Annotated in this window: 54 protein-coding genes, 1 tRNA gene and 1 pseudogene (1 of these 56 cut by a window edge); 36 read left to right on the forward strand and 20 right to left on the reverse strand. The window is 60.6% G+C overall.

Features of this window, described 5'->3' with window-relative positions:
- Both araH and ACP7CJ_RS16030 read left to right on the forward strand, forming a co-directional pair.
- The coding region (araH, locus tag ACP7CJ_RS16025) for an L-arabinose ABC transporter permease AraH (protein ID WP_426100109.1) at positions 1–897 on the forward strand (897 nt) is incomplete at its 5' end.
- A 100-nt stretch (positions 898–997) separates the two neighbouring features.
- Positions 998–1801: an IclR family transcriptional regulator gene (locus ACP7CJ_RS16030; protein WP_426100108.1), complete on the forward strand. Its 804-nt coding sequence runs from the start codon at positions 998–1000 to the stop codon at positions 1799–1801.
- Here ACP7CJ_RS16030 and ACP7CJ_RS16035 read toward each other — a convergent pair whose 3' ends face one another.
- A complete protein-coding gene (locus ACP7CJ_RS16035) occupies positions 1802–2854 on the reverse strand; it encodes an NAD(P)-dependent alcohol dehydrogenase (protein ID WP_247406483.1) in 1053 nt (350 codons plus the stop codon).
- A gap of 181 nt (positions 2855–3035) precedes the next feature.
- Here ACP7CJ_RS16035 and ACP7CJ_RS16040 point away from each other — a divergent pair, with 181 nt between their 5' ends.
- Positions 3036–3929 (forward strand): AraC family transcriptional regulator, encoded by an 894-nt coding sequence (locus ACP7CJ_RS16040; RefSeq protein ID WP_276194381.1) that lies wholly within the window; start codon positions 3036–3038, stop codon positions 3927–3929.
- A gap of 210 nt (positions 3930–4139) precedes the next feature.
- On the opposite strand, the gene ACP7CJ_RS16045 is transcribed toward ACP7CJ_RS16040, so the two are convergent.
- Positions 4140–5804, reverse strand: coding sequence for an electron transfer flavoprotein-ubiquinone oxidoreductase (locus ACP7CJ_RS16045; protein ID WP_247406486.1), 1665 nt, complete (start codon positions 5802–5804; stop codon positions 4140–4142).
- A 530-nt stretch (positions 5805–6334) separates the two neighbouring features.
- Here ACP7CJ_RS16045 and ACP7CJ_RS16050 point away from each other — a divergent pair.
- The 14 genes from ACP7CJ_RS16050 (at position 6335) to ACP7CJ_RS16115 (ending at position 17898) form a co-directional block, all read left to right on the forward strand.
- Positions 6335–7084 carry an electron transfer flavoprotein subunit beta/FixA family protein gene (locus ACP7CJ_RS16050; RefSeq protein WP_253398123.1) on the forward strand — a complete coding sequence of 250 codons (750 nt, stop codon included), beginning with the start codon at positions 6335–6337 and terminating at the stop codon, positions 7082–7084.
- A 2-nt stretch (positions 7085–7086) separates the two neighbouring features.
- A complete protein-coding gene (locus ACP7CJ_RS16055; protein WP_253398121.1) occupies positions 7087–8016 on the forward strand; it encodes an electron transfer flavoprotein subunit alpha/FixB family protein in 930 nt (309 codons plus the stop codon).
- A gap of 68 nt (positions 8017–8084) precedes the next feature.
- Positions 8085–8903 (forward strand): substrate-binding periplasmic protein, encoded by an 819-nt coding sequence (locus ACP7CJ_RS16060; RefSeq protein ID WP_426100107.1) that lies wholly within the window; start codon positions 8085–8087, stop codon positions 8901–8903.
- 9 nt (positions 8904–8912) lie between these two features.
- Positions 8913–9275, forward strand: a complete 363-nt coding sequence (locus ACP7CJ_RS16065) for a DUF4398 domain-containing protein (protein ID WP_426100106.1) — start codon at positions 8913–8915, stop codon at positions 9273–9275.
- On the forward strand, positions 9272–10087 hold the full coding sequence (locus tag ACP7CJ_RS16070; protein WP_247402644.1) for an OmpA family protein: 816 nt from the start codon (positions 9272–9274) through the stop codon (positions 10085–10087). The genes ACP7CJ_RS16065 and ACP7CJ_RS16070 overlap by 4 nt, the downstream gene beginning before the upstream one ends.
- Positions 10088–10290: 203 nt before the next feature.
- On the forward strand, positions 10291–11730 hold the full coding sequence (locus ACP7CJ_RS16075) for a PLP-dependent aminotransferase family protein (RefSeq protein WP_276194378.1): 1440 nt from the start codon (positions 10291–10293) through the stop codon (positions 11728–11730).
- A 104-nt stretch (positions 11731–11834) separates the two neighbouring features.
- Positions 11835–12326, forward strand: a complete 492-nt coding sequence (locus tag ACP7CJ_RS16080; RefSeq protein WP_426100105.1) for a translation initiation factor 2 — start codon at positions 11835–11837, stop codon at positions 12324–12326.
- A 162-nt stretch (positions 12327–12488) separates the two neighbouring features.
- Complete coding sequence (locus ACP7CJ_RS16085; RefSeq protein ID WP_276194376.1) at positions 12489–12743, forward strand: YkgJ family cysteine cluster protein; 255 nt, start codon at positions 12489–12491, stop codon at positions 12741–12743.
- A 41-nt stretch (positions 12744–12784) separates the two neighbouring features.
- Positions 12785–13390 (forward strand): START domain-containing protein, encoded by a 606-nt coding sequence (locus tag ACP7CJ_RS16090; protein WP_276194375.1) that lies wholly within the window; start codon positions 12785–12787, stop codon positions 13388–13390.
- A gap of 103 nt (positions 13391–13493) precedes the next feature.
- On the forward strand, positions 13494–13730 hold the full coding sequence (locus ACP7CJ_RS16095; RefSeq protein ID WP_247402633.1) for a hypothetical protein: 237 nt from the start codon (positions 13494–13496) through the stop codon (positions 13728–13730).
- 212 nt (positions 13731–13942) lie between these two features.
- Positions 13943–14284 carry a ribonuclease E inhibitor RraB gene (locus ACP7CJ_RS16100; protein WP_003193463.1) on the forward strand — a complete coding sequence of 114 codons (342 nt, stop codon included), beginning with the start codon at positions 13943–13945 and terminating at the stop codon, positions 14282–14284.
- A 449-nt stretch (positions 14285–14733) separates the two neighbouring features.
- On the forward strand, positions 14734–16143 hold the full coding sequence (locus tag ACP7CJ_RS16105; RefSeq protein WP_276194374.1) for a circularly permuted type 2 ATP-grasp protein: 1410 nt from the start codon (positions 14734–14736) through the stop codon (positions 16141–16143).
- A gap of 4 nt (positions 16144–16147) precedes the next feature.
- Positions 16148–17098: an alpha-E domain-containing protein gene (locus ACP7CJ_RS16110; RefSeq protein WP_276194373.1), complete on the forward strand. Its 951-nt coding sequence runs from the start codon at positions 16148–16150 to the stop codon at positions 17096–17098.
- Positions 17095–17898, forward strand: a complete 804-nt coding sequence (locus tag ACP7CJ_RS16115) for a transglutaminase family protein (RefSeq protein WP_276194372.1) — start codon at positions 17095–17097, stop codon at positions 17896–17898. Before ACP7CJ_RS16110 ends, ACP7CJ_RS16115 begins: the two co-directional genes overlap by 4 nt.
- A gap of 1 nt (position 17899) precedes the next feature.
- On the opposite strand, the gene ACP7CJ_RS16120 is transcribed toward ACP7CJ_RS16115, so the two are convergent.
- Complete coding sequence (locus ACP7CJ_RS16120; protein WP_276194371.1) at positions 17900–18706, reverse strand: c-type cytochrome; 807 nt, start codon at positions 18704–18706, stop codon at positions 17900–17902.
- 640 nt (positions 18707–19346) lie between these two features.
- Here ACP7CJ_RS16120 and ACP7CJ_RS16125 point away from each other — a divergent pair.
- The 3 genes from ACP7CJ_RS16125 (at position 19347) to ACP7CJ_RS16135 (ending at position 23565) form a co-directional block, all read left to right on the forward strand.
- The gene (locus ACP7CJ_RS16125) at positions 19347–20552 is read left to right on the forward strand and encodes an acetyl-CoA C-acetyltransferase (RefSeq protein ID WP_276194370.1); all 1206 of its coding nucleotides are present in this window, start codon (positions 19347–19349) and stop codon (positions 20550–20552) included.
- A gap of 15 nt (positions 20553–20567) precedes the next feature.
- A complete protein-coding gene (locus tag ACP7CJ_RS16130) occupies positions 20568–22715 on the forward strand; it encodes a 3-hydroxyacyl-CoA dehydrogenase NAD-binding domain-containing protein (protein WP_426100104.1) in 2148 nt (715 codons plus the stop codon).
- A 118-nt stretch (positions 22716–22833) separates the two neighbouring features.
- Complete coding sequence (locus tag ACP7CJ_RS16135; protein WP_276194368.1) at positions 22834–23565, forward strand: amidotransferase; 732 nt, start codon at positions 22834–22836, stop codon at positions 23563–23565.
- On the opposite strand, the gene ACP7CJ_RS16140 is transcribed toward ACP7CJ_RS16135, so the two are convergent.
- The 3 genes from ACP7CJ_RS16140 to ACP7CJ_RS16150 all read right to left on the reverse strand — a co-directional run bounded on the left by ACP7CJ_RS16140 (position 23562) and on the right by ACP7CJ_RS16150 (position 26227).
- Entirely contained in the window at positions 23562–24533 is a 972-nt protein-coding gene (locus tag ACP7CJ_RS16140) for a magnesium and cobalt transport protein CorA (protein WP_276194367.1), read from the reverse strand. The two genes, ACP7CJ_RS16135 and ACP7CJ_RS16140, sit on opposite strands and share 4 nt — an antisense overlap.
- Before the next feature lie 42 nt (positions 24534–24575).
- Entirely contained in the window at positions 24576–25322 is a 747-nt protein-coding gene (locus tag ACP7CJ_RS16145; RefSeq protein ID WP_426100103.1) for a lysophospholipid acyltransferase family protein, read from the reverse strand.
- A 212-nt stretch (positions 25323–25534) separates the two neighbouring features.
- Entirely contained in the window at positions 25535–26227 is a 693-nt protein-coding gene (locus ACP7CJ_RS16150; protein WP_247405379.1) for a crotonase/enoyl-CoA hydratase family protein, read from the reverse strand.
- Positions 26228–26546: 319 nt separating this feature from the next.
- On the opposite strand from ACP7CJ_RS16150, the gene ACP7CJ_RS16155 reads away from it, so the two are divergent.
- The 4 genes and pseudogenes from ACP7CJ_RS16155 (at position 26547) to ACP7CJ_RS16170 (ending at position 30871) form a co-directional block, all read left to right on the forward strand.
- Positions 26547–26636, forward strand: a tRNA-Ser gene (locus ACP7CJ_RS16155).
- Between the two features lie 428 nt (positions 26637–27064).
- Positions 27065–27850, forward strand: a pseudogene (locus tag ACP7CJ_RS16160) (MCP four helix bundle domain-containing protein); the annotation flags it as partial.
- Positions 27842–28705 (forward strand): methyl-accepting chemotaxis protein, encoded by an 864-nt coding sequence (locus ACP7CJ_RS16165; protein WP_426100115.1) that lies wholly within the window; start codon positions 27842–27844, stop codon positions 28703–28705. The pseudogene ACP7CJ_RS16160 and the gene ACP7CJ_RS16165, both read left to right, overlap by 9 nt.
- 606 nt (positions 28706–29311) lie before the next feature.
- On the forward strand, positions 29312–30871 hold the full coding sequence (locus tag ACP7CJ_RS16170) for a diguanylate cyclase (RefSeq protein WP_247402521.1): 1560 nt from the start codon (positions 29312–29314) through the stop codon (positions 30869–30871).
- A 29-nt stretch (positions 30872–30900) separates the two neighbouring features.
- Here the strand turns inward: ACP7CJ_RS16170 and ACP7CJ_RS16175 are convergent, their stop codons facing one another.
- From ACP7CJ_RS16175 to ACP7CJ_RS16200, 6 genes are all read right to left on the reverse strand, one after another.
- Positions 30901–31941 (reverse strand): DMT family transporter, encoded by a 1041-nt coding sequence (locus tag ACP7CJ_RS16175; RefSeq protein WP_276194364.1) that lies wholly within the window; start codon positions 31939–31941, stop codon positions 30901–30903.
- A gap of 77 nt (positions 31942–32018) precedes the next feature.
- Positions 32019–32354 (reverse strand): hypothetical protein, encoded by a 336-nt coding sequence (locus ACP7CJ_RS16180; protein WP_247408343.1) that lies wholly within the window; start codon positions 32352–32354, stop codon positions 32019–32021.
- A 93-nt stretch (positions 32355–32447) separates the two neighbouring features.
- Positions 32448–32801, reverse strand: coding sequence for a gamma-glutamylcyclotransferase family protein (locus ACP7CJ_RS16185; RefSeq protein ID WP_426100102.1), 354 nt, complete (start codon positions 32799–32801; stop codon positions 32448–32450).
- A gap of 20 nt (positions 32802–32821) precedes the next feature.
- On the reverse strand, positions 32822–33481 hold the full coding sequence (locus ACP7CJ_RS16190) for a M24 family metallopeptidase (protein WP_276194362.1): 660 nt from the start codon (positions 33479–33481) through the stop codon (positions 32822–32824).
- A 77-nt stretch (positions 33482–33558) separates the two neighbouring features.
- Positions 33559–34137: a DUF4337 domain-containing protein gene (locus ACP7CJ_RS16195; RefSeq protein ID WP_426100101.1), complete on the reverse strand. Its 579-nt coding sequence runs from the start codon at positions 34135–34137 to the stop codon at positions 33559–33561.
- A gap of 54 nt (positions 34138–34191) precedes the next feature.
- A complete protein-coding gene (locus ACP7CJ_RS16200) occupies positions 34192–35076 on the reverse strand; it encodes a LysR family transcriptional regulator (protein WP_426100100.1) in 885 nt (294 codons plus the stop codon).
- 93 nt (positions 35077–35169) lie between these two features.
- On the opposite strand from ACP7CJ_RS16200, the gene ACP7CJ_RS16205 reads away from it, so the two are divergent.
- Positions 35170–36138, forward strand: a complete 969-nt coding sequence (locus ACP7CJ_RS16205) for an NAD-dependent epimerase/dehydratase family protein (protein WP_426100099.1) — start codon at positions 35170–35172, stop codon at positions 36136–36138.
- 90 nt (positions 36139–36228) lie between these two features.
- A complete protein-coding gene (locus tag ACP7CJ_RS16210; RefSeq protein WP_426100098.1) occupies positions 36229–36918 on the forward strand; it encodes an HAD-IA family hydrolase in 690 nt (229 codons plus the stop codon).
- An 18-nt stretch (positions 36919–36936) separates the two neighbouring features.
- On the opposite strand, the gene ACP7CJ_RS16215 is transcribed toward ACP7CJ_RS16210, so the two are convergent.
- On the reverse strand, positions 36937–37683 hold the full coding sequence (locus ACP7CJ_RS16215) for a 3-oxoacyl-ACP reductase family protein (RefSeq protein ID WP_426100097.1): 747 nt from the start codon (positions 37681–37683) through the stop codon (positions 36937–36939).
- Positions 37684–37809: 126 nt separating this feature from the next.
- Between ACP7CJ_RS16215 and ACP7CJ_RS16220 the strand changes: the two genes are divergently transcribed.
- Positions 37810–38733 carry a LysR family transcriptional regulator gene (locus ACP7CJ_RS16220; protein WP_276194357.1) on the forward strand — a complete coding sequence of 308 codons (924 nt, stop codon included), beginning with the start codon at positions 37810–37812 and terminating at the stop codon, positions 38731–38733.
- 69 nt (positions 38734–38802) lie between these two features.
- On the opposite strand, the gene ACP7CJ_RS16225 is transcribed toward ACP7CJ_RS16220, so the two are convergent.
- Positions 38803–39537, reverse strand: coding sequence for a phosphoadenylyl-sulfate reductase (locus ACP7CJ_RS16225; protein ID WP_046382409.1), 735 nt, complete (start codon positions 39535–39537; stop codon positions 38803–38805).
- A gap of 152 nt (positions 39538–39689) precedes the next feature.
- On the opposite strand from ACP7CJ_RS16225, the gene thrH reads away from it, so the two are divergent.
- Positions 39690–40307, forward strand: a complete 618-nt coding sequence (thrH, locus tag ACP7CJ_RS16230; RefSeq protein WP_276194356.1) for a bifunctional phosphoserine phosphatase/homoserine phosphotransferase ThrH — start codon at positions 39690–39692, stop codon at positions 40305–40307.
- Between the two features lie 133 nt (positions 40308–40440).
- Here the strand turns inward: thrH and ACP7CJ_RS16235 are convergent, their stop codons facing one another.
- From ACP7CJ_RS16235 to ACP7CJ_RS16260, 6 genes are all read right to left on the reverse strand, one after another.
- On the reverse strand, positions 40441–40797 hold the full coding sequence (locus ACP7CJ_RS16235) for a helix-turn-helix domain-containing protein (RefSeq protein WP_276194355.1): 357 nt from the start codon (positions 40795–40797) through the stop codon (positions 40441–40443).
- Positions 40797–41099, reverse strand: a complete 303-nt coding sequence (locus tag ACP7CJ_RS16240) for a type II toxin-antitoxin system HigB family toxin (protein ID WP_247401215.1) — start codon at positions 41097–41099, stop codon at positions 40797–40799. The genes ACP7CJ_RS16235 and ACP7CJ_RS16240 overlap by 1 nt, the downstream gene beginning before the upstream one ends.
- Positions 41100–41325: 226 nt before the next feature.
- Positions 41326–42669 (reverse strand): aminodeoxychorismate synthase component I, encoded by a 1344-nt coding sequence (gene pabB, locus ACP7CJ_RS16245; protein ID WP_276194354.1) that lies wholly within the window; start codon positions 42667–42669, stop codon positions 41326–41328.
- Between the two features lie 99 nt (positions 42670–42768).
- Positions 42769–43755, reverse strand: coding sequence for an alpha-L-glutamate ligase-like protein (locus ACP7CJ_RS16250; RefSeq protein WP_276194353.1), 987 nt, complete (start codon positions 43753–43755; stop codon positions 42769–42771).
- Positions 43755–45287: an inactive transglutaminase family protein gene (locus ACP7CJ_RS16255; protein WP_426100096.1), complete on the reverse strand. Its 1533-nt coding sequence runs from the start codon at positions 45285–45287 to the stop codon at positions 43755–43757. The genes ACP7CJ_RS16250 and ACP7CJ_RS16255 overlap by 1 nt, the downstream gene beginning before the upstream one ends.
- A gap of 5 nt (positions 45288–45292) precedes the next feature.
- Positions 45293–45841 carry an ATP-dependent zinc protease family protein gene (locus ACP7CJ_RS16260; RefSeq protein WP_276194351.1) on the reverse strand — a complete coding sequence of 183 codons (549 nt, stop codon included), beginning with the start codon at positions 45839–45841 and terminating at the stop codon, positions 45293–45295.
- Between the two features lie 47 nt (positions 45842–45888).
- On the opposite strand from ACP7CJ_RS16260, the gene ACP7CJ_RS16265 reads away from it, so the two are divergent.
- The 8 genes from ACP7CJ_RS16265 to ACP7CJ_RS16300 form a co-directional block, all read left to right on the forward strand.
- Positions 45889–46071, forward strand: coding sequence for a hypothetical protein (locus tag ACP7CJ_RS16265; protein ID WP_276194350.1), 183 nt, complete (start codon positions 45889–45891; stop codon positions 46069–46071).
- Between the two features lie 43 nt (positions 46072–46114).
- Positions 46115–46837, forward strand: a complete 723-nt coding sequence (locus tag ACP7CJ_RS16270) for a GntR family transcriptional regulator (RefSeq protein ID WP_426100095.1) — start codon at positions 46115–46117, stop codon at positions 46835–46837.
- The gene (gene prpB / locus ACP7CJ_RS16275) at positions 46834–47727 is read left to right on the forward strand and encodes a methylisocitrate lyase (RefSeq protein ID WP_426100094.1); all 894 of its coding nucleotides are present in this window, start codon (positions 46834–46836) and stop codon (positions 47725–47727) included. Before ACP7CJ_RS16270 ends, prpB begins: the two co-directional genes overlap by 4 nt.
- A 41-nt stretch (positions 47728–47768) precedes the next feature.
- A complete protein-coding gene (gene prpC, locus ACP7CJ_RS16280) occupies positions 47769–48896 on the forward strand; it encodes a bifunctional 2-methylcitrate synthase/citrate synthase (RefSeq protein ID WP_426100093.1) in 1128 nt (375 codons plus the stop codon).
- A gap of 191 nt (positions 48897–49087) precedes the next feature.
- On the forward strand, positions 49088–51682 hold the full coding sequence (acnD, locus tag ACP7CJ_RS16285; protein ID WP_276194348.1) for a Fe/S-dependent 2-methylisocitrate dehydratase AcnD: 2595 nt from the start codon (positions 49088–49090) through the stop codon (positions 51680–51682).
- 11 nt (positions 51683–51693) lie between these two features.
- A complete protein-coding gene (prpF, locus tag ACP7CJ_RS16290) occupies positions 51694–52884 on the forward strand; it encodes a 2-methylaconitate cis-trans isomerase PrpF (protein WP_276194347.1) in 1191 nt (396 codons plus the stop codon).
- Between the two features lie 197 nt (positions 52885–53081).
- Positions 53082–54566: a 2-methylcitrate dehydratase gene (gene prpD, locus ACP7CJ_RS16295; RefSeq protein WP_426100092.1), complete on the forward strand. Its 1485-nt coding sequence runs from the start codon at positions 53082–53084 to the stop codon at positions 54564–54566.
- A 187-nt stretch (positions 54567–54753) separates the two neighbouring features.
- Positions 54754–55432: the 5' portion of a hypothetical protein gene (locus ACP7CJ_RS16300; RefSeq protein WP_426100091.1), read on the forward strand. Its footprint extends 392 nt past the window's final position; only the first 679 of its 1071 coding nucleotides appear in the window; it begins with the start codon at positions 54754–54756; its stop codon lies beyond the right edge, outside the window.

The following is a 55432-nucleotide window of genomic DNA, read 5'->3' on the forward strand; positions in this document are numbered from 1 at the left end:
GCGATGTTGCTCGCGGCGCTGGGGATTTTTCTGCTGTGTGCCTTGCTGATCGACAACTTCCTCTCGCCGCTGAACATGCGCGGGCTGGGCCTGGCGATTTCCACGGTGGGCATTGCGGCTTGCACCATGCTGTTCTGCCTGGCGTCGGGGCACTTCGACTTGTCGGTGGGCTCGGTGATCGCCTGCGCCGGCGTGGTGGCCGGGATCGTGATTCGTGACACCGACAGTGTGCTGCTCGGCGTGTCGGCGGCCTTGGCCATGGGCCTGGTGGTGGGGCTGATCAACGGCATCGTCATCGCCAAGCTGCGCATCAATGCGTTGATCGCCACCTTGGCGACCATGCAGATCGTGCGCGGCCTGGCCTACATCTTCTCCAACGGCAAGGCGGTCGGCGTGATGGACGAGCGCTTCTTCGTGCTCGGCAACGGCCAACTGCTGGGCGTGCCGGTGCCGATCATCATTACCGTGCTGTGCTTTGTGTTCTTCGGCTGGCTGCTCAACTACACCACCTACGGGCGCAACACCATGGCCATCGGCGGCAACCAGGAAGCGGCATTGCTCGCCGGGGTGAATGTCGACCGCACCAAGATCATCATCTTTGCCGTACACGGGTTGATCGGCGCATTGGCCGGGGTGATCCTCGCGTCGCGCATGACCTCCGGCCAGCCGATGATCGGCCAGGGCTTTGAGCTCACCGTGATTTCCGCCTGCGTACTCGGCGGGGTATCGCTCAGCGGTGGCATCGGCATGATTCGTCATGTGATCGCCGGGGTGCTGATTCTGGCGATCATCGAGAATGCGATGAACCTGAAGAACATCGACACCTTCTATCAGTACGTGATCCGCGGCTCGATCCTGTTGCTGGCGGTCATCATCGACCGCATGAAGCAGCGCTGAATGCATGCCATGTGAAGATCCCACATTTGGATCTCAACTGTATTGAGGTTCGGTATTTGCCATAATGCCGCTCGTTTTCGTACCACCACATAGGCCCGATATGCAGGAAACCGCCCACACCCCCGTCAAAGACGCCGCTCCCACCGGCACCCAGACCTTGCTGCGTGGCTTGGGCGTGGTGCAGGCGGTGGCGGCCGGTGCGCGGGATCTGAAAGAGATCGCCCGGCGCATCGGCACCACCCGCAGCACCACGCACCGCCTGGCCAGTTGCCTGGTGGAGGAGCGCTACCTGCGCGTGGTGCCGCAAGTCGGCTACCTGCTGGGGCCGAAGCTGATCGAGCTGGGGTTTCAGGCGCGCGAAGAGTTGCCGTTGGTGACCCTGGCGGTGCCATATCTGGACGAGTTGTCGGCGCTGACCGGCGACACCATCCACCTGGCGATTCGTGAAGACGACGACGTGCTCTATCTGCACAAGAACCCCGGTCGCAACGGTCCGGAAATGCGCTCGCGGGTCGGCCATCGCATGCCGCTGGCGCGGACTGGTATCGGCAAGGCGTTGCTGTTGGATGACAGCGTCGATGAGTGGCAGCGCCTGTACGAAGTCAGCCAGCCGACGGCAGGGAAAAACCTGCAGTGGCCGCAACACCCGGAGCAATCCTGGGCGCAATTCGAGCAGCGCATGCGTGAGTATGTGGTGGGCGGCTATGCGTTCGACCTGGAAGACAACGAGCCGTCGATCCGCTGCGTGGCGGCACCGGTGCGCGATGCCAGCCGGCGAATCGTCGCCGGCATCAGCATCGCCAGTACCGTGCCCTACATGCCGCTGGAGAAAATGGCCGAGCTGATTCCCGTGATCAAACAGGTCGCGGGGCGGCTATCTGCGCAGTTGGGCGCGAAGGCCTGATCAGGCCTTCAAGGTCGCCATGTCGATGACAAAGCGGTACTTCACATCGCCGGCGATCATGCGCGAGAACGCCTCGTTGATCTGGCGGATGTCGAGCATTTCGATGTCGCAGGTGATGCCATGCTCGGCGCAGAAATCCAGGACTTCCTGGGTTTCTGCGATGCCGCCGATCAGCGAACCGGCCAGCATTTTACGGCCCAGTACCAGCTTGGCGGCATTGACGGGCGGGTCCACCGGCTCGATTAGACCGACCAAGATATGCACGCCGTCAAAGCGCAGCACATCGAGGTAGGGGTTCAGGTCGTGCTGCACCGGGATGGTGTCCAGCAGGAAGTCGAAGTGCCCAGCGGCGGCTTTCATTTGCGCGGCGTCGGTGGACACGATCACATGATCCGCGCCCTGGCGCCGGCCTTCCTCGGCCTTGCTCGCAGAACGGGTGAACAGCGTGACTTCGGCGCCCATGGCCTTGGCGAACTTGATGCCCATATGGCCCAGGCCGCCCATGCCGAGAATCCCGACTTTATCGCCGGCCTTCACACCGTAGTGCTTGAGCGGCGAGTAGGTGGTGACGCCTGCACAGAGGATCGGTGCGGCGCTGGCCAGATCGAGCTTGGCCGGGATCTTCACCACAAAGTGTTCGCTGACCACGATGCTGTCGGAGTAGCCGCCCATGGTGTTGCTGCCATCCACCCGGTCCGGGGTGGCGTAGGTCATGGTCGGGCCTTCGAGGCAGTATTGCTCCAGGTTCGATTGGCAGGCGGCGCAGTGGCGGCACGAGTCGACCATGCAGCCGACGCCGACCAGGTCGCCGACTTTATGCGCGGTGACGTTGGCGCCGACGGCGCTGACTTTGCCGACAATCTCATGGCCCGGCATCAGCGGGTACACGGCGATGCCCCATTCGTTGCGGGCCTGGTGGATGTCGGAATGGCAGACGCCGCAGTACAGAATTTCGATCGCCACGTCATCGGCGCGCGGGCTGCGGCGTTCAAACGACAGGGGGGCGAGGGGAGTGGTGGCCGACTGGGCGGCATAACCGATAGCGGTGTACATGGGCAAACCTCGCAAAAGCAGTGACAAGTGAGGTGGGCCATTTTCCGCGCCGACCCCGCAGGCGACCATGGCGATTGCTCCGAGTCTCATGCCTATTCGTCCGGGAGTGCCTCTGGTTTGGATGCACGGGGCGCTCGACCTGCGATGATGCTCTCATCCCTTACTAGCGAAGTTTTTTGCCATGTTGTTGACCCGCCATCTCGACGCCAACGCCACCCTGGTTTCCTTGATCGAGAGGCTGACGCCCCGCGACGGTTTCTCCCCGACCCACCTGCCGGGTGTGCAAGTGTTGCGCGCCAGTTGCGACGTCGCGCGCGGGCCGCAGATCTATGAGCCGAGCCTGATGTTCGTCGCCCAAGGCAGCAAAGTCGCGTACCTGGGCCCGCGTACCCTGGAGTACGGCGCGGGGCACTACCTGATCCAGGCGATGCCGGTGCCGTTCGAATGCGAGACGTTCGCCCGGGCGCCCGGCGCACCGCTGTTGGGGGTAACGGTGGGGATTGATCGGGTGGTGCTGGGCGAATTGGTGATGGCCATGGGCATGCAGGCCGGGCCGCCGCCGACCGCGCAGACCTTGGAGTCGATGAGTTCGGTGGTATTGGATGACGCCATGCGTGGCTGCGTCGAGCGGCTGTTGCAATGCCTGCACGATCCGCTGGAAAGCCGGATCATGGGCCCGGCGCGGGTGCGTGAATTGTTGTTCACCGCGTTGCGTGGGCCCCAGGCGGATGTGTTGCGCGCGTTGGTGGAACAGCAGGGGCAGTTTTCACGAATCGCCACCTCGTTGAATCACCTGCACGCCCATTACGCCGAGCCGCTGAATATCGAGACGTTGGCAGGTTATGCGCACATGAGTGCGTCGACCTTTCATGAACACTTCAAGCGCTGCACTTTGTTGTCGCCGGTGCAGTATCTGAAGCGTTTGCGGTTGCTCAAGGCGCAGCAGTTGTTGCTGGTGGAAGGCATGGGCGTGGCGCAGGCGGCGCATAGCGTGGGGTATCAGAGTACGTCGCAGTTCAGTCGCGAATATAAGCGCTACTTTGAGCGCAATCCCGGCGAAGAGCGCGCGGCCTGATTCTCCCTGGATCAACGGGATTAAAAATGTGGGAGGGGCGGTGCGACGACTCGACTTGCTCCCGATGACGGTGGTCCAGCCATAGATGTGCTGACTGTTCCACCGCTATCGGGGGCAAGTCGAGTCGTCGCACCGCCCCTCCCACATTTGACCGAGTTTCGCTCATAAAAAAGGCTCCCATCGGGGGAGCCTTTTCTTTAAGCGGTTGAGTTACATATTCGGGTAAGTCGGCCCGCCCGCGCCTTCCGGCGTCACCCAGGTGATGTTCTGCGAAGGGTCCTTGATGTCACAGGTCTTGCAGTGTACGCAGTTCTGGGCGTTGATCTGGAAGCGCTTCTCGCCGTCTTCCTTGGTCACCACTTCATACACGCCGGCCGGGCAATAGCGCTGCGCCGGTTCATCGTAGAGCGGCAGGTTGGTGCCGATCGGGATGCTCGGGTCTTTGAGTTTCAAGTGGCACGGCTGTTCTTCTTCGTGGTTGGTGCCGGAGATGAACACCGAGCTCAGTTTGTCAAAGCTCAGCTTGCCGTCGGGTTTGGGGTAGTCGATCTTCTGGCAGTCCTTGGCCAGCTTGAGGCAGGCATAGTCCGGCTTGGTGTCGTGCAGGGTCAACGGCATCTTGCCGCCGAGGATATTTTGGTCGAACCAGTTGAAGCCAGCACCGATGATCGGGCCGAACTTGTGCATCGCCGGGCCGAAGTTACGCGTGGCAAACAGTTCTTCGTAGAGCCAGCTTGCCTTGAAACTGTCAACGTAGTTGGTCAGCTCGTCGCCGCCTTCGGCGTCCGCCAGCAGGCGCTCGGCCACGGCTTCGGCGGCGAGCATGCCGGATTTCATCGCGGTGTGGCTGCCCTTGATCTTGGCCACGTTCATGGTGCCCAGGTCACAGCCGATCAATGCGCCGCCCTTGAACACCATCTTCGGCAACGAGTTGATGCCGCCCTTGGCCAGCGCGCGGGCGCCGTAGCTGATGCGCTTGCCGCCTTCCAGGTACTGCGCCAGCACCGGGTGATGCTTGAGGCGCTGAAACTCATCGAACGGTGACAGGAAGGTGTTGCTGTAGGACAAGTCGACGATCAGGCCGACGACCACCTGGTTGTTTTCCAAGTGATAGAGGAACGAGCCACCGGTGTTCTCGTTGCTCATGATATCCAGCGGCCAGCCGGCGGTGTGGACCACCAGGCCTGGTTGGTGCTTGGCTGGGTCGATTTCCCAGATTTCCTTCAGGCCGATGCCGTAATGCTGGGCGTCAGCGTCGCTGTCCAGCTTGAAGCGCTGGATCAGTTGCTTGCCGATATGGCCACGGCAGCCTTCAGCGAACAGCGTGTACTTGCCACGCAGTTCCATGCCGGGGGTGTACAGGCCTTCTTTCGGGTTGCCTTCGCGGTCGACGCCGAGGTCGCCGGTGATGATCCCGCGCACCACGCCGTTTTCGTCGAACAGCGCTTCCTGGGCGGCGAAGCCTGGGTAGATTTCCACGCCCAGGTTCTCGGCCTGCTGGGCCAGCCAGCGGCACAGGTTGCCCAGGGAGATAATGTAGTTGCCTTCGTTGTGCATGGTCTTGGGCACAAAGAAGTCAGGCACCTTGGTGGCGGTGTTGCTGCTGCGCAGTACATAGATGTCATCGCGCACCACGGGGGTGTTGAGCGGAGCGCCGAGTTCTTTCCAGTCCGGGAACAGTTCGTTCAGGGCGCGTGGTTCGAACACGGCACCGGAAAGGATATGTGCGCCGACCTCGGAGCCTTTCTCGACCACGCAGACGCTGATTTCCTTACCGGCTTCGGCGGCCTTCTGCTTCAGTCGGCAGGCGGCAGACAGGCCCGCCGGGCCAGCGCCGACGATGACCACGTCGAATTCCATGTATTCGCGTTCCACAGGCTATCTCCTACTCAGGCTCACAGGCTTTTTTTCTAATGGGTGGAGGTTGGGTGTCGTCACCGTCATCGCTGCGCTCACTGGGCAGGCGGATGACCACCTTTCTCTCTAGGTGGCGCATTATATCTACACCACTCTCAGCGTCCAATACAAACGTTTGTTTGAATTGCTTGGAAGCTAGGTAAATCAAAGCAACGGGGCTTATGACTGGCCATTTTGCCGTATTGACCAGAATAGGCGTTCCGGTCAATATACGGTCGGTTTTGCGCTAGCCGTAGGCTGACTGTAGGTTTCAAGAGCACCTTTAAAGACAGGCGAAGGCGAAAAAGGCTGGCGCGTGCCCAATGCTGGCGCGCAGTTTACACGTCGCGATCATGAATGACCTCCCAGTAACCTCTGACGAACGGTCATCACTCTCTATCGCTGCGTCACTTGCCGAAGGTTTTGAAGGTGCCCTTGTGTGCCGATGAGCATCAACCGCCAGGTTCGCCTAGGCGACTTTCTTTTCACCGGAGAGTAACGAGGAATCCATGAAGGTTCTTGTAGCTGTCAAACGCGTTGTCGATTACAACGTGAAAGTTCGCGTCAAGGCGGACAATTCCGGCGTCGACCTCGCTAACGTCAAGATGTCGATGAACCCTTTCTGCGAAATCGCCGTGGAAGAAGCTGTACGCCTGAAAGAGAAAGGCGTGGTGACTGAAATCGTCGTGGTTTCCATCGGCCCGACCACTGCTCAAGAGCAGCTGCGTACCGCCCTGGCACTGGGCGCTGATCGCGCCATCCTGGTTGAGTCGGCTGAAGAACTGACCTCCCTGGCCGTTGCCAAGTTGCTCAAAGCCGTTGTCGACAAGGAACAGCCATCGCTGGTGATCCTCGGCAAACAGGCCATCGACAGCGACAACAACCAGACTGGCCAGATGCTGGCTGCACTGACCGGTTACGGCCAGGGTACCTTCGCCTCGAAAGTCGAAGTGAGCGGCGACAGCGTTGCCGTGACCCGCGAAATCGACGGCGGCGCGCAAACAGTTTCGCTGAAACTGCCGGCCATCATCACCACCGACCTGCGTTTGAACGAGCCGCGCTACGCGTCCCTGCCAAACATCATGAAAGCCAAGAAGAAGCCTCTCGAAGTGCTGACCCCGGACGCTTTGGGCGTTTCCACCGCCTCTACCAACAAGACCGTCAAAGTTGAAGCGCCGGCTGCACGCAGCGCGGGCATCAAGGTCAAGTCGGTGGCTGAACTGGTTGAGAAACTGAAAAACGAAGCGAAGGTAATCTAATCATGACTATCTTGGTAATCGCAGAACACGACAACAAGGTACTGGCTCCGGCCACCCTGAACACCGTGGCTGCCGCTGCGAAAATCGGTGGCGACATCCACGTGCTGGTTGCCGGTCAGGGCGCTGGCGCCGTGGCCGAAGCCGCAGCGAAAATCGCTGGCGTGAGCAAAGTACTGCTGGCCGACAACGCCGCTTACGCTCACCAACTGCCGGAAAACGTCGCGCCGCTGGTAGCAGAGCTGGGTGCTGGCTACAGCCACATCCTGGCTGCCGCGACCTCCAACGGCAAAAACATCCTGCCGCGCGTTGCTGCGCAACTGGACGTTGACCAGATCTCCGAGATCATCTCGGTCGAAAGCGCCGACACCTTCAAGCGCCCGATCTACGCCGGTAACGCCATTGCCACTGTGCAATCGAGCGCTGCGGTCAAGGTCATCACCGTGCGTGCCACCGGTTTCGACCCGGTTGCAGCCGAAGGTGGTTCGGCTGCCGTTGAAGCCGTCTCCGCTGCCCACGACGCTGGCCTTTCCAGCTTTGTTGGCGAAGAGCTGGCCAAGTCGGATCGTCCTGAGCTGACCGCTGCCAAGATCGTCGTTTCGGGCGGACGTGGCATGCAGAACGGTGACAACTTCAAGCACCTGTACGCCCTGGCCGACAAGCTGGGCGCTGCGGTCGGCGCTTCCCGCGCGGCCGTCGACGCCGGTTTCGTGCCCAACGACATGCAGGTCGGCCAGACCGGCAAGATCGTTGCGCCACAGCTGTACATCGCGGTCGGTATCTCCGGCGCGATCCAGCATTTGGCCGGCATGAAAGACTCCAAGGTGATCGTGGCGATCAACAAGGATGAAGAAGCACCGATCTTCCAGGTGGCTGATTACGGCCTGGTGGCGGACTTGTTCGAAGCCGTACCTGAGTTGGAGAAGCTGGTCTAATCCAGTCGCTTCACTTATAAAGAGCCCGGTCTTGTGACCGGGCTTTTTATTTATCGGAGCACCTCGCCATGGAATTGCGCCCCTGGGCCGTACTGCTGGGTTTCACACTGTTGCTGCCGACCTTGTCGCTGGCCGCCGGCAAATGCGAGCGCCTGGTGGTCACCGGCAGCCCGGATGCTCCGCCTCTGCTCTGGCGCGACCCCCAGGACCCCACGCACCTGATCGGCGCCACCGCCGACATGCTGCAGCAAGTGGCCCAGGACCTTGGGCTGAAAATCGACCTGCTTTACGGCGGCAAGCGCTCCCAGGCCTTGGATGAAGTGCGCAGCGGGCGCATGGATCTGCTGGCCGATGCGCCGTTGAATCTCGGCGAGCTGGAAACCCTCGACTACATCCACCCGGCGCTGGTGCAGATCGACTATCTGGTCTGGACCCGCAAGGATTCGGCGCTGGCCTATACCACGGCCACTGACCTGCCCGGCCACAAGGGCGCGGTGTCCGAACGGGCGCGGTTGAGCCACGACTTTGAAACCTTCGCCGCCCAGCAATTGACTCTGCAACGCCTGCCTGCCTTGACTCCTGCGTTCCAGAAACTGCTGCTGGGGGAAGTGGATTACGTACTTGCCGGGCGTTACTCCGGCATGGCCATGGCCGAGACCCTTGGCATGAGCAATGACCTGATTGCCCACGACGTACCCGTCGATCAGCCTGGTCTGTACCTGGCAATTTCCCACAACTCCGCGTGCAATGATCCATGGCTGCGCGGACAGCTGGCGAAAAAGATGACAGAATTGTCCGGGTCTGGTGTGGCGCAAGCTGCGCTGCAGCGCAATCTGGAGCGCTGGAAAGCGCAATTGCAACAACCCGTCGGCACCCCAACAAAGTAGGGATTTTCAGTGACTTTTCGACCTTTTTTAGCGGCACTCGCCGTCGTTGCTCTGGCGGGATGTGCAGCCGATCCTGCGCCGAATGAACAAATACGCCTCACCCAGCAAGCCTTGGAACAAGCCAATGCCGTGGGTGCCAACCCCGATGAATCGCCTGAGCTGAAACTGGCCGAAGGCAAACTCACCCAGGCCCAGGCCGACATGGCCGACCGGTCCTACAAGGACGCGCGCATGCAGGCCGAACAGGCCGAACTGGATGCACGTCTCGCCGAAGCCCAAGTGTTGACCCGCAAGAGCCAGGAACAACTGAACGTGCTCAATACCCGTATCACCCGCCTGCGTAAGCAATTGCAGTTGGGAGAAGCCCAATGAGCCCGATGATCCGTGGTTTGAGTTGTATCGTGCTGCTGGGCAGCGCGGCCCTGGGCGGTTGCGCCAGCCATCCGAATGGCGAGCAGGCCCTGCAACAGGCGGGCAGCGACTTCCAGAAGGTCAAGGAAGACGCCAATGTGCTGCGCTTCGCGCCCAAGGACGTGATCCGCGCCGGAGAGTCCCTGGCCCGTGCCGATCGCTTGTCCAGCTACTGGGGCAGCGGCGCCGACGTGGTGCATTACGCCTACCTCAGCCGGCGCTACAGCGCGATCGCCCGCGAACACACCGAGCAGGCACTCAACCAGGAACACGGTGCCAAACTCGAACTGGAACGCCAGCGACTGCAACTGGCCCTGCGTGAAAGCAAGCTGATCAGCGTGCAGCAGCAAGGCAAATGGCTCGAAGAACAGATCGCCAGCCTGGCCACCACCCAGACCGATCGCGGCTTGGTGATGACCCTGGGCGACGTGTTGTTCGACACCGGCGAAGCCGAATTGAAAAACTCGGCCAACCGCACCGTGCTGAAAATCGTCCAGTTCCTGCAACTGAACCCCAAACGCATAGTGCGTATCGAGGGTTACACCGACAGCACCGGCGGCGAGCAGGAAAACCTCCAACTGTCCCGCGACCGCGCGCAATCGGTGGCCGATGTGCTGGTGGACCTGGGGATCGACGAAAAACGCATCCAGGTCGAAGGCTATGGCGACCAGTACCCCGTGGAGGCCAACGCCTCCGAGCGCGGCCGTGCGCAGAACCGGCGGGTAGAGATCGTGTTCTCTGACGCAAAAGGCCAACTCGGCGCGGCCCGCTAGGAGCCTGGCGCAAGCAAAATGTGGGAGGTGGCTTGCTCCCACATTTTTTTGGATGTACCCGAAACGCCGCAGGCCACCCTTACAGTTTTTTCTATCACTGCCGCCCGCGCTCGACTATTGTGGCAACTGTCCCCGTACACTTCTAAACTGTGCCGGTATGTTTCACACAAAAATAAAATACCCGTGAAATCGAGTGCTGCGTCATGACCAATCTGTTGCTTTACCAACGTATCGCCCAGCAACTGGCTGAGGATATCCGGCGCGGTGTCTATCAACCGGGCGAACGCGTGCCCTCGGTGCGCAAGATGAGCTCCCAGCTCAACGTCAGCCATGCCACGGTGTTGCAGGCCTACGCCAATCTGGAAGATCAGGGCTTGATTCGTGCGCGGCCACAGTCCGGGTATTACGTACACCAGACACCGGCGCTGACGGCACCGACGCCGGATATCGCCCGGGTCGAGCGCCCAGGGTTGGTGACCCGCAGCAGCATCATTCAGCAAGTGTTGGTGGAGTCGCGTCGTGAAGGCGTATTCCCACTGGGCGCGGCCGTGCCGAGTGTGGATTACTTGCCGGTACGTGCACTGCACCAGCAGTTGGCCAAGGTCACGCGCTTCCAGAGCCCACGGGCGTTCAGCTACATGTTCAGCCCCGGCTTCGAGCCGTTGCGCCGCCAGGTGGCGATCCGCATGCGCGATGCCGGCGTGGTGGTGGACCCTTCCGAAGTGGTGATCACCCACGGCTGCGTTGATGCGTTGCAGATGTCGCTGCGGGTGCTGACGCGGCCGGGCGACCTGATCGCCGCCGAGTCACCCACCTATTACGGCTTACTGCAGTTGGCGGACCTGTTGGGCCTCAAGGTCATAGAGATCCCCAGTGACCCCGCCACCGGCATGAGCCTCGAAGCCCTGCAATTGGCCGCCAATCAGTGGTCGATCAAGGCCCTGGTGCTGACCACGCGCCTGAGCAACCCTTTGGGCGGCACCATGCCCGAGGAACGGCAGAAACAATTGCTGCGCCTGGCGTCGGATTTCGATATCCAGATCGTCGAAGACGACATCTACGGCGAACTGATGTTCGAGCTGGGTCGCACCAAAGCCCTGAAAGCCTACGATCGCCTTGATCGCGTGATTTATTGCTCGAGCTTTTCCAAAACCTTGTCACCCGGCGTGCGCATTGGCTGGATGATTGCCGGTAAGTATCAGCAGGAAATCCAGCGCTTGCAGATGTTCAGCACGCATTCGGCGTGCAGCGTCACCCAAATGGGCGTCGCCGCGTACCTGGAGAACGGCGGTTACGATCGGCACCTGCGTTACATCCGCCAGGAATATCGCAAGAACCTCAGTGCTTTCCAACTGGCGGTTCAGCAGTATTTCCCCGAAGGCACCCAGATGACCCGTCCGACCGGCGGTTTTATCCTGTGGGTCAGTTTGCCGGGGCGGGTCAATACCCAGGAACTGCATGTGCGTGCATTGCAACAGGGCATCAGCATCGCACCGGGGTTGATCTTCAGTAATACGGAACAGTTCAACCACTGTATTCGTCTTAACTGCGGCACGCCGTGGAACCGCGAAGCAGAGCGGGCGCTGATGACCTTGGGGATGCTCGCCAGTCAGTTATGCCAGGAGACCGCTGTCGGTTTTTGAGGTTCGCCAAGCAGACAACGCGGATAGCTGGCTGATCACCGCGCTTGTCATGCTGCCCTCAACAAGCGAGCATATGGCCCTCTGCCGTTAATGCTGTTGGCAATATGACTTCTATTTTTCGCGCTGTTTTAGTGATTAGCCTGTTCGGCCTGAGTAATGTCGGCGCCACGCTGGCCGCAACGCCTGTGGTCAACCCAGCCCCCGCCGCGAGCACCGAGCAGAAAACGCCCGCAAAAAAAACGACCCCGGCCAAAAAAGCCTCGGCCACGAACAAAAAAAACACGCCGGTAAAAAAACGCGCGCCGGTTGCGAGCAAGTCCAAGTCCGCCCGCGAAGTGGCCCAGACCCAACTGCCACCGGCACAGTTGGATTTGTCCCTGCCCTCCGACATGGTCAGGCACTTGCAGCCCATCGGCAGCATGCCCGCGCCCAAAAACGTACCGTTGCTGCCGCCAATGTTTGGCGAGAAGCCGTCTGACAACAGTGCATTCCAGATCAACGGCCGCCTGCTCAGCAATGAGATGAGGCTGCAACTGCGCAACGAAGAACGGCGAGACGTGGAAGGCGCGGCGCTGGATTTCGAATTCAAGCAATAAACTTTTCCTACGCAGGTGACGTCGACACTCGACCATCTGTCGCAGACTGGTCAGTCACTTTTTTTTTCTGCGAAAAACCCCTGTTAGACCATTTTAAAACGGCTGTTTAAGGGCGTACTCTAGCCCGGCCATCCCTATTGAGCCGTCGAGGACCTGCTGGTCATGAAATGCCGTGAAGGCTGTGGCGCTTGCTGCATCGCCCCCTCCATCAGTTCACCGCTGCCGGGAATGCCCCAGGGCAAACCTGCGGGCGAACGCTGTCTGCACCTGTCGGTCGAACACTTATGCCAGTTGTTCGGGCAACCGGAACGGCCTGCGGTGTGCAGTGCTTTCAAGGCGGATATCGAGGTCTGCGGCATCGACCAGGCCGATGCGATCAGGTTGATCGGCTGGTGGGAGCAGATGACGGCGGCTTGATGGGCTTTACTATCGGAACTTCAACAATAAGGAATACAACAATGGGTTCGCTGAAACGAATGGCTGTGTTGTGCGGTTTTACAGTGTTATTTGCTGCCACTGCTCAGGCTGAGGATTGGCAAGTCGCCAAGGATGAAGACGGGATCAAGGTGTCGCTGAGCGAAGTCGCCGGTTCCAAGTACAAGGCATATCGCGGTGTGACAGTGATCAAGGCACCCGTGGCCAAGATCGAGGCCTTGCAGGAGGACGCTGTCGGTGCCTGCACCTGGATTCATGAATGCAAATCGCAAAAACTGCTCAAGCAGGAAGGCAACAAAAGCTGGACCTACACCCAGTTCAAGGCACCGTTCCCGGTGACCGACCGCGATTCTATCCTGGAAATCACCACGTCCAAGGCTGCCGACGGCAGCGTGACCCGCACCCTGCTGGAAGTGCCGACCTATCAGCCGGAAGTGAAGGGCTACGTGCGCGTGGCCCAGGTCGAAGGCTACTGGAAACTGGTGCCTAAAGGTGCCAATGAAACCGAAGTGACCTACCAGGTACACACCGAGCCAGGCGGCAGCGTGCCCTCGTGGTTGGCCAACAAGTTCGTGGTGGACGCCCCGTTCAACACCTTGAAAGCCCTGAAGGAACGCGCTGAGAAGTAAGCGCAGTTGATCCGGTGCCTGCGACCTTGAGTGGAACGTTTGCCGAACCCTCAAGGTCCAGATAGAAGTAAGCCCACACACGGGTTTTATCGAGGAGGCACCGATGCAAAATTGGCAGATTACCTTCGTTGATGATCACGGCGTGCAGTCCGTGGAGCGGTTCGCCTGCGACCGCAAGCCGAGCCTCGAGGATGCGGCACATATGATTCGCAACAAGCTGGTGCCGGTGGCCGCCGAACTGGACCTCAATGACCTGGACGGCCGCAAACCCGAGCCGACGGTCAAGATCCTCAAAGACCAGAACAGTATCCAGATCCTCGACATTTCTCCCGCCGCCTGAACATTCCCTGTATGCCATTCAAGCGCCTCTGGTGGAGGTGATAGCTTCGCGCTACTCTGCAAGTGAGATCAGCGAATGAATCGCTAAGGTCTGGTCTTGTCAGCTACATGCTTGTTTTCCAGCGGTGATGTCATTGTCGTAGCCCCCGCGCCAGTACGGCGCCGGCTAGGGAAGCACGGAAAGTCTATCCATCGGTTTGAGGAGGACGTTTCATGAGCACAGCCTATCAAGAAGACATCAGCACCAACGTTCTGCGCCGCATGAAAGAGGGCGGCTTCGATTTTTCACGGTTCCACCCCATCGAGTTCTACGCCATTTTCCCGGACGAGGAACGGGCGCGCAGGGCTGCGGGTCGATTTCGTGGCGAGTCCCTGAATGCCCAGGTCAGCGCGCGCGACGATGGCGCCTGGTACTTGGAACTGAGCAAGATCATGTTTGCAACCTACGACGGCATAGGAGACTTCGAGCAAGACTTTGAAGCGGTGGTCGAGCCGCTGGGCGGGATCATCGAAGGATGGGGCGTCAAGCAGGAGGTGCGTGGGTTACCCATGTAGCAGTATGAGAAACACAGCGTATCGGCTGACCTTTGGGTCGGCCGATTTTGTTTGTGGCGTCTGAAAGCGGGCGAAACTTGCGCTGTATTTTCAGACAAAAAAAAAGCCACCCGAGCAGGGTGGCCGAAAGGGAAGACCGAAGGAGTCGGTCGGTACACGAGGGCACACGGTACCGATTGCGCGATGGATTGGGCTGTAGGACGGGTCCTGTTCAGCAGATGGTGGTGATTATCCGCAACGCTGGCCGGGCATTGAAATCAACTCTGGCTATGCTGTTGATAGTCAAAGCCCGCATTGTGATGAAGCGTGCGGCCGGACGCTGGGCATTCTACGCACCAGGATGGTGCTCTTAGCTCTCCGTTATTATTTAACTCACTGATTTTTAAGTGTTTATGCCGCTGGCACGGGCCTTGCGATGATTCTCGCGTCCGGGTGACAAGGAGTACGGCATGATCCGCACTTATTACGACGAAATGTACGATGGGGCAGGGCAGGTTCGCCCCCATTACCGCGAGTTCGCCCGCTGGTTGGCTGAAACCCCTGCTGAATTGCTGGCCCAGCGCCGGCGCGAAGCCGATTTGCTGTTTCACCGCGCCGGGATCACCTTCACCCTTTACGGAGATGAACAGGGCACCGAGCGCTTGATTCCCTTCGACACCATCCCGCGCAGCATTCCGGCCAGTGAATGGCGGATTGTCGAACGTGGCTGCATTCAGCGGGTCAAGGCGCTGAATATGTTTCTCGCCGACCTCTACCATGAACAACGCATCATCAAGGCCGGAATCATCCCCGCCGAACAGGTGCTGGCCAACGAGCAATATCAGTTGGCAATGCAGGGGCTGAATCTGCACCGCGATCTGTATTCCCACGTCTCCGGCGTCGATCTCGTTCGCGATGGCGACGGCACCTACTACGTGCTGGAGGACAACCTGCGGACCCCGAGCGGCGTCAGCTACATGCTCGAAGACCGCAAGATGATGATGCGCCTGTTCCCCGAGCTGTTCGCGGCCCAGCGTATCGCGCCGATCGACCATTACCCCAACTTGCTGCTCGACACCCTGAAAAGCTCGAGCCCCCTGGATAACCCAAGTGTGGTGGTGCTGACTCCCGGGCGTTTCAACAGTGCGTTTTTTGAGCATGCCTTCCTCGCCCGGGAAATGGGCGTGGAGTTGGTGGAGGGCGCCGACCTGTTCGTGCGCGATGACCGCGTCTTCATGCGCACCACCGACGGTCCCAAGGCTGTGGACGTGATTTATCGGCGCCTCGACGATGCATTTCTCGACCCGTTGGCCTTCAACCCGGACTCCATGCTCGGCGTCCCCGGCCTGCTTGCCGCCTATCGTTCGGGCAACGTGGTGTTGGCCAACGCGATCGGCACCGGGGTGGCGGATGACAAGTCGGTGTATCCCTTTGTCACCGAGATGATCCGTTTTTACCTGGATGAAGAACCGATCCTGAAGAATGTTCCGACCTTCCAATGCCGTAAGCCCGACGAATTGTCCCACGTACTGGCTAACCTGCCGCACCTGGTGGTCAAGGAAACCCAAGGCTCCGGCGGCTACGGCATGCTCGTCGGTCCGGCCTCCACCGCGGCGGAAATCGAAGCCTTCCGCGCGCGTATCAAGGCCAAGCCCCATGCCTATATCGCACAGCCGACCCTGTGTTTATCCACCTGCCCGACCTTTGTCGAAAACGGTATCGCCCCGCGCCATATCGACCTGCGCCCGTTCGTGCTGTCCGGCAAGGAAACCCGTGTGGTGCCCGGCGGCCTGACCCGCGTGGCCTTGCGCGAAGGCTCGCTGGTGGTCAACTCGTCCCAGGGCGGCGGCACCAAAGACACTTGGGTGGTTGAGGACTGATGCCATGTTGAGTAGAACTGCCTCGGATTTGTACTGGATGTCGCGCTACCTGGAACGTGCGGAAAACCTCGCGCGCATGCTCGACGTCAGCTATTCGCTGTCGCTGATGCCCCAGGACGGACGCGGCGACGGTTTGCATGAGTTGGCCATGCCGTTGTTGATCACCGGCACCCTGGAGGACTACCACGCACGCCACGGCGAACTGCATGCCGAGCGCCTGCTGCACTTTTTCGCGCTGGACGCGGCCAACCCGGCCAGCATCTACAGTTGCCTCGGCGCTGCACGGGCGAGTGCCCATGCGGTGCGTGGGCGAATCACCGCCGACATGTGGGAAAACATCAATGCCACCTGGCTGGATATCCGCGATATCGCTCAGCAAGGCTTGAGCCGCTACGGCATGAGTCGGTTCTGTGAGTGGGTCAAGGAGCGTTCGCACCTGTTTCGTGGAGCGACCTACGGCACCATCATGCGTAACGATGCCTTCCGCTTTATCCGCCTGGGCACGTTCATCGAGCGCGCCGACAACACCCTGCGCCTGCTGGACGCGCGCTACGAAATGGCCGGCGACCAGGCCGACGCGGTCAGCGATGGCACGGCCCACGCGTACTACCAGTGGAGTGCCTTGTTGCGTGCGTTGTCGTCGTTCGAGGCCTACACCGAGATCTACCGCGACGCCCCCGGCGCCCGGCAAGTGGCGGAGCTGTTGCTGTTGCGTGCCGATGTGCCGCGCTCGTTGCGGGCCTGCAGCGAAGAGATCGACCAGATCCTCGCCAGCCTGCCCGGCCTCAACGGCCGCCCGGCCCAGCGCCTGGCCGCCGAAATGGACGCACGCCTGCGCTTTACCGCGATCGACGAAATCCTCGAGGAAGGCCTGCACGCCTGGCTGACCGACTTTATCCCCTTGGTCCGCCAGTTGGGCGACGCCATCTACAGTTCCTACCTGGAGGCGGCATGAGACTCTCCATCAGCCACGAAACCACCTACCACTACGACGATCAGGTGCGCGCAAGCATCCAGTACCTGCGCCTTACGCCCCACGACAGCGAGCGCCAGCGCGTAATCAGTTGGCAATTGGACCTGCCGCGTCCGGTGCGCGCCCAGGTCGACCCGTTCGGCAATATCCTGCATGTGCTGACCATGGACGAGCCCCACGACGCCATCATCATTGGCGCCCGTGGCCAGGTCGATATCGACGAGTTGCGCGAGGCTGAGCACGAGAGCCAGTCAGCCTTCCCGTTTCTGCGCAGCACGCGCCTGACCGAGCCTGACGAAGCCTTGCGTCGCTTTGCCGAGCAGCATTGCCATCAGCGCCGCGACCGCAGCGCCCTGATCGACCTGATGCACGCGCTCAACCATTCGATGGTCTACACACCTGGCGCCACCGAGGTCGACACCAGCGCCGCCGAGGCCTTCGCGGGGCGTGCGGGTGTCTGCCAGGACCACACCCACGCGTTCCTGGCCTGTGCGCGCAGCCTCGGGATTCCAGCGCGGTATGTGTCGGGGTATTTGTACACCGAGGACAGCACGCACCTGGCCAGTCACGCCTGGGCCGAAGCCTGGCTGGACGACGCCTGGTACAGCTTTGACGTGACCAACCAACTGGCGCGGCCGGAGCGCCACCTGAAACTGGCCGTGGGCCTGGATTATCTGGACGCTTGCCCGGTGCGCGGCATGCGTCGCGGCGGCGGGCATGAGCAGATGCATGCCAAGGTGTTTGTGGCGCCGACGCCGCTGGTTTTGGTGCAGCAGCAATAACTCAGGGCTGCTGCTTACGTCCGGCCATATGCTTCAAATACCCCACCAACAACGCTAGCTCGCTGTCGGGCAACACCCCGGCGGCGAAGGCCGGCATTTTCGCCTGGGGCCAGCGGCGCAGGCTTTGCGGGTCGCGGATATAGCGCTTGAGGAAATCGCCGCTGAAGTATTCGGTGGGGTTATAGGGAATGTTCAGGTCCGGCCCCACCTGTGCATCGCCAGCCCCATTGAGGCGGTGACAGGCCATGCAGTTTTTCTGGAACAGCGCAAAGCCTTGGTTGACCGGATCATCCGCACTCAGCTTCGGGTCGGGCAACAACGCCGGAAAGCGCTCGGCGACCGTCTGCAACTGCTTGATCCCTGCGATCTGGAACGGCCATTGCTCGGGGCTGATGTGCCCGGCCTGAGGGTTCGTCCACACCAGGTAGAACGGCCCGGCACTCGGTTTGCCCTCGGCCAGCGCGGGCCACGGCTGGGTGGGATCTTCCACCGCCAGCCAGGCGCGGGCGCCGTGTGTTTCCAGCAAAGGCGCGGCGCTCAGTTCGGCGGCGAACCCATCGAGAGCAACGGCCTGCAGATGGTTTTCTGCCTGCAGACCCGGTAAGAGTACCGCCAGCGGGACTGCGCGATACGTCATGTTGCGCTTGTAGGAAACGTCATCAACGATATGCACCGTCTGTGCAGCGGGGTGCTTGAGCAGGTCGGCGGTCTGCCAGGTCTTGCTGGCGTGGTCCAACTCAATGCTCAACTGCGCGGCGGTAGCGGGCAGGGCGAGGAACACGGCGAGGAGGGCGAGGATCGATTTCAAGAGGGAGGCCCGGTGCGAGAGGGAATGGCGCCTAAGATAGCGGAAATTTCGCAGGCAAAACGGCAGCCCCTGCAACAGGACCGCTATTCGCAATGTCCCGGCAGGCGCTGCCAAAAACGCTAATCCTGATGCACAGAATGGGGTGTGTGATTCGTCAGCCAAGAACCTTGGTCAGGTTGGGCAGGATCAGAATCAGTGTGGTGGCGAACAGAATAAGTCCCGCCTGACGTACTTTCGAATGCTTGAACATGGCTGACTGCCTTTTGTTGTTATTCCTGAGCGTCAAATGCGTGCCGGTTTATTTCAGTATCGCAACGTGACGTGTCACTTTTCTTACAGTTGCTCCAGCAAAACCCGGCAGCAACTTCCTACTGAGTGAACCTTAGAGCCCTCGTTCTGCCTGGCTTAGATCCATTTCATATCACCTTGCCGTATATTTTAGTTAAATAGGTATGAGGCCTATCGCCATCTTGGCGCCAATGCCTTGGCTAGACCGCTAAAACGATTAATCAAAGGATTGCACTCGCCCGCTACCGTTCGTCCGAGCGAGGGGGTCAAAAGCAATGAGCGCATCCGTCATTGAAACCGTGTCAATCGGGCCTAAGGTAAGGGCACACCTGCACAGCGGTTCGAGGACGTCATGACCCAAGCTTTGATCTTTGATGCGATACGCACGCCCCGGGGCAAAGGCAAGGCCGACGGTGCCTTGTACAGCGTCAAGCCGGTAAACCTGGTGGCAGGTTTGCTGACTGCGCTGGCCCGGCGCAGCGACCTCGACACCCGCCAGGTGGATGACATCGTCCTCGGCTGCGTCACCCCCGTGGGGGACCAGGGCGCCGACATCGCCAAGACCGCCGCGCTGGTGGCGGACTGGGACGTCAGCGTCGCCGGTCTCCAGGTCAACCGCTTCTGCGCCTCGGGCCTTGAGGCGGTGAACCTGGGGGCGATGAAAGTGCGCTCCGGCTTCGAGGACCTGGTGGTAGTCGGTGGCGTCGAGTCGATGTCCCGCGTACCCATGGGCAGCGATGGCGGCGCCTGGGTGCTCGACCCACAAACCAACCTGCACAGTCACTTCACGCCCCAAGGCATTGGCGCGGACTTGATCGCAACCCTGGAAGGCTTCAGTCGTCAGGACGTTGACGCCTTTGCCCTGCATTCCCAGCAGAAAGCAGCCAGGGCGCGCTCAGACGGTTCCTTCAATAAGTCGCTGATCGCGGTGCAGGACCAGAACGGCATTGTGCTGTTGGACCACGATGAATTTGTCCGTGCCGACTCCACGCTCGAAGGCCTGGGCAAGCTCAAGCCCAGCTTCGAGATGATCGGGCAGATGGGCTTTGACGCCACAGCGCTGCGGGTCTACAGCCATGTCGAGCGGATCGACCATGTCCACACCCCCGGCAACAGCTCCGGTATCGTCGACGGTGCCGCGTTGATGTTGATCGGCTCGGAGGCCAAGGGCCGCGAGTTGGGCCTGCAACCGCGGGCGCGGATTGTCGCCACGGCGGTCACCAGCACCGACCCTACGATCATGCTCACCGGCCCGGCGCCGGCCACACGCAAGGCGTTGGCCAAGGCTGGGCTGCGCGTCGAAGACATCGACCTGTTCGAGGTCAACGAGGCCTTCGCCTCGGTGGTACTCAAGTTCATCAAGGACATGCGCATCGACGCCGCCCGGGTCAACGTCAACGGCGGCTCGATCGCCATGGGCCACCCGCTGGGTGCCACGGGTTGCGCGATCCTCGGCACCTTGCTCGACGAGCTGGAAGTGCGCCAACAACGCTACGGCCTGGCCACCCTGTGTGTCGGCGGTGGTATGGGCATCGCTACCATTATCGAACGCCTCTGAGCCCAAGGAATTGTCATGACCGAAGCCATTCGTTACGAAAAGGACCAGGACCAGATCGTGGTGCTGACCCTCGACATGCCTGGCCAGAGCGCCAACACCATGAACGCCGCGTACCGCGAGGCCATGGCGGCCACCGTGACGCGTCTGCAAGCGGAAAAGCACGGGATCGCCGGCGTGGTCATCACCTCGGCGAAGAAGACGTTCTTTGCCGGCGGCGACCTCAATGAATTGATCAAGGTCGACAAGGCTCACGCCAAGGCATTCTCCGACAGTGTGCGGGTATTGAAGGCGCAACTGCGCAGCCTGGAAACCCTTGGCAAGCCGGTGGTTGCCGCAATCAATGGCGCAGCCCTCGGCGGCGGCTGGGAGATTTGCCTGGCGTGTCATTACCGGGTCGCGCTGGACGACCAGTCGGTACAGCTCGGTCTGCCGGAAGTCACCCTGGGCCTGTTGCCGGGCGGCGGTGGCGTGGTGCGGATGGTGCGCCTGTTGGGCTTGGAAAAAGCCCTGCCCTATTTGCTGGAGGGTAAAAAAATCCGACCGCAGCAGGCCCTGCAAGCCGGCTTGATCGACGCATTGGCGGCGGATCGCGACGAACTGCTGGCCAAGGCCCGCGTCTGGATTCTCGCCCACCCTGAGGCCGCGCAACCTTGGGACAACAAGACCTACCAGATCCCCGGAGGCACGCCGTCTAGCCCGAAAGTCGCGCAGATGCTCGCCATCGCGCCATCGATCCTGCGCAGCAAAACCCATGGCTGCTTCCCGGCTCCGGAGAAAATTCTCTGCGCCGCGGTGGAAGGCGCCCAGGTGGATTTCGACACCGCACACCTGATCGAAACCCGCTACTTCACCGAATTGGTCACCGGGCAGGTGGCGAAAAACATGATCGGCACCTTCTGGTTCCAGCGCAATGAGATCAACGCCGGGCGTTCGCGTCCCCAGGGCTTTGCGCCTTACGTAACGCGTAAAGTCGGTGTGCTCGGTGCCGGGATGATGGGCGCGGGGATTGCCTACGTCAGCGCCTGCGCAGGCGTTGAGGTGGTGCTCAAGGACATCGACCTTGCGGCCGCCGAGAAAGGCAAGGCGCACTCGGCTACGCTGTTGGACAAGAAGGTCAGCCGTGGGCAAATGACCGCCGAGCAGCGCGAAGCCACCTTGGCGCGTATTTATCCTACGCAGTCTGACGCCGACCTGGCCGGCTGCGACCTGATCATCGAAGCCGTCTTCGAAGACCGTGAGCTCAAAGCCAAGGTCAATGCCGCCGCGCAAAACGTGGTCGGCACCGAGGCGGTAATCGCTTCCAACACCTCCACCTTGCCCATCAGCGGCCTGGCCACGGCGGTGTCGGATCAAACCAAGTTCATTGGCCTGCACTTCTTCAGCCCGGTGGAAAAGATGCCGCTGGTGGAAATCATCAAGGGCACACAGACCTCGGACGAAACCCTGGCGCGTGGTTTCGACTTCGTCCTGCAAATCCACAAAACCCCGATTGTGGTCAACGACAGTCGCGGCTTCTTCACCTCTCGGGTGTTCGGCACGTTCACCAACGAAGGCATCGCCATGCTCGGCGAAGGCGTGGCTGCGCCTATGATCGAGACCGAAGCGCGCAAGGCCGGTATGCCGGTGGGGCCGCTGGCGGTGTCCGACGAAGTGTCCCTCAGCCTGATGAGCCATATCCGACAGCAGACGGCTAAGGATCTGCAGGCCGAAGGTAAAGCGCCGACGACCCATCCGGCGACGCAGGTGATTGATCTGTTGGTCAACGAGTACAAACGCACGGGCAAGGCGGCGGGGGGCGGCTTCTATGAATACCCCGCAGGTGGGCAGAAGTATTTGTGGCCGGAACTGAAAAGCCGATTCGAGCGCCCCGACCAACGCATTTCAGCACAGGATGTGCGCGACCGTTTGTTGTTTATCCAGGCCATCGAAACCGTGCGCTGCGTGGAGGAGGGCGTGTTGATGTCCACGGCGGATGCCAACGTCGGCTCGATCTTCGGCATCGGCTTTGCTGCGTGGACGGGTGGCGCGTTGCAATTTATCAACCAGTACGGCTTGAATGACTTTATTGCGCGCGCGCGCTACCTGGCCGAGCAGTATGGCGAACGCTTCGCGCCGCCGGCGTTGTTGCTGCGAAAAGCCGCACAGGGTGAAGTATTTGCCTGACCACAACCCTGCCCGCTGAACCACAGCTATCCACTGTGCGCGGGCTTGCGTTGCGGGGGTATTTCAAGGCAGGCTCTGTGGGTGTTCAATATTCCCATCGCCGTGTCAGGTATTTTTTATGTCGCTACGCGTCTGCATCCTGGAAACCGATATCCTGCGTCCAGGCTTGATTGATCAGTACCAAGGTTACGGGCAGATGTTCAAGCGCCTGTTCTCCAAGCAGCCGATCCCCGCCGAGTTTGTCGTGTACAACGTGGTGCAGGGTGAATACCCCTCGGATGATGAGGTGTTTGACGCGTACCTGGTGACCGGCAGCAAGGCCGACTCGTTTGGCACCGACCCTTGGATTCAGACGCTCAAAACCTACCTGCTCGAGCGCTATGAGCGCGGCGACAAGTTGTTGGGCATCTGTTTCGGCCACCAATTGCTGGCGCTGCTGCTAGGCGGCAAGACCGAGCGCGCCGGCCAGGGCTGGGGCATGGGCATCCACGATTACAAAATCGGTGCCAAAGCGCCGTGGATGAGCCCTGAGGTGCCAGAGCTGACGTTGTTGATCAGTCATCAGGATCAGGTGACCACCTTGCCGGAAAATGCCACGGTCATCGCTTCCAGCGAGTTTTGCCCGTTCGCTGCGTACCATATCGGCGACCAGGTGCTGTGTTTCCAGGGGCACCCGGAGTTCATTCACGACTATTCCCGCGAGTTGTTGGAGATTCTTCAGACAACCTTGGGCGAGAAAGTCTACAAGAATGGCGTCGCCAGCCTGGAGCGCGACCACCACGGTGTGACCGTGGCGGAGTGGATGATGCGCTTTGTCACGCATAAGCCCGAAGCCAAGGTTAATGCCTAAAGCCAGCCCGAACGCTTGAAGCTGGCCCACAACCCGCTACAGCCGACGGCGATGAACCCCAGCACGGCAAAATAGCCGTAGTGCCATTGCAGCTCGGGCATGTTCTGGAAGTTCATCCCGTAAATCCCCGCCACGGCCGTGGGGAACGCCAGGATCGCCGCCCACGCGGCGAACTTGCGCTGCACCACACTCTGGCGCGAGGCCTCCAGCAACACACCGATCTCGATGGTCTGGCTGGCGATGTCGCGCAGGGTGGCCAGGTCTTCCATCTGTCGTGTGACGTGGATTTGTACATCACGAAAATACGGCCGCATGTTCTTGTCGATAAACGGGAAACTCAGTTTCTGCAGTTCCTCGCTGATCTCCACCATCGGTGCCACGTAGCGGCGCAGGCGCAGCACGTCACGGCGCAGGCCGTGGAGGTTCTGGATATCGTGCTCATTGAGTGAGCTGCACAGCACGTTGCGCTCCAGTTCATCGATCTCGGCGTGGATGGCCTCGCTTACCGGCTGGTAATTTTCGGTGACGAAATCCAGCAGCGCATAGAGTACGAAATCTTCCCCATGCTCTAGCAGCAGTGGCCGCGCCTCACAGCGCTGGCGTACAAAGCCGTAGGACGCTGAGTGCCCGTTGCGCGCAGTGATGATGTAGCCGTTGCCGGCAAAGATATGGGTCTCGATAAACACCAGCTTGCCGTTTTCGCGCACCGGTGAATAAGTGACGATAAACAGCGCGTCGCCGAAGGTTTCCAGCTTGGGGCGGCTGTGTTTTTCCAGGGCGTCTTCGATGGCCAGTTCATGCAGGTTGAACTGGCGTTGCAGGTTGGCCAGCTCGCGGGCGTCGGGCTCTTCCAGGCCGATCCAGACAAAATGCCCGGGTTTGGCGGCCCAGGCCGCGCCTTCGTCGAGGGTGATATCGGTAACTTTCTTTCCCGCGTTGTAAACAGCGGCCGCAACAACTCTACCCATGGTGCCTATCACTTCTTATCAGGGGGACAGATGTTGGGCAGCTTAGCTGGAAGCGAGTTCTATTGTTACGGCACTTTGCAATTGCTGGTCCATCGCCTGGATGCATTCATCCATCTGCGCGTAGCAGGCTTGCATCAACGCCGGGATGTCATCAACCGTCAGGCCGGTGGTAGGAATCGGCGGCAGCGAGCGTATGAGCACATCACCACTGTTCCAGCGATTGAGCCGCATATGCGTGACGTAATTGCTTACACACACCTGCACGATGGGCACGCCGGCGGCAATCGCCATGTGGAACGCGCCTTTCTTGAACGGCAGCAGGCCCTTGCCCAAGTTACGCGTGCCTTCCGGGAATACCCAGATCGACGTGTCCTTATGCTGCAACGTCTTGGTGGTGGTGAGCATTGCGCGGCGAGCCTTGTGTGCATTGCCGCGATCGATCAGTACGTTGCCAGCCAGCCAGAACAACTGGCCGAACAAGGGCACCCATTTCAGGCTTTTTTTGGCGATACACACAGTGCGGTGCGGCACCACGGTACCCAGCACAAACAGGTCATAGTTGGACTGGTGGTTGGCAATGATCAGGCAACTGCCGGGCTTGTTGCGCAGCGAATCCACATCGGTCTCGACTCGCAATCCGAGTATCCGCATCGCGGGCAGTGCATACAGGCGCGCGCACAGACGGCTGTTGTCCGGGTTGAACGGCCGACAGATCCCCAGCAACACGCCCAATCCACCGGCGAGCATAAAGTGCAGCCCCATCAATAACATACGCAACATAAACAGCATCGACGCGGCCCATCGAGAGAAAAGGTGGCGCAGTGTACGGATGTGCACTGTATTCGGCAATTGCCCGGTAGAGGTAGGAGATAGGCGATGTTTAAGTACATGTTTCAACAATTGCCAGCAGAGGCTGACTAGAGCGGCTAAGGATGATTCGGATTTGTTTGTAAGAAAAAGCCCGACTCAAGGTCGGGCTCTGACACAACAGGTGTGGGGACTTAGCTAAGGATATGGCCCTGGTCCTGGATGATTGCCTCATCCAGGGCTTCCAACAGTGCCTTGCGCACTTTCAGTTTGGTCTGCTTGTGGGCATTCATATTGAGCTTCTTCAACTGCCGGGCCGCCTCCAGCGCCGCCGTGTGCAATGCGTCCGGCGCCACCACCTTATCGAGGAAGCCGGCTTGCAAGGCGCCTTGCGGGTCGAACATCTCGGCATTGATCACCGAGCGGTGAAACGCCGACTTGCGCAGACGATCCCGCGCCAATTCGATACCGGCGTGGTGCATGGTCATGCCGATCGCCACTTCATTCAGGCCAATGCTGAACGGGCCCTCGACCCCGATCCGATAATCCGCCGACAACAGCAGGAAAGCGCCCTTGGCCACCGCATGCCCAGGGCACGCGACGATCACCGGGAACGGATGCGCCAACAGGCGCCGCGCCAGCGTCGAGCCCGACGTCACCAGGCCGATGGCCTCTTTAGGGCCAGCGGTCATCACTTTCAAATCATAGCCACCCGACAGAATCCCCGGCGTCCCGGTGATGATCACCACCGCCCGATCCTTCTCGGCCTGATCCAGTGCTTCATTAAACGCACTGACCACCGCCGGAGAAATGGCATTTACCTTGCCGTTGCTCAAGGTCAGGGTCGCGATACCGTCTTCCAGGTGGTAGGAGATCAACTCACTCATGACGCGGTTCCTTGTAGGACTTGTTATAGAGGTGCATGCGCAGACGTTACCCACCACGCCCGCCCTGGTAAAGCGCCGTGACTGACTGGCCGGTCAGGCTTTCCCTCGATACCCGGCGGTAAACCGCCTAGGCAGGGCGCAGCAACCGTCCCAGACGCGTGTTGCCTATGCCTGAGAATGGCAGAATCATCGCCCTCACATGGCCCGTCACGGAATACCGGTCTAACCGCATGAAAATTCTGAAAAAAACCTTTGCCATCAGAAAGGCTTTCGACTACATTAGCGCGCCTCGACAGACTGAACTGGTTTGACGAGATACGGTGAAGTGTCCGAGTGGCTTAAGGAGCACGCCTGGAAAGTGTGTATACAAGAAATTGTATCGAGAGTTCGAATCTCTCCTTCACCGCCACATTCTGCAAACACAAACCCCTGATTTTCCTAGTGAAAGTCGGGGGTTTGTGGTTTCTGGCGTCCAAAAAGTAACGTCATGGGAGCAATATGGGACTGGCGTTCTATTCTGGTGCGGAAAGTAGAGTCAGTGGTTGAGTTCGACCCAAAACTACTGGTCTATGTCTTAACAACACCAAAAGCGCTTCCATTGTCGTTCCATAGATCCTGCTGATGACACTGGCAGGATACGCAGGCGGCGTTCTTATTCCACAGACTGGTCATGCTTAGCTCACCACGTGGCCGATTGTGGCTAAAGCCTTTAGTTAGCTAGCTAACGTATGGGCTCATAAAAATGAGACCACGATTAAAGTTAGCGGATATCTTGCCGAATATAGTTAATGCCCAAGCCTTCTTGGGGCAGCCAACTAAGAGTTCGTCGGGGGTCCTATGGACGCATTACGTAGCATCAAGCTTTCCACACGATTGATCTCTGCATTTGTGGTGTGTGCCATCATCACATTGGGAGTGGGGCTTTTAGGGCGCTCGGGCATCACAACACTAAAAGCAACAATGAACGAAATCGTAAGCAACAATCTGGTGTCTGTTTACAACACCGGTAATGCGCGCGCGAGTGCTTATGCATATTCCAGGGCTGTGCATGCTGCTCTGCTATTTAAGTACTCCAAGGCAGATCCGGTTAAATTTGACGCCGCAGTGCAATCCATGTCCGAGAGTCAGAAGGACGTTGAACGACTCTTCAAGGAATACCGCCAAACGCCTCTTGCCGATGACGAGCGCGTCGCCGGTGATCAGTTCGAAAAAGACTGGCCCGCCTATGTTCAGGGGTCAAATAAAGTAATCGCGTTGGCGACGGCGGGCGACCTTGATGGTGCTACGCAGCTATTCCAGCAGCAGGTTTCGCCGACCTTCAAGGGCGCTATTGATGACCTTCAAGTCATTGTTGCATCCAACTATCGCCAAAGCGGTGAGACTGCAGACGCGGCAGAGGCCGCCACTACGAGTGCTTACTGGATATTGGGCGTAGGGGTAATGGTCGCTTTTTTGGCTGCCATCGCTTTGGGAATGATCATCACACGCTCGATTACGCGACCGCTTTCTATCGCTATACGCAGCGCTGAGGAAGTGGCGGAGGGTGACCTTTCTCAGCATATTGAAATCAGTGGGCGAGACGACGTCAGTGTACTGCTGAGTGCGCTGGGTAAAATGCAGGAAAATCTGCGGACCACTGTAAAAGAGATTGGCAGTGCTGCTGACCAACTGGCCTCTGCATCTGAAGAGCTGAACGCTGTCACGGAGGAAAGCTCACGCGGCCTGACGCGGCAGAATGATGAGATTCAGCAAGCGGCAACGGCAGTGAACGAAATGACTGCGGCCGTGGATGAAGTTGCCCGAAATGCGGCAGGCGCCGCTGAAGCCTCTGAGCAAACCAGCCTTAGTGCTGTGCAAGGGCGTGATCAAGTGCGCAGAGCCGTTAACTCTGTGGGGGCGATGGCGGATGAGATTTCAAACTCAACCGGCAAGGTTGAGGTGCTTGCAACCCGTGTCAGCGAGATCACAAAAGTACTTGAGGTGATCAGGGCCATTGCGGAGCAGACCAATCTCCTGGCACTGAACGCCGCCATCGAAGCAGCCAGGGCGGGTGAGCAGGGTCGCGGGTTCGCTGTTGTAGCAGATGAAGTGCGCGCACTTGCCCATCGGACCCAGGCGTCGACGGCGGACATCGAGTCGATGATGCAACAGGTTCGTTCGGGAGCTGAAGAAGCCGTCCTCGCGATGAATAAGAGTAAAGAGCTGGCAGTCGATACGCGGGCGCAGTCCATTGAGGCTGGCCAGGCCCTTGACCGAATCACCGAGGGTGTTTCAATCATCAATGAAAAGAACCTAGTGATCGCAAGTGCCGCTGAAGAGCAGGCTCAGGTTGCTCGTGAGGTTGATCGTAATCTGGTCAATATTCAGGATCTTTCCACGCAAACAGCGGCGGGCGCACATCAAACCAATGCGTCGAGCGCCGAACTTTCGCGACTGGCGGCGTCGTTTGGCGTACTGATCAGTCGATTCAAAGTTTGAGCACTATGGTTGCTGGGCGTACTTGGTATCAGCGGTGATGGTGATCCGCAGCGTTGGACTGGACGCATATTGCGGCGGTTGACGGTAGATCGAACGCCGAATTCGCATAACGCCGTTTATGTTCAACGGGCCCCCACATCTAAGCCAGGTGCGGGGGCCTTTTTTCGGGCTCCGGAAACCAGAGTGGCCGTGTTCTGCAACCCGGTGCGTTTAACCCTTGGGACTACTTCTACACATGCCACCAGGCTGCGGCCCTTGTAAGCCGTGGGGCTTGTCTCTAAAATGCGCTCGCGGGTAGTTTCGAGTCTCTTCTTTACCGCCACATTCTACAAACACAAACCCCTGATTTTCCTAGAGAAAATCGGGGGTTTGTGGTTTTTTTGGCTGAAAAAGGCCATATAGGCCCAATGTGGGACTGACGGTGTTTTTTGCCGTCTGCCTTCAGACACAACTGTTTGGCGGGTTCAGAATTGGCAGATGGGTTTCTATGCGGGTTAAGCAGGCTGCTTTCGGCCAAAACTGGTCGATCAGGTGCCTTCTAAAACTAGGAGGATTCATCCTGCATCGAATCGTTGGCAATTCTTCCGCCCATCCGGACTGCGTAAAATGACCACCCGACCGAAGCCGAAGCTCAACCTGCGCATTCTGATTCTTATCTTTGTACTGCTTTCGGCCATCGCAACCCTGGGCAACAGTTTCTGGGTGACGTTCAAGATTCAGAAGCAGGAATTGATCGAGAATGCGCTGGAAGTGAACAAGGCCTATGCCTCTCGGATCGCCCGGAGTGTGGAGCAGGTACTCAACTCCGACCTCGATAAACTGAAATATGGCTCGGTCGTCATTGGCAAAACGTTTGGTGACAAGCAAGAACTCGCGGAGGAAGTCCAGCGACTGTTTGGGCAAGACGCCAGTTTTAACTCCGTGTTGATCGCCGATGCGGGGGGAACAATCGTTGCCTCAGCTCCGGAAAACCTCCATCTCGATGGGCTGGCGCTGCAACACCGGGAGCCTCTCAGCCTTCGCACGCCGATCATCAGCAACGCGTTCAGGTCCATCGCAGGTAATCTGGTGGTCTTTATTTCCCACCCCATATTCGACGCGAAAGGAGAGTACCTGGGCCTGATAGGCGGCAGTATCCAGCTTGAACAGAGGAATACGCTCCAGGCGCTGATGGACACCAATGTGCGCAAGGACGGGGCGCATGTCTATCTCGTCGACAGCGCTCGCCGGGTGATCTATCACACCGATCCCGAGCACATCGGCAACGTCACTGGAGTGGGGTTGATCGTTGACGCGGCACTTAGTCAGGACGCGGGAACGTTGCAGGCGACGGATGCCAATGGCGTGGACATGCTCGCGGGGTTCGCCAGGGTGCCCAGCAGTGGTTGGGGGGTGATCTCGCAGCAGCCACTCGACAACATACACGCCATTCTGCGACACACCATGGCCAAGGTGGCGCAGGGCATCGCGCCCCTGGCGCTGTTCGGAATCGTCTTGATTTGGTGGTTGGGCGCACGGATCTCGGCGCCATTGTCCAGGCTTGCCGATTGCGCTAAACGGCTGGACTCGCCTGACAGCTACGAACGTATCAGCGCAATCCCGTCGCGCTATTTCGAAAGCTGGCAGATTCGCAGAGCACTGCTGCTTGGCGCTACCCTGCTACAGGAAAAGATCGGCAAGCTAAACCAGGAGGCACAAACTGATGTGCTGACAGGGCTGGCCAATCGTCGAGCGATGCAGGACATCCTGTCGCGCTGGCAGGACGCCGACAAAACGTTCGCAGTCGTTTCCATGGACATCGACCATTTCAAGCGTGTGAACGATACGTTTGGTCATGGTGTGGGTGATGAAACGCTGAGGGCCATCGCACAGCTCATGCAGCAGAACTCACGGTCCAACGACTTGCCCTGCCGGGTCGGCGGAGAGGAGTTCGTATTGTTATTGCCCAACAGTTCGCTTCAAGCTGCAACGGATGTCGCCGAGCGATTGCGTGCCTCGATCGAAGCAGCAAACATTGTGACGGTCGGGCATGTCACCGTGTCGCTGGGCGTCGCGCTATGGCATCCCGGTGGCGATTCGATATCCGCTGTGCTTGAGAGGGCTGACCAGCTTTTGTACCAGGCCAAGCAAAACGGTCGTAATCGGGTGGTGGCGGAACAGGCTTGATGGGCCTCCGCCAGTCTCGGGACACGCCTTCAATGCCTATGCCGATGATGAATGTCCGGAAAATGCGGATGGCTATGCTTGATCGGGTTATGGGTGTGCACATGCGTGTGCGGCGTTGCCGGGTCCCACTCAACCGCGTGTTCATGTTGATGATGTTCATCGTGGACATGCCGATGCCCGTGTTCCGTCGCCTCATGCTGATGTGCATGGGCATGGCGCTCGGTCAGGTGCAGCCACACCCCTGCAGCCATCAGCGCCGAAGCAATCCAGAACGCGCCGCTCACCGACTCGCCCAGCACCAGCAAGGCGAGTGCGGCGCCGAGGAAAGGCGCGGTAGAAAAATAGGCGCCGGTGCGCGCACTGCCCAGCCCGCGTAACGCCAACACAAACAGCACCAGGCTGATGCCATAGCCGAGAAACCCGACCAGCAAAATCGGCGCGAGCTGCGCCATGCCGGGGATCTGCGCGCCGAGGTACAGTGCCAGGCTGCAATTGACCACACCCGCGATCAAACCCTTGGCGCCGGCGATAAACAGCGCGTCCGAGGCAGACACCTTGCGTGTCAGGTTGTTATCAATCCCCCAGCACAGGCAGGCCACGGCAACCGCGAGTGGCCCGATCCAATCGTGACTGTCGGCGCCGTCTTGGGGCCATGACAACGCCACGCCACCCAGCACAATCGCAATCATCCCTAGGACGATGCGGCGGTCTGCGTTTTCCCTGAAGACCAGCCAGGCGATCAGCGCGGTCAATACCGATTCAAGGTTGAGCATTAGCGACGCGGTGGCGCCGGAGGTGCGGGTGAGGCCGAACATCAGGGCCACGGGCCCGAGGATGCCGCCGAACGCAATGGCGCCGAGCAGCCACGGCCATTCGGAGGGCGTCAGCCCGGTGGGGGTCCAGCCGCGATCACGGATCAGGCGCACGATGGCGAGTCCGCCGCCGCTGCCGAGGTAAAGCAGGCCTGCGAGCAGCACGGGCGAGAGGCCCAGGCCGAGGCTTTTGGCGAGCGGGGTGCTGGCGCCGAATAGCGCGGCGGCGGCGAGTGCGTAAAGGATACTGAGGTTCATGGACCATCCTCGAAAGGTTGGCCCATGATACGTCGCTCGCTCAGGTTAAATCCCGCGCAAATAGAGCAACGTCCGGTTTAGTGTGCTGCTTTCAGCTTGACCACATCACCGGAGATCTTGGTGGTGTAACCGCTCAGCACCCAAGCCCAAAACCATTTTTCCTGGATTTCGGTATTGATCATTGCGTCGCCGCCTTTTGCCTGGATGGCAGCCGTCTGGGCGCGGACGAAACGGCTGTTCTGGCCGATTGGGATCACACCGAACAGCATGATGCCGGTGGCGGTGGCTTCACTGTGACCCAGCACGGTGTATTGGCTGCTGTCGTATTGCGGGGATTTGATGGCGGTGCCGGTGCAGCCTGCGAGGGTGAAACCGAGAACAGCTGCTGCAACCACTTTACTGACGTACTTCACTGAGTAACTCCATGGACTGAATCCCGAGATTCAATTCTCGGGGGGCGATACTTTAAACGCTCCTGTAACAGATTGAAAACAATTGCCCGTCGTTCAGGCTTGCACATACGCCCAAGCCGTCAGGCCCGATGCCAACGCCACGCTGACCCGCTTGTAGTCGGACACTCCATACGCATCCGCCGCCGCCAACTCGTGCTCGGTAATCTGAAACACCCTGCCTTCAACGCTGGCGCCTTGGTCGGTGCTCGGCGCGACGATCGGGTGATGGGTCTTGCCGCTGGTGGCCAGCACTTGCGGGTCGGTAATCTCTACCCAGTTTTTCGAGTAGCCCAACATGGCGTCATGCTGGCCTGCCAGTTCTCGGCCGAAGCTGGCGAGTTGGACAGCCTTGTCCTGCAAGGTGCCGTAGGAAAACAACAGCACGGGAAAATCGGCGCAGCCTTCCATTTTTTGGTTCCCTTGAACAATTAAGCGAGTAGGTCTTCATAGAACGCGCCATACGGCTTGCTCGGGTGAGCGATCTGGATTTCCAGAATCCACAGCCCCGCATTCGGGTACTGCTCGAAGTCGCCGAGGTCGCCGCCACGATGGATCGCGTGGGGAAAGTCGCTGACGCGGTGGCCCTTGATGTCGAGGTTCAACTGCCAGCCCATGGCCTGGGCTTGTGCTTCGGCGTAGCGGTAGAGTTCGAGGCCGATGACCTGGTCGTTTTTCCAGCGCGCCTGCACGCGGTGGAACAGCTCTTTGGCCGCGTTGGCGCAGGCGATCATGTCCGGGTCGGTGCCAATGCAGAACGTGGCACCCGCGTCGCCTTCGTGACCTTGCCAGACGGCGCCCATGTCGATGAAGAAAATGTCGTTTTCACCGAGTACCGGGTCACCGTCGGAGCGTTGCTTGAAGGTCTTGAGGGTATTGGCGCCGAAGCGCACCAGCAACGGGTGCCAGATGCGTTGCATGTCGAGGTCGGCGAGGATGTGCTTGCCCAGCTCGCGCGCTTCGGACTCGAGCATGCCGGGGCGGATGCGTTGGGCCAGTTGTTCGATGGCTTGCCAGGTCATGGCCTGGGCATGGCGCATGGATTCGATACTGTAGGCGGCGCCCACGGCTTCTTTGGGGTGTCCTGACACCGTTATCTCCTTGTGCGGCAGCTAGCGTTATACGTTTTACTATATAGCGGCTGGCGTTAGGCGCCCAAGTGAAATTATTAGAAATGCAGCCACGCCAGGCTGCCCAGCACCACGGCCACACCGCCAGCCGTATACGACATGCGCTTCAACCATTCCTTGCGCGTCAACAACGTAATCGCCGCCAACGAAATCGCGATCTGAATCGCCGTCATCGCCTGGGCCCAGCGGTGATGCTGGTGCAGCGCTTCTTCGGATTTCTGATCCCATTCCTGTGAGGTTGCCTCAAGTTTCTCGGCCTGTTTACGCACGTCTTCCTTCTGGCCCTTGTAACGCTCGCTCTCATCCTTGTAGTGCGCGGCGTCTACACCGGGAATATGGGTAGCCAGTTCCGCCAGGTTTTGCCGGCTGGATTTGGCCTGGTAGTAGTTCCACTGGTTGGCCGCTTCGGTCTTGAAAATGGCAGCGTTGTTCTTGTCCATCGCCGCTTCGCTTTCGGTGGAGCCGGCCTGGTAGCTGAGCATGGCGCCAAGGGTGGCCATCAGTGCCGTCATCACGGCGATGCGGCTGGCGAAATTGTCACCGCGCGCGTGGGCATGTTCGGTGGCGTGTTCGATGTGTTTTTCGTGGGGGCTGGGGACTTCGAAGGCTTCGGTCATGGGGGCGGCTATGAAGGGATTGAGGGAGTTTGATTCTTCCTCAGTGAAGCTGTCTCAATCCTGTACGTAACGCTGTAAACCCGCGACTAGCGCGTCAAACGTCGCCCGGCAGCGCGGGCTGTTGCGCAGGTCTTCATGCATGGTGACCCAGGTGTCGAGTTTGAGCGCGAATGCCTCCGGCAGTACCCGCTGCAGGCGCGCGTCTTGTTTGGCCAGTTTGACCTGGCATCCGCCGATGCCGGCGCCAGCACGGATCAGCGCCAGTTGCGCCAGGTCGCTGTCGCTACTGAGGGCGAAGGTGCTGCGCTCGAAGCCTTTAACGGCCAGGCTGCGGATAAATGCGTTCTCCTGGTCGTAGCCGATCACCGCGTGGCCGCTCAGGTCTTTGAGCTCTTGCGGCGTACCGTGCTGGTGCAGGTAATCGTCGCGGGCATGCAGGCCGACTTCGATCAGGCCGATGCGCTGTGCCAGCAGTTGCGCCTGGCTGGGGCGGACCATACGCACGGCGATGTCGGCTTCCAATTGCAGCAGGTCGATCAGGCGGTTGGTCAGGATCAGTTCGACCTTGAGGTGAGGATGCTGTTGGCGCAGCCGCGTGATGATCGGCGGCAGTACTTCCACGCCGACCACCTCGCTGGCGGATACGCGCACCACGCCGCGGACCTCGTCGCCCTGGGAGGAGGCGCTGCGTTCCAGGGCAGCGGCCGTGCGCTCCATGGTCTCGGCGTGGGCCCTCATGGTGTGGGCCACTGCCGTCGGCAGCAGTCCGGTGGGGGAGCGAGTGAACAGCACCACGCCCAAGGCCGTTTCCAGCGCGGCAATGTGCCGACCGACGGTGGGCTGTGTGATGCCGAGCTGCCGCGCGGCCCCCGACAGCGATCCTTCCTTGAGTACGCCAAGAAACGATCGGTAAAGCTCCCAACCAATGTTCAATGCCATGCGTAAATGTATAGCGTCTGGATGGTCTTCGGCAATTCCTCTATAGCCATGCTGCGAACAGAATGGCCGCTCCAACCAACGTGGGAGTGGGTGATGAGCAAGGTACTGGTATTGGGTGCAACCGGCGGTATTGGCGGCGAAGTAGCGCGACAGCTGAGCGCGGCGGGCTGGCAGGTGTGTGCGTTGACCCGGGATGTCGACAAGGCCCGTAGCCAGAATGCCACCTATACCTGGCTCAAAGGCGATGCGCTCAATCGCGACGAAGTGATCGCTGCCGCGCGGGGCTGCGCGGTGATCGTCCATGCGGTGAACCCGCCGGGCTATCGCAATTGGGCCGAACAGGTGCTGCCGATGATCGACAACACCATTGCAGCCGCCATCGCCGAGCGCGCGACCATCGTGCTGCCCGGCACGGTCTACAACTTCGGGCCGGATGCGTTCCCCGTGCTGGACGAAGACTCACCCCAGCACCCGCTTACCCTCAAGGGCGCGATACGGGTGCAACTGGAGCAGCGCTTGCTGCGGTCTTCCCGCGAGGGCGCTCGCGTATTGATCGTGCGTGCCGGGGATTTTTTCGGCGCCGGGGCGGCCAACAACTGGTTCTCCCAAGGCTTGGTCAAACCCGGTAAACCGGTGCGTGCCGTCAGCGATCCTGGCGCGCCAGGCGTGGCCCACCAGTGGGCCTACCTACCGGATGTGGCGCGCACCATGCTCGAGTTGATTGAGCGTCGCGCTACCCTCGAGGCGTTTGCCTGCTTTCATATGGCCGGGCACGTGGACATCGATGGCACGCAGATGAGCCAGGCGATCCAGCGCGTGGTGTTACGCAGGACGGGCCGGCAACCACGTGTAGGCGTATTTCCCTGGTGGTTGTTGACGTTGGCTGCGCCGTTTGTCGTGACCTTTCGCGAGATACAGGAGATGCGTTATCTGTGGCACACCCCGCTGCGTTTGGATAACCGGCGCTTGCTTGTGGCCCTGGGCCACGAGCCCCATACGCCGTTGGAGCACGCGGTGGAGGCCGCATTGACCAGCCTGGGCTGCCTGCCCACGCCCGCTTGATTAGGCGCACAGCCTAAAGGGTTGCCTGCCGACAAGCGTCGCCGGTATTGTGCTGAATCCTTTTAGTCCTTCCTCCAGGGTTTTGTCACGATGAATGCACCGCGTAGCGCAGTCGGTCCGATCAAGGCCGTGATTTTCGATATGGACGGCTTGTTGCTGGATACCGAAGGCATCTACACCGAAGTGACGCAGATCATCGCCGAGCGCTTCGGGCGTACCTATGACTGGGGGATCAAGCAGCACATCATCGGGCGCGGTGCCCAGGACCTGGCCGACTATGTGGTCAAGGCGCTGGACCTGCCGATCACGGCGGCTGAGTTCCTCGAAATCCGTGAGCCGCTGATGAGCGAGCGTTTCCCCAGGGCATTGGGCATGCCCGGCGCCGAAGCGTTGGTACGGCACCTGAACGCGCACAATATTCCGATTGCGGTGGGCACCAGTTCGTCGCGCAACTCCTTTGGCCACAAGACCACGTTGCACCGCGAGTGGTTTGGCCTGTTCAGCACCATCGTCACGGCTGACGACCCGGAAGTCGGCGCGGCCAAACCCGCGCCGGACATCTTCCTTACCGCCGCACGGCGCCTGGGCATTGCGCCGCAAGATTGCCTGGTATTTGAAGACTCGCCGTTCGGCGTCACCGCGGCGAAGGCGGCCCGGATGACCGCCATCGCCGTGCCCGATGAAGCCATGGCCGACAGCAAGTACCACCACGCCGACCAGATCATCCGCAAACTCGCGGATTTCGACCTCGCCGCCTACGGCTTGCCGCCAATGTCCTGATCCGGCGCCTACAGGCGGTTATGCGCTGAAGCCACCGTCAATGGTCAGGCTGGCCCCGGTGATGTACCCCGCTTCCGGCCCGGCGAGGTAGGCCACAAAGCTGGCGATCTCCTCGACATGGCCATAACGGCCCACCGCCATCAACCCGATCAGGCTCTCGGCGAATTCACTGTTCGCCGGGTTCATGTCGGTGTCCACCGGCCCCGGTTGCACGTTGTTAATGGTGATGCCACGTGGCCCCAGGTCCCGCGCTAGGCCCTTGGTCAAGCCGACCAGCGCCGCCTTGCTCATCGCATACGGCCCGCCACCGCCAAACGGCATGCGCTCGGCGTTGGTGCTGCCGATGTTGATCACGCGGCCGCCTTCGCGCATGTGCTTGGCCGCTTCCTGAGTGGCGATGAACACGCTGCGCACGTTGATTGCCAGGGTCTGGTCGAAGTCCTCCAGCTTGAAGTCTTCCAGCGGGGCGATGGCCAGTACGCCAGCGTTGTTCACCAGGATATCCAGGCGCCCAAAGGCTTGGACCGTGGCGTTGACCGCGTTGCGAATTGCCGTGGCATCGGCACTGTCGGCCTGAATCGCCAAGGCTTTGCCGCCGGCGCTGATCACGCTGTTCTGCAATTCTGCGGCCTTGGCGGCCGAACTGATGTAGGTAAAGGCGACGGCTGCACCTTGCGCCGCAAGACGCTTGACGATGGCGGCGCCGATGCCGCGTGAACCGCCTTGAATCAAGGCGACTTTGCCGCTGAGGTTATGGGTGGTCATGTCGATCTCCTAACTGTTCAAGGCGGGATGCCTTGTTGATGGAGCCGAGTATCGACCTCACCTCCCGCAGTCGGTAGACCTTGATTGCTATAGTCTGTGTAAACCAAAAGTTTAGAGTGGGCGGATATGGAGAGCTTCGGCAGTATCGAATGCTTTGTGCGCAGCGCCGAAGGCGGCAGCTTTGCCGAAGCAGCCCGGCACTTGAGCCTGACCCCGGCGGCGGTGGGCAAAAGTGTCGCCAAGCTGGAAGCGCGCCTGGGCGTGCGGTTGTTCCAGCGCAGCACCCGGCGCCTGACCCTGACCGAAGCCGGCAAGCGGTTCCTCGCAGAAGTCAGCGACAGCCTCATCACCATCCAGAACGCCGTGGCCAACCTGGCCAGCGCCGAGGGCCGGCCGGTGGGGACGCTCAAGGTCAGCATGGGCACGGTGTTCGGTAATCGTTATGTCATGCCGTTGCTGGGGGAGTTCGTGCGGCGTTTTCCGGATATCAGCCCGGATTGGCATTTTGATAACCGCCAGGTTGACCTGATCGGCCAGGGCTTCGATGCGGCCATCGGCGGTGGCTTTGAGCTGCCCCAGGGCGTGGTGGCGCGCAAGCTGACGCCCGCGCACCGGGTGCTGGTGGCGTCATCGAATTACCTGGCGCAGCGCCTGCCGGTACTGGCACCCGAGGATCTGGCGCGCTGCCTGGGCATCCTGATCCGCTCCCCGCAAACCGGCCGCGTGCGCTCCTGGCAACTGACCAACCGTGAGCGCGAACAGCGCCCGTTGGTGCTCAAACCGCGCATGACCTTGAGCGATTCGGAGGCCGCCTGTTGCGCCGCCGCCCAGGGCCTGGGCATCGCGTTGGTGAGCATGCCGATGGCGGTGCCGTTCCTCGACAGCGGCGCGGTGGTGCGGGTGCTGCCCGACTGGTACGTCGACGACGGCAACATCTCTCTCTACTACGCCGAACACAAACTGCTGCCCGGTAAGACGCGGGCGTTTGTCGACTTCATCATCGAGCAGTTTGTAATGACGGGATTGGCGCAGCGCTTCAGCGCGATTTGATGGCGACGCCATACCGGGCGTCTGCGTCGCGGGCAAGCGCCTTACCACATCTTTTGACCGCCTCAGCATTTACGCCTTGCTGATGAGATTCCCGGCATGCAGCCCGCATTCCTTCTGCGTGGCTTCTTCCCACCACCAGCGGCCTTCGCGCTCGTGCTGGTTTGGCAACACCGGGCGGGTGCAGGGCTCGCAGCCGATGCTGATAAAACCGCGCTCGTGCAGGCTGTTGTACGGCAGTTCCAGCATGCGGATGTAACCCCAGATTTCTTCGCTGGTCATCTGCGCCAGCGGGTTGAACTTGTACAGGGTGCGTTCCGGTGTAGAAAAGGCCGTGTCGATTTCCAGTGCCGCCACTTGGCTGCGGGTGCCGGGGCTCTGGTCGCGGCGTTGGCCGGTGGCCCAGGCGCGCACGCCGGAGAGCTTGCGGCGCAGCGGCTCGATCTTGCGCACGCCGCAGCATTCGCCATGGCCGTCTTTATAGAAGCTGAACAGGCCTTTCTCTTTGACGAACGGTTCCAGTTTGCTCTGGTCCGGCGAGATCAGCTCGATGTCGATCTTGTAGAACTCGCGCACCTGTTCAATGAAGCGGTAGGTCTCAGGGTGCAGGCGGCCGGTGTCGAGGCTGAACACCTTGACGTTCTTGTTCAGCTTCCAGGCCATGTCTACCAGCACCACATCCTCGGCACCGCTGAAGGAAATCCACAAGTCATCGCCGAACTGGCTGAACGCCAGCTTGAGAATGTCCTGGGCAGATTTGTTGGCATAGGTCGTGGCGAGTTCAACGACATCGAAGGCTTGGTTCATCAGGACGGTTCCTACAGGTCAGTGGCGCTGAGCGCTCTATAGGGGAGCGATGGTATCAAAATCCGCCCTGCGTTGCGGCCGCCGCCTTGAATCGCTAGAGTTCGGCAGTCTTTTTGCTCGCTCGACTTGAACAATACAAATAGGAGTGTCTCGTGGAAATTGCCTGTCTCGACCTGGAAGGGGTACTGGTTCCGGAAATCTGGATCGCCTTCGCCGAAAAAACCGGTATTGAATCCCTGCGGGCGACCACCCGGGACATTCCCGACTACGACGTGCTGATGAAGCAACGCCTGCGCATCCTCGACGAACACGGGCTCAAGCTCGCCGATATCCAGGAAGTGATCGCCACCCTCAAGCCGCTGGACGGCGCCATCGAGTTCGTCAACTGGCTGCGTGAGCGCTTCCAGGTGGTGATCCTGTCGGACACCTTCTACGAATTTTCCCAGCCGCTGATGCGTCAGCTGGGCTTCCCGACTCTGTTGTGCCACCGCCTGATCACCGACGAAAGCGATCGCGTGGTCAGCTACCAACTGCGCCAGAAAGACCCCAAGCGCCAGTCGGTGCTGTCGTTCAAGAGCTTGTACTACCGCGTGATCGCTGCCGGCGATTCGTACAACGACACCAGCATGTTGGGCGAGGCTGACCGTGGGATTCTGTTCCATGCGCCGGAGAATGTGATCCGCGAGTTCCCGCAGTTCCCGGCGGTGCATACGTTTGAAGACCTGAAGAACGAGTTCATCAAGGCTTCGAACCGACCGTTGAGTCTGTAAGTCGTTCAGCGAAGCTGACGGCCTCATCGCGGGCAAGCCCACTCCCACATTCGAACGCGTTTATCCTTTGGAAGCGCGGTCGAATGTGGGAGCGGGCTTGCTCGCGATGGGGACCTTACGGCCGCCTGAGATCTTAAGCCCCAGCCAGCAACCGCTCATACGGGATGCTCAAGCCTTCATGCAGGCGCTTGATCATCGACAGGCTCAGCTTGCGCTTGCGGTTAAGCACTTCGGACACCCGGCCGCTGGTGCCGATGAATGCCTCCAGGTCGCGCGCTGTCATGCCGAGTTGCTCCATGCGAAAGCGGATGGCTTCCACCGGGTCCGACGGCGGCATTGGATAATGTTCGGCCTCGTACTTTTCAATGAGGACCGCAAGGATTTCCAGCTCATCGCCCTCGGGCGAGCCGATTGGTGCTTCCCATATCTGCTCGACGCGTGCGAGCGCGGCGGTGAGGTTTTCTTGGGAATGTATGGGTTTGATGTTCATCACACGGTCTCCGCGTTGATCTGATCGTACTGTGCGTGGGTCCCGACGAAACGTATGAACCCAAGCTGACGCTGATAATTGATCGCCATGATCACTCGATACCGGTTGCCGCCCACGTTGAATACAACCCTGCTGCCTTTGAGGATGCTCGCGGTTCCGAGGTCCGCCTTGAGCGCTTGCGGCGTTGGGTATGCAGCCTTCTCCATATGGCGATACAACTCGACCAGCGGTGTTTTGGCGTCGATGTAAGCTGGGTGGCTCTCCCAGAAGAGACGTAAGGTCGAGAACGCGATTATCCGCATGAGTCGAACCTCCCAATTTGGGAGATGTTAGTCTCAGGCAAGTGCAGATGCAATCTTGGAAATATTTTCTGACGAGTAAGCAATCGCTTCATGTGATCCTTCACAGATGGCGGGTGGAGGTCGAAACCGGACGCTATCCTCCAGCTCATACGCCGTCCACAGCGCGTCTGATTCAGGTTTTTTCTGCGCTCGGGCGCTACGTCCCGAAGCCGGGAAGGGCGCTGCGCTAGAGGCTTTCCAGGGTTTGTAACAACACCCGCACCTTGGTCAGCGACTCCTGATATTCCGCCTGCCATTCCGAGTCGGCGACGATCCCGCCGCCGCCCCAGCAGCACACCTGGCCGTCCTTGACCAGCAAGCTGCGGATGGCGATGGAGCTGTCCATCTCGCCGCGCACGTCCAGGTACACCAGCGAGCCGCAGTACAGCCCGCGCCGGGTTGGCTCCAGTTCGTCGATGATCTGCATCGCGCGGATCTTCGGTGCGCCAGTGATGGAGCCGCCGGGGAAGCTGCCGGCGATCAGATCCAGGGCGTCCTTGTCGTCGGCCAATTCGCCGGTGACGCTGCTGACCAGGTGATGCACGTTGGGGTAGCTTTCCAGGCTGAACAACTCCGGCACGTTCACCGAGCCGGTGCGGCAGGTGCGGCCGAGGTCGTTGCGCAGCAGGTCGACGATCATCAGGTTCTCGGCACGATCCTTGGGGCTCGCCAGCAGTTCGGCGGCGTTGGCGGCGTCTTCTTCAGGCGTCAGGCCACGCGGGCGGGTGCCTTTGATCGGGCGGGTTTCGACCTGGCGCTGGCTGATCTTGATGAAGCGTTCCGGTGACAGGCTCAACACCGCGCCGTCATCCGGCAGGCTCTGGAACCCGGAAAATGGCGTCGGGCAGGCTTCGCGCAAGGCGCAATAGGCCGCCCAGGGATCACCGCTGCACGCTGCGCGAAAGCGCTGGGTGAAGTTGACCTGGTAGCAGTCGCCCGCCTGGATGTAGGCATGGATGCGTGCGATGGCGTGTGCGTAGGTCTGGGCGCTGAGGTCCGGTGTCATGGGGCCGTGGAGTTTGAAAGCGGCCGCTGTCTCTGCACCGGGTTGGCTGAACAGGCTGATCAGTCGCTGCCGCTCGCCATCGACCAGCGCCGGGTGAAAGACCAACTGGCTGGTTTGCGCCTGGTGATCGCTGACCAGGGCCCAGGCATACAGCCCAAAACGTGCGTCCGGCAGGTGCAGATCATCCACCGCCCGGTGCGGCAGTTGTTCCAGGTGCCGGCCGAAATCGTAGCTCAGGTAACCGATCAGGCCACCGGCAAACGGCAACGCGTAGCCAGCCGGCAATGCCGCTTCACCCAACTGCGTAAGGTTTTCCCGCAGGCGTTGCAGGAATTCGCTGCCGCTCTCGTCAGGCCGCACCGCCAGCGTCGCCTCGGGCCAGGCGCTGAGCAGGTCATAACGCCCACGCTCGGCCACCGGGCGGCCGCTGTCCAATAGCACTGCGCCAGGGGCATGGCGAATCGCCGCAAAATACTCGGCGGGGTTGGCCCGGTAGGGCAGTGGGTATACGGAGCAGGTCGACATGCGGGGTGGATCAGCTGATGGCGTGGGGGAGGGGATTGTAGACCCCTGTAGGATTTGGTCCTAGAGGGGATGTCGGGGATAGACAGATCGAAGGCCGGTTCAGCCTTCGACTGCCGGGATGTGCCCAAACATGGCCTGCACGAACTTCACTCGTTCGTCCGGCGTTTCCGTCGTGCCGGCAGCTTTCAATTCTTCCAAGCGTGCCTCGACCGCATGGGTGCGCAGGGTCAGGCCGCAGTCGTTGGCGATCTGGATATTCAGCCCCGGCCGCGCATTCAGTTCGAGGATCAGCGGGCCTTTTTCCTGGTCCAACACCATGTCCACGCCGATGTAGCCCAGCCCGCACAACTCATAACAGCCCGCGGCGAGTTTCATGAACCCGTCCCAGTTTGGCAGTTGCACGCCATCCACCGCGTTGGTGGTGTCGGGGTGTTTGGTGATGATGCTGTTCAGCCAGGTGCCGCGCAGGGTCAGGCCGGTGGCCAAATCTACGCCCACGCCGATCGCGCCCTGGTGCAGGTTGGCCTTGCCGCCGGACTGGCGGGTCGGCAAGCGCAGCATGGCCATCACCGGGTAGCCCATCAGCACGATGATGCGGATATCCGGCACGCCTTCGTAGCTGATGCTCTTGAAAATCTGGTCGGGTACCACGCGGTACTCGATCAGCGCGCGGTCGCGGTGGCCGCCCAGGGAGTACAGGCCGGTGAGGATGCTGGAAATCTGATGCTCGATTTCCTCATGGCTGATGATCTTGCCGGACACCGTGCGATAGCGCCCTTCAAAACGGTCGGCGATGACGAGGATGCCGTCACCGCCAGCGCCCTGGGCCGGCTTGATCACGAAGTCGCTGCGCCCGCCAATGATCTCGTCGAGCTTGTCGATTTCCTTTTCGGTGGAGATCACCCCGTACATTTCCGGCACGTGGATGCCGGCCGCCAGGGCTCGTTCCTTGGTGATGATCTTGTCATCCACGATCGGGTACAGGCTGCGCTTGTTGTACTTGAGCACGTAGTCGGCGTTACGCCGGTTGATGCCCATGATGCCGCGCGCTTCCAGGGCCTTCCAGGTCTTCCAGAAGCCGAACATTACGAGTCAGCCTTGAGGAAGGCCTTGAAGCGCACCAACTCGGTCAGGCGATAGCCGCGATAACGCCCCATGGCCAGCATGAAGCCCACCAGGATCAGCAGGATCGCCGGGAAGGTGAACACAAAGTAGACCAGCTCCGGCACGCTCATGATCACGTGCGCCAGCGACGCCGCGAACAGCGTGCCGATCGCCACTTTCATCGCATGCCCGGCACCGCGTTCTTCCCAGGTGATCGACAGGCGTTCGATGGTCATGGTCAGAATCACCATCGGGAACAGCGCCACCGACAGCCCGCGCTCCAGCCCCAGCTTATGGCTGAACAGGCTGATGGCCGCGATCAGCACCACGACGAAGGTCAGCACCACCGACAGCCTTGGCAGCATCTGCAACTTCAGGTGTTCCAGGTACGAGCGCAGGGACAAGCCCAGCGCCGTGATGATCGTAAACAGCACAATCCCGAAGCCCAACTGGGTCTCGCGGAACGCCAGGGCGATCAGCACCGGGGTAAACGTGCCCAGGGTCTGCAGGCCGATCAGGTTGCGCAGGATCAGGATCACCAGCACGCCAATCGGGATCATCACCATGATCATGAAGGTCTGCTGGGTTTGCAGCGGCAGGCCGTACAGCGAGTATTCGAGGAAATTGGCGTCGGTGTTTTCGTCGGTCAACTTGGCCAGGCGAATCGCGTTCATTTCGCTGTTGTTCAGGCTGAAGGTGACCATGGCTTTCTTGCCGCCATCGACGGTGATCAGGTTTTCATCGCCGGTCCACCACAGCAGGCGGTCGGCGGGCAGGCCGGGTTCGCCGGTTTCCGGGTTGAAGTACAGCCAGTCATTGCCATTGAAGCTGCGCAGCCACAGTTCCGGGGTTTGCGGCTGGTCGGCGACGAGGCGGATGGTGTGGACTTTTTCCACCGGCACGTGGGCGATGGACAGCAGCAGTTCGACGATCTTGGCCTTGTGCGGCGTGGAGGGGTCGCCCGCCAGCAGCAGCTTGACGTTGTCGTCGTTGAGGTTGTTGGTGCGCTTGATGGCTTCGGTAATAAAGGTTTCCACATCGGCCGAGTGCTGGCGGATCGGCGCCAGCAGGGCTTCGGCGGCGATTTTTTCCGGGCCTTCCACCGCAATGCTGTCGCGGAAGGTCGGGCCCTTGATCTTGACCTTTTCGCCGCTGTAACGCTTGGTCAGCACCAGGCGGTAATACAGGGTCTGCTTGCCCTTGGCCCTGCGCGCCGACCAGGTGACCTTGCGGTTGCCATCGATGCGGTTGACGCTGACCCCGTAGTTATTCGAGATGAAACTCTCATTGAGGCTGACGAAGTCGCGGCTCAGGGGCGGCACGAACATCTGGATCTTCACCGGGTCTTTCGGGGTAGCGACGAACTCGACCTTGGCGTCGATGTTCCACAAGTCATCGGTGGCGTCCTCGGTGACGGGAATGCCCAGCACGAAGATCTGGTAGGCGGTGACCGAAATACCCAGCACCACCAGGAGGGTGATCAGGATTCTCAGGTGCAGGGTCAGAGAGCGCATTCGGTTTACTCGGCGGTATGAGCGTCGGCGGCGCAGGCAGGTTTACCCGCTGCGTATTTAAGACTGGGGTCGACCAGCGCATCGAAGCGTTTCAGCGCTTCGGAGCCGATCAGCAGCGGGTATTGGAAAGCGCTGCGGTCAGTCAAGTTCACTTCGATGCTGCGTAATGCGCTGCCCATGCAGATGTCCAGGGCAATCACTGGACGGGCGGTGTAGTTCTTGTCCTCATCGGGATCGTAGTCACCGGCGCGGCGCTTGATCTTGCTGACGCGGGCCAGTGGGCGTTCGATGGGGTGGGAATGGGCGGTGTCGATGGCCAGATAGAAGCGCACCCAGGATTCACCGTTGCGCTTGAAGCGTTTGATATCGCGCGCGCTCAACGAGGCGGTCTTGGCGCCGGTGTCGAGTTTGGCTGCCACTTCCAGGTCGATATCTGCCAGCTTGGCGTATTCGTTGAGGCCATACACGGTCTTCTCGGCGGCAGCACAGAGCCCCGGTATAAGTCCCGGTATGAACAGTAGGCAAAATAATCGGGGGAAGGGCTTGAGTCTCATAAATCCTGAGGCGGTGCAGTGCGATGTTCAATTCAAGGCGACTGGCATTGCTGCGCAAGCTCCCTCGTGCGCCGTTTCATCAAGAGATGTCAGGCAAAAGCGGCGGCTATTCTAACATGATGCTTTTTTGGCGCCAGCGCTGGCAGGCGGCCATGCTCGTGGTGCCTGCAACGTTGGTTATTAGACGATTGTCGACAATGTTGATTTATTCTTTGACTAAGAAGGGCTAATTGGCTAGTTTTTGCGGCATTGCTTTTAAAAGGTGTCGACAATATGCTGGATCAATCGGAAGCTCCGGTGGTCTCCCCGGAAGAATCCCAGACAATGTCGGAGAACGTCTTTAGGCGTATACAGGCCGCGATCGTCAAAGGTGAGATCGCCCCCGGCAGCAAGATCTCCGAGCCGGAACTGGCGCGCACCTACGGCATCAGCCGCGGCCCGTTGCGTGAGGCGATCCACCGCCTTGAAGGCCAGCGCCTGCTGGTGCGCGTGCCCCATGTGGGCGCTCGCGTGGTGTCGTTGAGCCACGAAGAACTGATCGAACTCTATGAAATCCGCGAATCCCTCGAAGGCATGGCGTGCCGCCTGGCCGCCGAGCGCATGACCGATGCCGAGATCGAAGAACTGCGCCAGGTGCTGCATACCCACGAACGGGATGCGGCGTTCCAGGCCGGTGTCGGCTATTACCAGCAGGAAGGCGACTTCGACTTTCATTACCGGATCATCCAGGGCGCCGGCAACCGCACCTTGACCCAAATGCTCTGCGGCGAGCTCTACCAGTTGGTGCGCATGTACCGCATCCAGTTCTCCGCGACCCCCAATCGTCCACGCCAGGCCTTTGCCGAGCATCACCGCATTCTTGACGCGATCGCCGATCGCGACGGTGAACTGGCCGAGTTGTTGATGCGTCGTCACATCGGCGCCTCCAAGCGCAATATCGCCCGCCACTTTCCAGGCGGTGCTCCCCAGACAGCCACTCAGCGAGGTGAGTCATGAGTTCCAATAACAACCGCACTCCAGGCCAGCGTTTCCGTGACGCGGTCGCCAGCGAACACCCATTGCAGGTGGTCGGCACGATCAATGCCAACCACGCACTGCTGGCCAAACGCGCTGGCTTCAAGGCGATCTACCTGTCGGGTGGCGGGGTGGCCGCAGGTTCTCTCGGCGTGCCTGACCTGGGCATTACCGGCCTTGATGACGTGCTGACCGACGTGCGCCGCATCACCGATGTGTGCGACCTGCCGCTGCTGGTGGACGTGGACACCGGTTTCGGCTCCTCGGCCTTCAACGTGGCGCGCACCGTCAAGTCGATGATCAAGTTCGGCGCCGCCGCCATTCATATCGAAGACCAGGTCGGCGCCAAGCGCTGCGGTCATCGTCCGAACAAAGAAATCGTGTCCCTGCAGGAAATGGTCGACCGCATCAAGGCCGCCGTTGACGCGCGCACCGATGACAGCTTCGTGATCATGGCACGTACCGATGCGCTGGCCGTCGAAGGCCTGGAATCTGCCCTGGAACGCGCCGCCGCCTGCATCGAGGCCGGCGCCGACATGGTGTTCCCGGAAGCCATCACCGAGTTGGACATGTACAAGCTGTTCGCGTCAAAGGTGAAGGCGCCGATCCTGGCTAACATCACTGAATTCGGTGCAACCCCGCTGTACACCGTCGAACAGTTGAAATCTGCCGATGTTTCCCTGGTGCTGTACCCGCTCTCGGCCTTCCGTGCCATGAACAAGGCCGCCGAGAACGTCTACACCGCGATCCGTCGCGATGGCACCCAACAGAACGTGATCGACACCATGCAAACCCGCATGGAGCTTTACGATCGCATCGACTACCACACCTTCGAGCAGAAGCTCGACGCGCTGTTCGCCGCCAAGAAGTAACGAACGCGCCTCCCGGATAACTACAAAATTGGAGAGTAACCATGGCTGAAGCAAAAGTACTGAGTGGCGCTGGCCTGCGTGGCCAGGTGGCCGGGCAGACCGCACTGTCCACCGTGGGCCAGGCCGGTGCCGGCCTGACCTATCGCGGCTACGACGTGCGCGAACTGGCCGCTGATGCGCAGTTCGAAGAAGTCGCCTACCTGCTGCTGTACGGCGAGTTGCCGACCAAGGCCGAACTGGCGGCCTACAGCGCCAAGCTGAGCACGCTGCGTGACCTGCCCCAGGCGCTCAAAGAAGTGCTCGAGCGCATCCCGGCCGACGCCCACCCGATGGACGTGATGCGCACCGGTTGCTCGTTCCTCGGCAACCTCGAGCCGGAGCAGGACTTCAGCGTCCAGCGCGATGTCACCGACCGCCTGCTCGCTGCCTTCCCGGCGATCATGTGCTACTGGTACCGCTTCAGCCATGACGGCAAACGCATCGACTGCGTGACCGACGAACCTTCCCTCGGCGGTCACTTCCTGCACCTGCTGCACGGCAAGGCGCCGAGCGAGTTGCACGTCAAAGTGATGAACGTGTCGCTGATCCTCTACGCCGAGCACGAATTCAACGCGTCGACCTTTACCGCGCGTGTCTGCGCGTCGACCCTGTCTGACTTGTATTCCTGCGTCACCGCCGCCATCGGCTCGCTGCGCGGCCCGCTGCACGGCGGTGCCAACGAAGCGGCGATGGAAATGATCGAGCGCTTCCTGTCGGCCGAGGACGCTGTCGACGGCACCCTCGCCATGCTGGCGCGCAAGGACAAGATCATGGGCTTCGGCCACGCGATCTACAAAGACTGCGACCCGCGTAATGAGGTCATCAAGGGCTGGTCGAAACTGCTCGCCGAAGAAGTCGACGACAAGGTGTTGTTCCCGGTCTCCGAGGCCATCGACAAGGTGATGTGGGAGCAGAAGAAGCTGTTCCCCAACGCCGACTTCTACCATGCCTCGGCGTACCACTTCATGGGCATTCCGACCAAGCTGTTCACGCCGATCTTCGTGTGCTCGCGCCTCACTGGCTGGGCCGCCCACGTGTTCGAACAGCGCGCCAACAACCGCATCATCCGTCCAAGCGCCGACTACATCGGCGTCGAGCAGCGCAAGTTCGTGCCAATCGAACGTCGCTGAAGGCCGACGATTCCAGGACTGAAATGAGGGCAAAAGGTGGGAGGGGGCTTGCCCCCGATAGCGGAGTGTTATTCAACACCTATAGCAACTGATACACCGCCATCGGGGGCAAGCCCTCTCCCACATTTGAATCGCATTTCAAATCTGGATCAGTGGGTCCCTTTTGTAATCACCGTGACCGAGTCCCGACGATGAACACTGAATTTCGCAAATCGCTCCCCGGCAGCCGCCTCGATTACTTCGACGCCCGCGCGGCTGTCGAGGCAATCACCCCCGGCGCCTACGCCACCTTGCCTTACACCTCCCGCGTACTCGCGGAAAACCTGGTGCGCCGTTGCGCCCCGGCCACCCTCAACGCTTCCCTGAGCCAACTGATCGAACGCAAACGCGACCTCGACTTCCCTTGGTTCCCGGCGCGAGTGGTGTGCCATGACATTCTTGGCCAAACCGCCCTGGTCGACCTCGCCGGCCTGCGCGATGCCATCGCCCTGCAAGGCGGCGACCCGGCCCAGGTCAACCCGGTGGTGCCGACCCAACTGATCGTCGACCACTCCCTGGCCGTTGAAGCCGGTGGTTTCGACCCGGACGCGTTCGAGAAAAACCGCGCCATCGAAGACCGCCGCAACGAAGACCGCTTCCACTTTATCGAGTGGACCAAAAAGGCCTTCAAGAACGTCGACGTGATCCCGCCGGGCAACGGCATCATGCACCAGATCAACCTGGAGAAAATGTCTCCGGTGATCCAGGTGCGTGACGGCGTGGCGTTCCCCGACACCTGCGTCGGCACCGACAGCCACACGCCGCACGTGGACGCCCTCGGCGTGATCGCCATCGGCGTCGGCGGCCTCGAAGCCGAGAGCGTGATGCTCGGCCGCGCGTCATGGATGCGCCTGCCGGAAAGCGTCGGCGTGGAGCTGACGGGCAAGCTGCAACCGGGCATCACCGCCACCGACATGGTGCTGGCGCTGACCGAGTTCCTGCGTCAACAGAAAGTGGTGGGTGCGTGGCTGGAGTTCTTCGGCGAAGGTGCATCGGCACTGACCCTGGGCGACCGCGCGACCATCTCCAACATGGCCCCGGAATACGGCGCAACCGCGGCGATGTTCTACATCGACCCGCAGACCATCGCCTACCTGAAACTCACCGGCCGTGAAGACGCGCAAGTCGCCCTGGTCGAGCAATACGCCCGCCTGACCGGCCTGTGGGCTGACGACCTCAAAGGCGCCCAATACGAGCGCGGCCTGACCTTCGACTTGTCCAGCGTCGTGCGCAACATGGCCGGCCCGAGCAACCCGCACGCCCGTGTCGCCACCAGCGACCTTGCTGCCAAAGGCATCTCCGGCCAGTGGGATGACGTACCGGGGCAAATGCCCGACGGTGCGGTCATCATTGCCGCGATCACCAGTTGCACCAACACCAGCAACCCGCGCAACGTGATCGCTGCCGGCCTCCTGGCGCGCAACGCCAACAAGCTGGGGCTGACCCGCAAGCCGTGGGTCAAGTCGTCCCTGGCACCCGGTTCGAAAACCGTGGCCATGTACCTGGAAGAAGCCGGCCTTGGGCACGAACTGGAAAAACTCGGTTTCGGTGTGGTGGCCTTCGCCTGCACCACCTGCAACGGTATGTCCGGTGCGCTCGACCCGGTGATCCAGCAAGAGATCATTGACCGCGACCTGTACGCCACCGCTGTGTTGTCGGGGAACCGCAACTTCGACGGGCGTATCCACCCGTATGCCAAGCAAGCCTTCCTGGCTTCGCCGCCGCTGGTGGTAGCCTACGCGATTGCCGGCACCATCCGTTTCGACATCGAGAAGGACGTGCTGGGTCTCGACGCCGACGGCAAGGAAATCCGCCTGAAAGACATCTGGCCGAGCGACGAAGAAATCGACGCAGTGGTCAAGGCGTCGGTCAAGCCGGAACAGTTTCGCAAAGTGTATATCCCGATGTTCGCGATCCACGAAGACACCGGCCCGAAAGTCGCGCCGCTGTATGAGTGGCGCCCGCAAAGCACCTATATCCGCCGTCCGCCGTACTGGGAAGGCGCGTTGGCCGGTGCGCGTCCGCTCAAGGGCATGCGCCCGCTGGCGGTGCTGCCGGACAACATCACCACTGACCACCTGTCGCCATCCAACGCGATCATGCTCGACAGCGCCGCCGGCGAATACCTGGCGAAAATGGGCCTGCCGGAAGTTGACTTCAACTCCTACGCAACCCACCGCGGCGACCACCTGACCGCGCAACGCGCCACCTTCGCCAACCCGAAACTGTTCAACGAAATGGTGGTGGAAAACGGTAAGGTCAAGCAGGGCTCCCTGGCGCGCATCGAGCCGGAAGGCAAGGTCACACGCATGTGGGAAGCCATTGAAACCTACATGGAACGCAAGCAGCCGCTGATCATTATCGCTGGCGCCGACTACGGTCAGGGTTCGTCCCGCGACTGGGCTGCCAAGGGCGTGCGCCTGGCGGGTGTGGAAGCGATTGCCGCCGAAGGTTTCGAGCGCATTCACCGCACCAACCTGGTGGGCATGGGCGTGTTGCCGCTGGAGTTCCTGCCGGGCACCGACCGTCACACGCTGAAGATCGACGGCAGCGAAACCTACGACGTGGTCGGCAAACGCACCCCGCGTGCGCAATTGACCCTGGTGATCAACCGCAAGAATGGCGAACGTGTCGAAGTGCCGGTGACCTGCCGCCTGGACACCGCTGAAGAAGTGTCGATCTACGAGGCGGGCGGCGTGTTGCAACGTTTTGCCCAGGACTTCCTGGAATCGGCGGCGACCGTCTGAAGAGGATGACCATGGCACACGTACCGCAAATCAAGATCCCCGCCACCTACATGCGTGGCGGCACCAGCAAGGGCGTGTTTTTCCGCGTCCAGGACCTGCCCGAGTCGGCGCAGGTGCCGGGTGCTGCGCGCGATGCCCTGCTGTTGCGGGTGATCGGCAGCCCCGACCCCTACGACAAGCAGATCGACGGCATGGGCGGCGCCACGTCGAGCACCAGCAAAACCGTGATCCTCGCCAAGAGCAGCCGCGCCGGGCATGACGTGGATTACCTGTTCGGCCAGGTCGCCATCGACAAACCGTTTGTCGACTGGAGCGGCAACTGCGGCAACCTGTCGGCGGCGGTGGGTTCCTTCGCCATCAGCGCGGGCCTGGTCGATCCAGCCCGTGTGCCGCATAACGGCGTGGCCGTGGTGCGGATCTGGCAGGCCAACATCGGCAAGACCATCATCGCCCACGTACCGATCACCGACGGTGCGGTGCAGGAAACCGGCGACTTCGAACTGGACGGAGTGACCTTCCCGGCCGCCGAAGTGCAGTTGGAGTTCATGGACCCGGCAGCGGAAGAAGAGGGCGGCGGCGGTTCGATGTTCCCCACCGGCAACCTGATCGACGACCTGGAGGTGCCGGGAATCGGCACCTTCAAGGCCACGCTGATCAACGCCGGCATCCCGACGATCTTCATCAACGCCGAAGACCTGGGTTACACCGGTACCGAGCTGCAAGGCGCGATCAACAGTGACCCCAAGGCCCTGGCGATGTTCGAGACCGTCCGGGCCCATGGCGCGTTGCGCATGGGTCTGATCAAGCACCTGGACGAAGCCGCCCTGCGTCAACACACGCCGAAGGTGGCCTTCGTGGCTAAGCCTGCGGACTATGTGGCCTCCAGCGGCAAGGCGATCAAGGCCGGCGATATCGACCTGCTGGTGCGTGCCTTGTCCATGGGCAAGTTGCACCACGCGATGATGGGCACCGCAGCGGTCGCGATCGGCACGGCCGCAGCGATTTCCGGAACCTTGGTCAACCTCGCGGCGGGCGGCGTGGAGCGTAATGCGGTGCGCTTCGGGCATCCGTCCGGCACCTTGCGTGTCGGCGCCGAAGCCACCCAGGTGAACGGCGAATGGGTGGTGAAGAAGGCCATCATGAGCCGCAGTGCTCGGGTGTTGATGGAAGGCTTCGTGCGCGTGCCCGGCGACGCGTTCTAAAACCCAGCACCAATCCCCTGTGGGAGGGGGCTTGCCCCCGATAGCGGTGTGCCAGTCGACACATTCGTTAACTGACCCGCCGTCATCGGGGGCAAGCCCCTCCCACAAGGGATCTCTATTCCCAGGCAGGCATCCAAGATCTGCTTCCAGTAACCGTGAGCCCGAGGACTGACCCCCACCCACTTTGGAGAACAGCCATGAGCGCCAACGTCGACCAGAACAACCGTCCCGACTACGACCAGGTCCTGCAGGACATCGCTGACTACGTCCTCAACTACCGGATCGACTCGCCAGACGCGCTGGACACCGCCCGTAACTGTCTGATGGACACCCTAGGGTGCGGCCTGCTGGCCCTGCGGTTCCCGGAATGCACCAAGCACCTGGGGCCGCTGGTCGAGGGCACGGTGGTGCCGTTCGGCGCGCGGGTGCCGGGCACATCGTTCCGGCTGGACCCGGTCAAGGCCGCCTGGGACATTGGTTGCATCGTGCGCTGGCTCGACTACAACGACACCTGGCTCGCCGCCGAATGGGGCCACCCCTCGGATAACCTTGGCGGCATCCTCGCCGTGGCCGACCATCTCTCGCAACAACGCGTGGCTAACGGCGACGCGCCGCTGACCATGCGCGCAGTGCTGGAAGCGATGATCATGGCCCACGAGATCCAAGGTGTGATTGCCCTGGAAAACTCCTTCAACCGCGTCGGCCTCGACCATGTGCTGCTGGTGAAAGTCGCCTCCACGGCGGTAACCGCCAAGCTGATGGGTGCCAACCGCGAACAGCTGCTTTCGGCGCTGTCTCACGCCTTTGTCGATGGTCAGGCATTGCGCACCTACCGGCACGCACCGAATGCCGGTTCGCGCAAATCCTGGGCGGCGGGCGATGCCTCCAGTCGCGGCGTGCGCCTGGCGGACATCGCGCTGCGTGGCGAGATGGGCATTCCCGGCGTGTTGAGTGCGCCGCAATGGGGCTTCTACGACGTGCTGTTCAGCCACACCAACAAGGACTTGGCGCTCAAGCCCGAAGACAAGCGCACGTTCAGCTTGTCCCAACCCTACGGCACCTATGTGATGGAAAACGTGCTGTTCAAGATCAGTTTCCCCGCCGAGTTCCACGCGCAAACCGCCTGCGAAGCGGCAGTGACCTTGCACCCGCAGGTTGTCGATCGCCTGCATGACATCGAACGCATCGTGATCACCACCCATGAGTCGGCGATTCGCATCATTTCCAAGGTCGGGAAGTTGGCCAACGCTGCTGACCGCGACCACTGCCTGCAATACATGACCGCCGTGCCCCTGGCCTTCGGTAACCTGGTGGCCGAGCAGTACGAAGATGAATTCCACGCCGCGCACCTGATCATCGACGAGCTGCGCGAAAAGATGGTGATCGTCGAAGAACCGCGCTACAGCCGTGAGTACCTGGAGGCTGATAAACGCTCCATCGCCAACGCGGTGCAGGTGTTCTTCAACGATGGCACCCACACCGAGCAGGTGGCGGTGGAATACCCGATCGGGCACCGCCGTCGCCGGGTGGACGGCATTCCGTTGCTGGAAGACAAGTTCAAGGCCAACCTGGCCACGCGTTTTACTGCCCAGCGCAGTGCCGGGATTTTTGCGTTGTGCAAGGATCAGGCGCGGCTTGAAGCGACGCCGGTGAATCGCTTTGTGGATTTATGGGTGATATGAAGGTGTCGCTGTTGCGCACGTACCTGAACGCTAGGTTTTGACGCCGACACACCTTGCGATTCATGCGTCCTACATCTCAGGAACCGTTTTCAGATAGAAACCAATCAGGTGTCAGATGCCCTGCAGGCGCGGGTCATCTGGCAAGCAATGCTTGCGAATAAACACCTGAATCTGAGAAGGCGCTTTTATGACTAGCATAAACAATCGACAGCCAACGCCCTACACCGTCGGCTATGAAATGTCCCCGAAGCCCACGCCCATTCGCGGTGAAGACAGTGCCAAGGCGTCTGGCAATTCCAGCTCCCAGCCTTCTTCGGGGCCTTCCCGTCAGCCTATGAATGCGCCGCAGCTAGCCCATCGGGGTCTGGCCAACGCGTCGACTGCCGCAAAAAACGCCGTACCCGATCATCTACAACAGCTCGCTGGCCAGTATAAACAATTAAACGAAAAATATGATCAGATGGTCGCTAAGCTCGCGCCGCAAATGATGAAGCTCCAGGCGCAAGTAAACCAGCTCACTCAGTACCACAATGCGAAGACAACCCCTGGAAACGAGGCTGCTCCGTCGAACCCAAGTACTCGTGGTGGCCCGGCGGCGCAGCAGAACAGCAAGTCGCCTGACGCGCGCGCCCCTGCAGAAAATACACAAGCGTCCGGGCGCGATGCACCTCCCAGCCTTGAGCGGTTGACTGCCAACAATAAGCTCCTGAGCGATAAGCTCGATCAGTTGGAATCCCGGTTTAGTTCGACAGTTAAAGCGCTTCAAGGCCAGATTGGTGATTTGACTAAGAAGTTGGGCGGGGCAGATACCCCTGAAACCCGCACGCCTCCCGCGACACCAGGCGCAGGCAACGGCAAGCAGGCTG

The sequence above is a fragment of the Pseudomonas sp. PSPC3-2 genome, assembly GCF_049897085.1.
Classification (GTDB): domain Bacteria; phylum Pseudomonadota; class Gammaproteobacteria; order Pseudomonadales; family Pseudomonadaceae; genus Aquipseudomonas; species Aquipseudomonas paraveronii.

What these genes read in the sequence shown, in the direction of transcription:
- ACP7CJ_RS16185 (WP_426100102.1), bottom strand. Translation starts at nt 32,801, where the DNA reads ATGGAAGGCTGCGCCGATTTTCCCGTGCTGTTGTTTTCCTACGGCACC.
- ACP7CJ_RS16270 (WP_426100095.1), top strand. Translation starts at nt 46,115, where the DNA reads ATGCTGGATCAATCGGAAGCTCCGGTGGTCTCCCCGGAAGAATCCCAG.
- prpB (WP_426100094.1), top strand. Translation starts at nt 46,834, where the DNA reads ATGAGTTCCAATAACAACCGCACTCCAGGCCAGCGTTTCCGTGACGCG.
- ACP7CJ_RS16055 (WP_253398121.1), top strand. Translation starts at nt 7,087, where the DNA reads ATGACTATCTTGGTAATCGCAGAACACGACAACAAGGTACTGGCTCCG.
- ACP7CJ_RS16240 (WP_247401215.1), bottom strand. Translation starts at nt 41,099, where the DNA reads ATGCGGATAATCGCGTTCTCGACCTTACGTCTCTTCTGGGAGAGCCAC.
- ACP7CJ_RS16070 (WP_247402644.1), top strand. Translation starts at nt 9,272, where the DNA reads ATGAGCCCGATGATCCGTGGTTTGAGTTGTATCGTGCTGCTGGGCAGC.
- ACP7CJ_RS16080 (WP_426100105.1), top strand. Translation starts at nt 11,835, where the DNA reads ATGACTTCTATTTTTCGCGCTGTTTTAGTGATTAGCCTGTTCGGCCTG.
- ACP7CJ_RS16145 (WP_426100103.1), bottom strand. Translation starts at nt 25,322, where the DNA reads ATGCTGTTTATGTTGCGTATGTTATTGATGGGGCTGCACTTTATGCTC.
- prpD (WP_426100092.1), top strand. Translation starts at nt 53,082, where the DNA reads ATGAGCGCCAACGTCGACCAGAACAACCGTCCCGACTACGACCAGGTC.
- ACP7CJ_RS16165 (WP_426100115.1), top strand. Translation starts at nt 27,842, where the DNA reads ATGCAGGAAAATCTGCGGACCACTGTAAAAGAGATTGGCAGTGCTGCT.
- ACP7CJ_RS16170 (WP_247402521.1), top strand. Translation starts at nt 29,312, where the DNA reads ATGACCACCCGACCGAAGCCGAAGCTCAACCTGCGCATTCTGATTCTT.
- ACP7CJ_RS16125 (WP_276194370.1), top strand. Translation starts at nt 19,347, where the DNA reads ATGACCCAAGCTTTGATCTTTGATGCGATACGCACGCCCCGGGGCAAA.
- ACP7CJ_RS16210 (WP_426100098.1), top strand. Translation starts at nt 36,229, where the DNA reads ATGAATGCACCGCGTAGCGCAGTCGGTCCGATCAAGGCCGTGATTTTC.
- pabB (WP_276194354.1), bottom strand. Translation starts at nt 42,669, where the DNA reads ATGTCGACCTGCTCCGTATACCCACTGCCCTACCGGGCCAACCCCGCC.
- prpC (WP_426100093.1), top strand. Translation starts at nt 47,769, where the DNA reads ATGGCTGAAGCAAAAGTACTGAGTGGCGCTGGCCTGCGTGGCCAGGTG.
- ACP7CJ_RS16140 (WP_276194367.1), bottom strand. Translation starts at nt 24,533, where the DNA reads ATGGGTAGAGTTGTTGCGGCCGCTGTTTACAACGCGGGAAAGAAAGTT.
- ACP7CJ_RS16040 (WP_276194381.1), top strand. Translation starts at nt 3,036, where the DNA reads ATGTTGTTGACCCGCCATCTCGACGCCAACGCCACCCTGGTTTCCTTG.
- ACP7CJ_RS16225 (WP_046382409.1), bottom strand. Translation starts at nt 39,537, where the DNA reads ATGAACCAAGCCTTCGATGTCGTTGAACTCGCCACGACCTATGCCAAC.
- ACP7CJ_RS16105 (WP_276194374.1), top strand. Translation starts at nt 14,734, where the DNA reads ATGATCCGCACTTATTACGACGAAATGTACGATGGGGCAGGGCAGGTT.
- ACP7CJ_RS16175 (WP_276194364.1), bottom strand. Translation starts at nt 31,941, where the DNA reads ATGAACCTCAGTATCCTTTACGCACTCGCCGCCGCCGCGCTATTCGGC.
- ACP7CJ_RS16060 (WP_426100107.1), top strand. Translation starts at nt 8,085, where the DNA reads ATGGAATTGCGCCCCTGGGCCGTACTGCTGGGTTTCACACTGTTGCTG.
- ACP7CJ_RS16090 (WP_276194375.1), top strand. Translation starts at nt 12,785, where the DNA reads ATGGGTTCGCTGAAACGAATGGCTGTGTTGTGCGGTTTTACAGTGTTA.
- prpF (WP_276194347.1), top strand. Translation starts at nt 51,694, where the DNA reads ATGGCACACGTACCGCAAATCAAGATCCCCGCCACCTACATGCGTGGC.
- ACP7CJ_RS16030 (WP_426100108.1), top strand. Translation starts at nt 998, where the DNA reads ATGCAGGAAACCGCCCACACCCCCGTCAAAGACGCCGCTCCCACCGGC.
- ACP7CJ_RS16100 (WP_003193463.1), top strand. Translation starts at nt 13,943, where the DNA reads ATGAGCACAGCCTATCAAGAAGACATCAGCACCAACGTTCTGCGCCGC.
- ACP7CJ_RS16110 (WP_276194373.1), top strand. Translation starts at nt 16,148, where the DNA reads ATGTTGAGTAGAACTGCCTCGGATTTGTACTGGATGTCGCGCTACCTG.
- ACP7CJ_RS16130 (WP_426100104.1), top strand. Translation starts at nt 20,568, where the DNA reads ATGACCGAAGCCATTCGTTACGAAAAGGACCAGGACCAGATCGTGGTG.
- acnD (WP_276194348.1), top strand. Translation starts at nt 49,088, where the DNA reads ATGAACACTGAATTTCGCAAATCGCTCCCCGGCAGCCGCCTCGATTAC.
- ACP7CJ_RS16260 (WP_276194351.1), bottom strand. Translation starts at nt 45,841, where the DNA reads ATGAGACTCAAGCCCTTCCCCCGATTATTTTGCCTACTGTTCATACCG.
- ACP7CJ_RS16205 (WP_426100099.1), top strand. Translation starts at nt 35,170, where the DNA reads ATGAGCAAGGTACTGGTATTGGGTGCAACCGGCGGTATTGGCGGCGAA.
- ACP7CJ_RS16215 (WP_426100097.1), bottom strand. Translation starts at nt 37,683, where the DNA reads ATGACCACCCATAACCTCAGCGGCAAAGTCGCCTTGATTCAAGGCGGT.
- ACP7CJ_RS16095 (WP_247402633.1), top strand. Translation starts at nt 13,494, where the DNA reads ATGCAAAATTGGCAGATTACCTTCGTTGATGATCACGGCGTGCAGTCC.
- ACP7CJ_RS16050 (WP_253398123.1), top strand. Translation starts at nt 6,335, where the DNA reads ATGAAGGTTCTTGTAGCTGTCAAACGCGTTGTCGATTACAACGTGAAA.
- ACP7CJ_RS16115 (WP_276194372.1), top strand. Translation starts at nt 17,095, where the DNA reads ATGAGACTCTCCATCAGCCACGAAACCACCTACCACTACGACGATCAG.
- ACP7CJ_RS16250 (WP_276194353.1), bottom strand. Translation starts at nt 43,755, where the DNA reads ATGTTCGGCTTCTGGAAGACCTGGAAGGCCCTGGAAGCGCGCGGCATC.
- ACP7CJ_RS16195 (WP_426100101.1), bottom strand. Translation starts at nt 34,137, where the DNA reads ATGACCGAAGCCTTCGAAGTCCCCAGCCCCCACGAAAAACACATCGAA.
- ACP7CJ_RS16085 (WP_276194376.1), top strand. Translation starts at nt 12,489, where the DNA reads ATGAAATGCCGTGAAGGCTGTGGCGCTTGCTGCATCGCCCCCTCCATC.
- ACP7CJ_RS16035 (WP_247406483.1), bottom strand. Translation starts at nt 2,854, where the DNA reads ATGTACACCGCTATCGGTTATGCCGCCCAGTCGGCCACCACTCCCCTC.
- ACP7CJ_RS16235 (WP_276194355.1), bottom strand. Translation starts at nt 40,797, where the DNA reads ATGAACATCAAACCCATACATTCCCAAGAAAACCTCACCGCCGCGCTC.
- ACP7CJ_RS16150 (WP_247405379.1), bottom strand. Translation starts at nt 26,227, where the DNA reads ATGAGTGAGTTGATCTCCTACCACCTGGAAGACGGTATCGCGACCCTG.
- ACP7CJ_RS16220 (WP_276194357.1), top strand. Translation starts at nt 37,810, where the DNA reads ATGGAGAGCTTCGGCAGTATCGAATGCTTTGTGCGCAGCGCCGAAGGC.
- ACP7CJ_RS16255 (WP_426100096.1), bottom strand. Translation starts at nt 45,287, where the DNA reads ATGCGCTCTCTGACCCTGCACCTGAGAATCCTGATCACCCTCCTGGTG.
- ACP7CJ_RS16135 (WP_276194368.1), top strand. Translation starts at nt 22,834, where the DNA reads ATGTCGCTACGCGTCTGCATCCTGGAAACCGATATCCTGCGTCCAGGC.
- ACP7CJ_RS16075 (WP_276194378.1), top strand. Translation starts at nt 10,291, where the DNA reads ATGACCAATCTGTTGCTTTACCAACGTATCGCCCAGCAACTGGCTGAG.
- ACP7CJ_RS16200 (WP_426100100.1), bottom strand. Translation starts at nt 35,076, where the DNA reads ATGGCATTGAACATTGGTTGGGAGCTTTACCGATCGTTTCTTGGCGTA.